The organism is Desulfobacterales bacterium (assembly GCA_030066985.1).
In the GTDB taxonomy this organism is placed as follows: domain Bacteria; phylum Desulfobacterota; class Desulfobacteria; order Desulfobacterales; family JAHEIW01; genus JAHEIW01.
The window spans coordinates 57,672-114,534 of record JASJAN010000008.1; the positions used below are offsets into that span (position 1 = coordinate 57,672).

General features: G+C 49.3%; 59 protein-coding genes, 2 tRNA genes and 1 riboswitch (2 of these 62 only partly in view). Of the genes, 39 read left to right on the forward strand and 22 right to left on the reverse strand.

Annotated elements, in window-relative coordinates; all coding sequences use genetic code 11:
- A protein-coding gene (locus QNJ26_06105; GenBank protein ID MDJ0985099.1) for a PilC/PilY family type IV pilus protein crosses the window boundary here: on the forward strand, window positions 1–941 show its end. It extends 2,185 nt beyond the left edge of the window; the window shows 941 of its 3,126 coding nt (coding positions 2,186–3,126); its start codon lies off the left edge, out of view; it ends in the stop codon at window positions 939–941.
- 14 nt (window positions 942–955) lie between these two features.
- A complete protein-coding gene (locus QNJ26_06110) occupies window positions 956–1,429 on the forward strand; it encodes a hypothetical protein (GenBank protein MDJ0985100.1) in 474 nt (157 codons plus the stop codon).
- 105 nt (window positions 1,430–1,534) lie between these two features.
- Here QNJ26_06110 and QNJ26_06115 read toward each other — a convergent pair whose 3' ends face one another.
- The gene (locus QNJ26_06115; GenBank protein MDJ0985101.1) at window positions 1,535–1,876 is read right to left on the reverse strand and encodes a hypothetical protein; all 342 of its coding nucleotides are present in this window, start codon (window positions 1,874–1,876) and stop codon (window positions 1,535–1,537) included.
- 866 nt (window positions 1,877–2,742) lie between these two features.
- A riboswitch (cyclic di-GMP riboswitch) is annotated at window positions 2,743–2,821 on the forward strand.
- A gap of 29 nt (window positions 2,822–2,850) precedes the next feature.
- Between QNJ26_06115 and QNJ26_06120 the strand changes: the two genes are divergently transcribed.
- From QNJ26_06120 to QNJ26_06140, 5 genes are read left to right on the forward strand one after another with little or no spacing between them, the layout of a single operon-like run.
- Window positions 2,851–3,315, forward strand: coding sequence for a GspH/FimT family protein (locus tag QNJ26_06120; protein MDJ0985102.1), 465 nt, complete (start codon window positions 2,851–2,853; stop codon window positions 3,313–3,315).
- 13 nt (window positions 3,316–3,328) lie between these two features.
- Entirely contained in the window at window positions 3,329–3,757 is a 429-nt protein-coding gene (locus QNJ26_06125; GenBank protein ID MDJ0985103.1) for a hypothetical protein, read from the forward strand.
- Complete coding sequence (locus QNJ26_06130) at window positions 3,754–4,452, forward strand: hypothetical protein (GenBank protein ID MDJ0985104.1); 699 nt, start codon at window positions 3,754–3,756, stop codon at window positions 4,450–4,452. Before QNJ26_06125 ends, QNJ26_06130 begins: the two co-directional genes overlap by 4 nt.
- A gap of 31 nt (window positions 4,453–4,483) precedes the next feature.
- Window positions 4,484–4,963 (forward strand): pilus assembly PilX N-terminal domain-containing protein, encoded by a 480-nt coding sequence (locus QNJ26_06135; GenBank protein ID MDJ0985105.1) that lies wholly within the window; start codon window positions 4,484–4,486, stop codon window positions 4,961–4,963.
- Window positions 4,964–4,986: 23 nt separating this feature from the next.
- Window positions 4,987–8,607: a PilC/PilY family type IV pilus protein gene (locus tag QNJ26_06140; protein MDJ0985106.1), complete on the forward strand. Its 3,621-nt coding sequence runs from the start codon at window positions 4,987–4,989 to the stop codon at window positions 8,605–8,607.
- 234 nt (window positions 8,608–8,841) lie between these two features.
- On the opposite strand, the gene QNJ26_06145 is transcribed toward QNJ26_06140, so the two are convergent.
- The 6 genes from QNJ26_06145 to QNJ26_06170 form a co-directional block, all read right to left on the reverse strand.
- Entirely contained in the window at window positions 8,842–9,879 is a 1,038-nt protein-coding gene (locus QNJ26_06145) for a LysM domain-containing protein (protein ID MDJ0985107.1), read from the reverse strand.
- 204 nt (window positions 9,880–10,083) lie between these two features.
- The gene (gene groL / locus QNJ26_06150) at window positions 10,084–11,739 is read right to left on the reverse strand and encodes a chaperonin GroEL (GenBank protein ID MDJ0985108.1); all 1,656 of its coding nucleotides are present in this window, start codon (window positions 11,737–11,739) and stop codon (window positions 10,084–10,086) included.
- Between the two features lie 38 nt (window positions 11,740–11,777).
- Window positions 11,778–12,065 carry a co-chaperone GroES gene (gene groES / locus QNJ26_06155; GenBank protein ID MDJ0985109.1) on the reverse strand — a complete coding sequence of 96 codons (288 nt, stop codon included), beginning with the start codon at window positions 12,063–12,065 and terminating at the stop codon, window positions 11,778–11,780.
- Window positions 12,066–12,377: 312 nt separating this feature from the next.
- On the reverse strand, window positions 12,378–12,674 hold the full coding sequence (locus QNJ26_06160; GenBank protein ID MDJ0985110.1) for a zinc ribbon domain-containing protein: 297 nt from the start codon (window positions 12,672–12,674) through the stop codon (window positions 12,378–12,380).
- Between the two features lie 140 nt (window positions 12,675–12,814).
- Window positions 12,815–13,261: a hypothetical protein gene (locus QNJ26_06165; GenBank protein MDJ0985111.1), complete on the reverse strand. Its 447-nt coding sequence runs from the start codon at window positions 13,259–13,261 to the stop codon at window positions 12,815–12,817.
- Between the two features lie 214 nt (window positions 13,262–13,475).
- A complete protein-coding gene (locus QNJ26_06170; GenBank protein ID MDJ0985112.1) occupies window positions 13,476–13,979 on the reverse strand; it encodes a PilZ domain-containing protein in 504 nt (167 codons plus the stop codon).
- Between the two features lie 139 nt (window positions 13,980–14,118).
- Here QNJ26_06170 and QNJ26_06175 point away from each other — a divergent pair, with 139 nt between their 5' ends.
- Window positions 14,119–14,217, forward strand: a complete 99-nt coding sequence (locus tag QNJ26_06175; protein MDJ0985113.1) for an AURKAIP1/COX24 domain-containing protein — start codon at window positions 14,119–14,121, stop codon at window positions 14,215–14,217.
- 84 nt (window positions 14,218–14,301) lie between these two features.
- On the opposite strand, the gene hflC is transcribed toward QNJ26_06175, so the two are convergent.
- Both hflC and hflK read right to left on the reverse strand, forming a co-directional pair.
- Entirely contained in the window at window positions 14,302–15,237 is a 936-nt protein-coding gene (gene hflC / locus QNJ26_06180) for a protease modulator HflC (protein MDJ0985114.1), read from the reverse strand.
- On the reverse strand, window positions 15,234–16,286 hold the full coding sequence (hflK, locus tag QNJ26_06185; GenBank protein ID MDJ0985115.1) for an FtsH protease activity modulator HflK: 1,053 nt from the start codon (window positions 16,284–16,286) through the stop codon (window positions 15,234–15,236). Before hflK ends, hflC begins: the two co-directional genes overlap by 4 nt.
- A gap of 370 nt (window positions 16,287–16,656) precedes the next feature.
- On the opposite strand from hflK, the gene QNJ26_06190 reads away from it, so the two are divergent.
- The 10 genes from QNJ26_06190 (at window position 16,657) to QNJ26_06235 (ending at window position 24,059) form a co-directional block, all read left to right on the forward strand.
- Window positions 16,657–16,974: a DUF721 domain-containing protein gene (locus QNJ26_06190; GenBank protein ID MDJ0985116.1), complete on the forward strand. Its 318-nt coding sequence runs from the start codon at window positions 16,657–16,659 to the stop codon at window positions 16,972–16,974.
- Window positions 16,975–17,190: 216 nt separating this feature from the next.
- A complete protein-coding gene (locus QNJ26_06195) occupies window positions 17,191–17,913 on the forward strand; it encodes a tRNA1(Val) (adenine(37)-N6)-methyltransferase (GenBank protein ID MDJ0985117.1) in 723 nt (240 codons plus the stop codon).
- 59 nt (window positions 17,914–17,972) lie between these two features.
- Window positions 17,973–18,064 (forward strand) — tRNA-Ser (locus tag QNJ26_06200).
- A gap of 108 nt (window positions 18,065–18,172) precedes the next feature.
- Window positions 18,173–18,266, forward strand: a tRNA-Ser gene (locus tag QNJ26_06205).
- Window positions 18,267–18,552: 286 nt separating this feature from the next.
- Window positions 18,553–20,229, forward strand: a complete 1,677-nt coding sequence (gene dnaX, locus QNJ26_06210; GenBank protein MDJ0985118.1) for a DNA polymerase III subunit gamma/tau — start codon at window positions 18,553–18,555, stop codon at window positions 20,227–20,229.
- 261 nt (window positions 20,230–20,490) lie between these two features.
- Complete coding sequence (locus tag QNJ26_06215; GenBank protein ID MDJ0985119.1) at window positions 20,491–20,802, forward strand: YbaB/EbfC family nucleoid-associated protein; 312 nt, start codon at window positions 20,491–20,493, stop codon at window positions 20,800–20,802.
- A gap of 154 nt (window positions 20,803–20,956) precedes the next feature.
- A complete protein-coding gene (gene recR / locus QNJ26_06220; protein MDJ0985120.1) occupies window positions 20,957–21,556 on the forward strand; it encodes a recombination mediator RecR in 600 nt (199 codons plus the stop codon).
- Complete coding sequence (locus tag QNJ26_06225) at window positions 21,546–21,950, forward strand: YkgJ family cysteine cluster protein (GenBank protein ID MDJ0985121.1); 405 nt, start codon at window positions 21,546–21,548, stop codon at window positions 21,948–21,950. The genes recR and QNJ26_06225 overlap by 11 nt, the downstream gene beginning before the upstream one ends.
- A gap of 13 nt (window positions 21,951–21,963) precedes the next feature.
- The gene (murI, locus tag QNJ26_06230; protein ID MDJ0985122.1) at window positions 21,964–22,749 is read left to right on the forward strand and encodes a glutamate racemase; all 786 of its coding nucleotides are present in this window, start codon (window positions 21,964–21,966) and stop codon (window positions 22,747–22,749) included.
- A 35-nt stretch (window positions 22,750–22,784) separates the two neighbouring features.
- Complete coding sequence (locus QNJ26_06235; protein MDJ0985123.1) at window positions 22,785–24,059, forward strand: ATP-binding protein; 1,275 nt, start codon at window positions 22,785–22,787, stop codon at window positions 24,057–24,059.
- A 73-nt stretch (window positions 24,060–24,132) separates the two neighbouring features.
- Here the strand turns inward: QNJ26_06235 and QNJ26_06240 are convergent, their stop codons facing one another.
- From QNJ26_06240 to QNJ26_06260, 5 genes are all read right to left on the reverse strand, one after another.
- On the reverse strand, window positions 24,133–25,221 hold the full coding sequence (locus QNJ26_06240; GenBank protein MDJ0985124.1) for a mechanosensitive ion channel family protein: 1,089 nt from the start codon (window positions 25,219–25,221) through the stop codon (window positions 24,133–24,135).
- A gap of 275 nt (window positions 25,222–25,496) precedes the next feature.
- Window positions 25,497–26,270 carry a succinate dehydrogenase/fumarate reductase iron-sulfur subunit gene (locus tag QNJ26_06245; GenBank protein MDJ0985125.1) on the reverse strand — a complete coding sequence of 258 codons (774 nt, stop codon included), beginning with the start codon at window positions 26,268–26,270 and terminating at the stop codon, window positions 25,497–25,499.
- Window positions 26,267–28,180, reverse strand: coding sequence for a fumarate reductase/succinate dehydrogenase flavoprotein subunit (locus tag QNJ26_06250; protein ID MDJ0985126.1), 1,914 nt, complete (start codon window positions 28,178–28,180; stop codon window positions 26,267–26,269). The genes QNJ26_06245 and QNJ26_06250 overlap by 4 nt, the downstream gene beginning before the upstream one ends.
- Before the next feature lie 170 nt (window positions 28,181–28,350).
- Window positions 28,351–28,992 (reverse strand): succinate dehydrogenase cytochrome b subunit, encoded by a 642-nt coding sequence (locus tag QNJ26_06255; GenBank protein MDJ0985127.1) that lies wholly within the window; start codon window positions 28,990–28,992, stop codon window positions 28,351–28,353.
- 78 nt (window positions 28,993–29,070) lie between these two features.
- A complete protein-coding gene (locus QNJ26_06260) occupies window positions 29,071–29,640 on the reverse strand; it encodes an HD domain-containing protein (GenBank protein ID MDJ0985128.1) in 570 nt (189 codons plus the stop codon).
- Between the two features lie 401 nt (window positions 29,641–30,041).
- Between QNJ26_06260 and tolQ the strand changes: the two genes are divergently transcribed.
- From tolQ to QNJ26_06315, 11 genes are all read left to right on the forward strand, one after another.
- Window positions 30,042–30,791 carry a protein TolQ gene (gene tolQ, locus QNJ26_06265; protein ID MDJ0985129.1) on the forward strand — a complete coding sequence of 250 codons (750 nt, stop codon included), beginning with the start codon at window positions 30,042–30,044 and terminating at the stop codon, window positions 30,789–30,791.
- Complete coding sequence (gene tolR / locus QNJ26_06270; GenBank protein MDJ0985130.1) at window positions 30,788–31,222, forward strand: protein TolR; 435 nt, start codon at window positions 30,788–30,790, stop codon at window positions 31,220–31,222. The genes tolQ and tolR overlap by 4 nt, the downstream gene beginning before the upstream one ends.
- 68 nt (window positions 31,223–31,290) lie before the next feature.
- Complete coding sequence (locus QNJ26_06275; protein ID MDJ0985131.1) at window positions 31,291–32,136, forward strand: energy transducer TonB; 846 nt, start codon at window positions 31,291–31,293, stop codon at window positions 32,134–32,136.
- Window positions 32,137–32,389: 253 nt separating this feature from the next.
- Window positions 32,390–33,712, forward strand: a complete 1,323-nt coding sequence (gene tolB, locus QNJ26_06280) for a Tol-Pal system beta propeller repeat protein TolB (protein ID MDJ0985132.1) — start codon at window positions 32,390–32,392, stop codon at window positions 33,710–33,712.
- Window positions 33,713–33,742: 30 nt separating this feature from the next.
- Window positions 33,743–34,246, forward strand: coding sequence for a peptidoglycan-associated lipoprotein Pal (gene pal / locus QNJ26_06285; GenBank protein ID MDJ0985133.1), 504 nt, complete (start codon window positions 33,743–33,745; stop codon window positions 34,244–34,246).
- 224 nt (window positions 34,247–34,470) lie between these two features.
- Window positions 34,471–35,292, forward strand: a complete 822-nt coding sequence (ybgF, locus tag QNJ26_06290; GenBank protein ID MDJ0985134.1) for a tol-pal system protein YbgF — start codon at window positions 34,471–34,473, stop codon at window positions 35,290–35,292.
- Between the two features lie 13 nt (window positions 35,293–35,305).
- Window positions 35,306–35,803: a crossover junction endodeoxyribonuclease RuvC gene (locus tag QNJ26_06295; GenBank protein ID MDJ0985135.1), complete on the forward strand. Its 498-nt coding sequence runs from the start codon at window positions 35,306–35,308 to the stop codon at window positions 35,801–35,803.
- A gap of 153 nt (window positions 35,804–35,956) precedes the next feature.
- Entirely contained in the window at window positions 35,957–36,571 is a 615-nt protein-coding gene (locus QNJ26_06300; GenBank protein MDJ0985136.1) for an OB-fold domain-containing protein, read from the forward strand.
- Between the two features lie 127 nt (window positions 36,572–36,698).
- Window positions 36,699–37,742, forward strand: a complete 1,044-nt coding sequence (gene ruvB / locus QNJ26_06305; GenBank protein ID MDJ0985137.1) for a Holliday junction branch migration DNA helicase RuvB — start codon at window positions 36,699–36,701, stop codon at window positions 37,740–37,742.
- A 155-nt stretch (window positions 37,743–37,897) separates the two neighbouring features.
- Complete coding sequence (locus QNJ26_06310; GenBank protein MDJ0985138.1) at window positions 37,898–38,701, forward strand: SAM-dependent chlorinase/fluorinase; 804 nt, start codon at window positions 37,898–37,900, stop codon at window positions 38,699–38,701.
- A complete protein-coding gene (locus tag QNJ26_06315) occupies window positions 38,698–39,738 on the forward strand; it encodes a hypothetical protein (GenBank protein ID MDJ0985139.1) in 1,041 nt (346 codons plus the stop codon). Before QNJ26_06310 ends, QNJ26_06315 begins: the two co-directional genes overlap by 4 nt.
- 160 nt (window positions 39,739–39,898) lie before the next feature.
- Here the strand turns inward: QNJ26_06315 and QNJ26_06320 are convergent, their stop codons facing one another.
- A complete protein-coding gene (locus QNJ26_06320) occupies window positions 39,899–40,516 on the reverse strand; it encodes a class IV adenylate cyclase (GenBank protein ID MDJ0985140.1) in 618 nt (205 codons plus the stop codon).
- Window positions 40,517–40,670: 154 nt separating this feature from the next.
- Here QNJ26_06320 and rplM point away from each other — a divergent pair, with 154 nt between their 5' ends.
- The 3 genes from rplM to QNJ26_06335 all read left to right on the forward strand — a co-directional run bounded on the left by rplM (window position 40,671) and on the right by QNJ26_06335 (window position 43,439).
- Complete coding sequence (rplM, locus tag QNJ26_06325; protein ID MDJ0985141.1) at window positions 40,671–41,108, forward strand: 50S ribosomal protein L13; 438 nt, start codon at window positions 40,671–40,673, stop codon at window positions 41,106–41,108.
- Between the two features lie 38 nt (window positions 41,109–41,146).
- Entirely contained in the window at window positions 41,147–41,542 is a 396-nt protein-coding gene (rpsI, locus tag QNJ26_06330; GenBank protein MDJ0985142.1) for a 30S ribosomal protein S9, read from the forward strand.
- A 178-nt stretch (window positions 41,543–41,720) separates the two neighbouring features.
- Window positions 41,721–43,439: a mechanosensitive ion channel gene (locus QNJ26_06335; protein ID MDJ0985143.1), complete on the forward strand. Its 1,719-nt coding sequence runs from the start codon at window positions 41,721–41,723 to the stop codon at window positions 43,437–43,439.
- A 176-nt stretch (window positions 43,440–43,615) separates the two neighbouring features.
- Here the strand turns inward: QNJ26_06335 and QNJ26_06340 are convergent, their stop codons facing one another.
- Window positions 43,616–44,164 carry a hypothetical protein gene (locus QNJ26_06340; GenBank protein ID MDJ0985144.1) on the reverse strand — a complete coding sequence of 183 codons (549 nt, stop codon included), beginning with the start codon at window positions 44,162–44,164 and terminating at the stop codon, window positions 43,616–43,618.
- 175 nt (window positions 44,165–44,339) lie between these two features.
- Here QNJ26_06340 and QNJ26_06345 point away from each other — a divergent pair, with 175 nt between their 5' ends.
- Window positions 44,340–45,119 carry a creatininase family protein gene (locus QNJ26_06345; protein MDJ0985145.1) on the forward strand — a complete coding sequence of 260 codons (780 nt, stop codon included), beginning with the start codon at window positions 44,340–44,342 and terminating at the stop codon, window positions 45,117–45,119.
- Window positions 45,120–45,129: 10 nt separating this feature from the next.
- On the opposite strand, the gene accC is transcribed toward QNJ26_06345, so the two are convergent.
- Both accC and QNJ26_06355 read right to left on the reverse strand, forming a co-directional pair.
- Window positions 45,130–46,488, reverse strand: a complete 1,359-nt coding sequence (gene accC / locus QNJ26_06350; GenBank protein ID MDJ0985146.1) for an acetyl-CoA carboxylase biotin carboxylase subunit — start codon at window positions 46,486–46,488, stop codon at window positions 45,130–45,132.
- 18 nt (window positions 46,489–46,506) lie between these two features.
- Window positions 46,507–46,773 carry a hypothetical protein gene (locus QNJ26_06355; protein MDJ0985147.1) on the reverse strand — a complete coding sequence of 89 codons (267 nt, stop codon included), beginning with the start codon at window positions 46,771–46,773 and terminating at the stop codon, window positions 46,507–46,509.
- Between the two features lie 234 nt (window positions 46,774–47,007).
- Between QNJ26_06355 and QNJ26_06360 the strand changes: the two genes are divergently transcribed.
- The 6 genes from QNJ26_06360 to QNJ26_06385 all read left to right on the forward strand — a co-directional run bounded on the left by QNJ26_06360 (window position 47,008) and on the right by QNJ26_06385 (window position 52,376).
- Window positions 47,008–48,000: a TRAP transporter substrate-binding protein gene (locus tag QNJ26_06360; protein MDJ0985148.1), complete on the forward strand. Its 993-nt coding sequence runs from the start codon at window positions 47,008–47,010 to the stop codon at window positions 47,998–48,000.
- A gap of 88 nt (window positions 48,001–48,088) precedes the next feature.
- Entirely contained in the window at window positions 48,089–48,592 is a 504-nt protein-coding gene (locus QNJ26_06365) for a TRAP transporter small permease (protein ID MDJ0985149.1), read from the forward strand.
- Window positions 48,592–49,899: a TRAP transporter large permease subunit gene (locus tag QNJ26_06370; protein MDJ0985150.1), complete on the forward strand. Its 1,308-nt coding sequence runs from the start codon at window positions 48,592–48,594 to the stop codon at window positions 49,897–49,899. The genes QNJ26_06365 and QNJ26_06370 overlap by 1 nt, the downstream gene beginning before the upstream one ends.
- A 44-nt stretch (window positions 49,900–49,943) precedes the next feature.
- Complete coding sequence (locus QNJ26_06375) at window positions 49,944–50,717, forward strand: 5-oxoprolinase subunit PxpA (GenBank protein MDJ0985151.1); 774 nt, start codon at window positions 49,944–49,946, stop codon at window positions 50,715–50,717.
- Window positions 50,718–50,724: 7 nt separating this feature from the next.
- A complete protein-coding gene (gene pxpB, locus QNJ26_06380; GenBank protein ID MDJ0985152.1) occupies window positions 50,725–51,432 on the forward strand; it encodes a 5-oxoprolinase subunit PxpB in 708 nt (235 codons plus the stop codon).
- Window positions 51,429–52,376: a biotin-dependent carboxyltransferase family protein gene (locus tag QNJ26_06385; protein MDJ0985153.1), complete on the forward strand. Its 948-nt coding sequence runs from the start codon at window positions 51,429–51,431 to the stop codon at window positions 52,374–52,376. The genes pxpB and QNJ26_06385 overlap by 4 nt, the downstream gene beginning before the upstream one ends.
- A gap of 305 nt (window positions 52,377–52,681) precedes the next feature.
- Here QNJ26_06385 and QNJ26_06390 read toward each other — a convergent pair whose 3' ends face one another.
- The 4 genes from QNJ26_06390 to QNJ26_06405 all read right to left on the reverse strand — a co-directional run.
- The gene (locus QNJ26_06390; GenBank protein ID MDJ0985154.1) at window positions 52,682–53,881 is read right to left on the reverse strand and encodes a Xaa-Pro peptidase family protein; all 1,200 of its coding nucleotides are present in this window, start codon (window positions 53,879–53,881) and stop codon (window positions 52,682–52,684) included.
- A gap of 39 nt (window positions 53,882–53,920) precedes the next feature.
- Window positions 53,921–54,931, reverse strand: coding sequence for an ATP-binding cassette domain-containing protein (locus QNJ26_06395; GenBank protein MDJ0985155.1), 1,011 nt, complete (start codon window positions 54,929–54,931; stop codon window positions 53,921–53,923).
- 13 nt (window positions 54,932–54,944) lie between these two features.
- Entirely contained in the window at window positions 54,945–55,928 is a 984-nt protein-coding gene (locus QNJ26_06400) for an ABC transporter ATP-binding protein (protein ID MDJ0985156.1), read from the reverse strand.
- Between the two features lie 204 nt (window positions 55,929–56,132).
- A protein-coding gene (locus QNJ26_06405) for an ABC transporter permease (GenBank protein ID MDJ0985157.1) crosses the window boundary here: on the reverse strand, window positions 56,133–56,863 show its 3' portion. 439 nt of this gene lie beyond the right edge of the window; the window shows 731 of its 1,170 coding nt (coding positions 440–1,170); the start codon falls outside the window, past its right edge; it ends in the stop codon at window positions 56,133–56,135.

Genomic DNA, 56,863 nt, shown 5'->3' on the forward strand with positions numbered 1-56,863 from the left:
GCGTAGCCGATGGTCAGTTGGTCAGCGGATTGAATTTTAACGCCATTGATCATACCAGTCTGGGGATGACGCATTCCATCGTGGACGTCTCTGGCATTGACCATGACGGTGACGGTATTGTCAGCCGCATTTACACCGGCGATTTAGGGGGCAATATCTTTGCTTTTAAAGACGATGAAGTGATGTCATTTTGCGGCGGCAGCAAAACAAGATCGGTTGCAAACGGTGTCTGGAGTTCTCAGAAACTGTTTTCCGCCTCTGCGGCGGATGGTATTCAGCGCAAGATTCTGTATGCCCCTGATGTGGTGGGCGAGGACTATGGCGAGTATATCTTTTTTGGCACTGGCGACCGATCGGATCCGGATGATACCGGTGTGGCGAATCGTTTTTACGCCGTCCAAAACGATTGGTCGGGTGGTGTCACCATGGATGAAAATGATCTGATAGACGTGACCGATGACCTGATCCAACTGGGCACCGAAGCTGAGCAGCAGGCGGTCAAAACAAGTCTTGAGAACGGAAACGGCTGGTTTATCCGTCTGGAAAATCTGGGTGAAAAAGTGGTGGCGTCTCCCAGAGTATATGGTGGGGTGGTCTATTTTACAACCTACACCCCGGATTCCGGCGGCGGTGGCGGGGGTGACCCTTGTGCGGCTTCCACCGTCAGAGGTGTTGCACGCCTGTATGCGGTGGATTACAAAACAGGCGCTTCGGTCAGTGACTTTAGCGCTGTGGTTGAATACGATGGCGACGGTAATACCGTTGATTTGGGTAAAAAAGATCGCGTGATTGCCATTGGCACCGCAATTCCATCGGCACCGGTGATTGCCATTCTGGAAGGCGGCGCCCGCATATTTATCGGTGTTGAAGGCGGTATTGTCAGCATGCCCACCATCGTAACACCGGATATGTACCGCTATTACTGGCATCAAATTTTTTAGAAAGGGTGAACCCAATGAATCTACAAAAGAGCAAACGCTTAAACGCCATCCGGTGGTTACTGATGATCTGCATCGGTATCCTTATATGGCCCATTTATGCCACCGCAGATTCCAATCGATTCAACAATTTTAGTTTTGACGATTGCGACCCCTTTCAGGCCCGTGCGCGCATTATGGATTTAGATGGCAGCAAGGCGCAATTGGTGGCAGCCGAGCAAACCATATACATCGTTGATTGGCATCTTGGGGACCAGCAGTTAACGACCGAACTGACGGGTGCTGATGGTAAACCCATTGATTTCGGCTCATTGCGGGAAGGGCAATGGGTCTTGGTTAAAGGCTTCAAGCATATCGATGGCGGGGTGGTGGCGTCGTTGGTGCAGCGTATCCGTGCGCCGGAACGCCAGATACCGGTGGTGCGTAAAATCAGCAAAGAAAGCCGGCGCTATAAACGCATCAAACGGCGGCTGGAAATCAAAAACAACTAACATTCCTGCTGCAAAGCGCAATTGCAGGCCATCCAATGCGAACGCCCTCCCGAGGACCCGCATTCATTTGGCGGTTCCTGCAGGAGGGCGTTCAGGGATCACAGATTACATCTTGTCGGACGTATCAAACGGATCAAAATTCTTTTTCATGGACTCTATTTTCTGGTTATGATCGCTGGTCATCGCTGTACCGGTGGGCCCGGCCATTTCGCTTAGCACTTGACTCATCTGGGACAAAATTTCACCCATTTTTTCTTGGGTTTTGGCATCTACCTTACCGCTGCTTAACATCTTTGAAAATTTCCCTGTCAGCTCAGACATACTGCTCAGATTGGTGCCCATGGTGTATTCACCGGCCTGGGCCAGGTTGGTAAAGCTCATTGTGGCCATAAAAGCGAAAATAATTAAAAGTGACATTATCATATAATGAAGAGGTGATGTTTTCATGATGTCCTCCTTTTTACAAAAACCATATGGTTTGACATTTAATGAGTTGCGTACGGGCGAACCGTTAATACTTGGAAAGCCCCTACATTTTGTTTCATATAATATATATCCGAAATCTAGACTTGCAATACCCTTCAGGTAATGATTAGGTTACGCTGCTTTAAGGAAATATCAACAGCAATGCCTTAACAATCCAATACCTTAGATTGCAAACTCGTGCCCGCCACCTGTGCCCCCTTATCGCCAAAGGTGCTTAGCGGCTACAGAAACCCGCCAGGCCCGGACGAGGCGACCTGACATACAGCATCACACACTGTTTAGCAAATTAGTATCGAATACACCAAAACGCATTTGCGCAGAAAAACAGAAATCATACGTGAATTACCCAAATATGAAGTATTTTTGACACCAAAATTACCCATTTTCACCGGTTTTACAGTGGCAATATTTTATATAATTTTATAACCATATGAAATTTAAATATATTTTAAATGAAATCGCTTTGGTACATTTCTTGCGAGCTTATAACATGGCCGTTTTATCGGCGTTTACCTGGGATGATGGTTGACGATTATTGTGATTGATCGGATCCTGCGGTGCAAAATGCACTTCAGCGATTCTAACGCCAATCATCTGTTGAAGATCGAGTTAAATTTATCTATTAATTCTTATTAGTTATATGGGGTTTTGTCTGACTTTTCATTGACACTTTAGTGGATTTGCGTTAATGGTTTTCCCAGAAGCGTGATGTATGGTTGATAATGGAAATTGTATCGCTCAACTGATGATGAAAGCGATGTTGCAAAATCCATAAATTGAAGCCTTCGGGGAGCCGTTATGTTCCTTTGAAGGCTTTTTCTATAAACCCGTGATAAAGCCAAATCCCGCGTAATCGGGAGACGGAAAGCCGCGGGTCCGCCGCCGGCGGACGGCCGGGTTGCCTTGGGTGTATAGGTGGTCCGGTTTTTAATATTATGCAGCGTATAAAAACCAAACATAAAACGGACGGTTTCTCACTTTTAGAACTTCTGGTGGTACTGGCCATCGTTGCGGTGGTGTCGGTGATCGTGGCGCCCAATTTTATCAGCTGGCGCAGCAACGCCAGTTTAAGGGGCGCCGCCGGTAACCTGAAAGGTGATTTGGAACTGTCCAAAGCCAAAGCCGTGCGGGAGCGCACGCCGGTAACGGTCACTTTCTTGGCGACGCATTATCAGGTGACCTACAACGATAGAGACGGCAATCTGAAAATGCTGCGCAACCGCAAACTGCCCGGAGGGGTGAGGGTCGACCTGGACAACACCAATTTTGCAGCGATGGGCGACCAGACCGAGTTTAACGATCGGGGACTGCCTCAGGCGGGCAGCGCTGTGCTGGTCAACAAAAAAGGTGAGCAGAAAACGATTGTCGTCAGCCCTTTGGGACGAATTCGAATTAAATGATACTGGAGCCAAAATGAAGCCATGGGATGTAAAAACCATCGGCCTTAAACATGCAAAAGGCTATATGTTGGTTGAGGCCCTGATTGCCATTGCCATCTTTGCCGTTGGCTTTTTGGCCATCGCCACCCTTGTGCTGTCGGTCACCCGCAACAACACGAGCGGAAATTTGTTAACCCAGGCGAATATGTTGGCCAGAGAACGGTTAGAGCAGCTGAAAAACACCCCCGACATTACCACTCTGCCTGCTGCGCAGACCACTTTCAGCGATGGCCCCTTGGACGGCAACGGCAATCCGGGTGGCATTTATACGCGCACCTGGACGGTTCAGGACCTGCTGGGTTTCGACACCTCCAGAGAAATTACCGTAACTGTCAACTGGACCCGGCGTGGCCGGGATCGCAGTGTTGTTTTGAGCACGATCACCAAGGGAAATGGGACATGATGCTACGGATCGCCAAGACATTCAAGATTAACAATACCGGTGGTCAGAAGGGTTTTACCCTGGTGGATATGTTGGTGGGGCTTGCCATGGCGTCAGTGATATTGTTTGCCGTGGTCAGCCTGTTTACGACCATGGGGCGCTCCTATACGACCCAAAATGTCGCCGCCGACGTCCAACAGGTTGCCCGCGCCGGTGTTGAGCTGATGATACAGGAAATCCGAATGGCCGGTTTTAATCCCATCGGCAGCGCTACCACCGGCATTGTCGATAATTTCGATAAGACCAGCGGTTTTCACGATACGCACGATGGCAAAATTGCATCCACAGATGCCAACAATTTTGCCTTTACAATGGATGCGGACATGGACGGCCGTATCGATCATTGTATCGACGATGACCCGGCGCAATGCGCCGAAGCGGATGACAATATTGAAAACGAGCTGGTGGCCTATCGCATCAACGCCGGTGCGCTCGAAAAATACCGCAGTGCCAGCGGCAAGTGGGAGGATTTAACCGAAGATAATGTCTCAGATTTGAGGTTCACCTATTATGATGGCAACGGCACTGTGACCACCGCGGTCGATGCCATCCGAACAGTGGAAATTTCAATGACCGTACAGCAACCCGCCGGTCATAGCGGAATGGTCAGTCGAACCTATAAAACGCGGGTTAGATGTCGCAATATCGGCCTTTAATCCTATTTAGCAGTTCTAAGGATGGTTATGTATGTCTAAAAAGTCGAGGCTATTAAAAAATGAGCGGGGCTACTTCCTGATTGTATCGACACTCATGTTGTTGGCCTTGCTGACGATTATCAGCATTGCGGCCACCAATACGGCTAACACAGAAGTCCAGGTGGCGCGCAACGATGCGATCTACCAGCGTAACCTGTATCTGGCAGAAGGTGCCGCCATGGAAGCTGTTGATCGAATTCAAAACGACACCAGCCCCCGTGAATTGGGCTTTGTCGTACCTGGGCTTAAGGTCATCGATGATGATAATTTTATGGATCATTGGGATGTTGAAGCCCAAAACACGGCATTTGACGCCACCGGCCAGACCCGATTTGTGGCCGGTTACGAAGGAACGCCGCCCGGTTTCTCCCTGGGAATGGGCCAGCCAAAGATACATGGCTTTGCCATCTATGGCCACACCGAAAAACAGGGCGTGACAACGATTAAAATCGGGTATCGTAAAGCGTTTTAACAGCAGCGATCCAGGAGAGACCCATGTTCACTAAAGACGGTCTGAATATGGATTCGAAAAACATAAGATGTCGAAGCTTATGGCGTCCTCGGATGATTGGCTTTTGCGGTTTTATAATAGCCCTCCTGCTATGGGGTGCTTTGCCGACCTACGGTGACATTGATCTGGCCGACGAGCCCTTGTTTACCAAAGTCAATCCACCTCCTACCAACCTCATGATCGTACAGGATGACTCGGGCAGCATGACCTATGAGATCCTGGTTAAGGATATGTATGATGGGCAGTTTCCCAACCCGAACAGTACCTCCACACAGGGATATTGCTATGTTTTTGATGATATGAAGGATGGTGTCAACTATAACGATGAATGGCGATATCTGGGTGAAGAAGGCCGCAAATACTGGCGCTCGCAGTGGCATGAATACAATGTGGTTTACTACAATCCCTATACCATCTATAATCCCTGGCCCGACTACAGCGGAAAATCCTTCGTGCCGGCGGATACTGAAAAGCCACTGGTTCATCCCCTGCAAACCAAAACCCTCGACCTGGATAAAAAGGCTTTTAATGTTGACGGAGTCACCATCCCCTGGGCCCACTATTTTGTCAAATCAATAGATGGCCGCGTTTATCTGATAATCATGGATGCAGACAACGAAGAGAATCTATATTATACTTTCACCACCGATGGCGGCATAGAGCCCCTTGACAAGATACAAACCCTGACGCTTGTGTCGGATCCCCCGGAAGATATCTACCGTGATTATAATTCAGATCGCCAGAATTTTGCCAATTGGTTTACCTATCACCGTCGGCGCGAATTTGTGGCCAAGGCCGCTATCGCCCGGGTCATGACAAACCCGGACTTGACCGATGTGCGTATGGGCATACTGGGGATTAACAATAAAGTCGTTGTTCCCTTAAAGCCGGTCAGAGCGGTAATCGGCGGTGAATTTAATGATGATACCGACACCCTGTTGGAAAATCTGTATGCCTACACATCCAGAGGGGGTACCCCGCTCAAACAGGGGCTTGAAAAAGTGGGTGAATATTACCAGGCCAATGATGGTACTTTGGAAGGCGTTAAAGGGGATCTCCCCTATCCGTCAGTGGGAGGTGCCTGTCAGCAAGCCTTTACCCTCGTTGTTACCGATGGCTATTACAGCGACGAAAGCCATATCTTTAAAGGCAATACAGATGGCAGTAAAGCAGATCCCTATGGGAATTGGGGTGGCGGCAGTGAGCCCTATGAGGATAAATATAAGGATTCTTTAGCGGATATTGCCATGTATTTTTACGCCGAAGATCTTCGTCCGGGACTGGAAAATCTGGTACCGACCAATAAATGGGATCAGGCTGCCCATCAGCACATGGTCACATTTGCGGTGGCTTTCGGGGTGTCGGGTACCCTCAATCACAAAGATTATGAAGATGATCGCACCAACCCGAATTACATGAAATATGTCACCAAAAAGGACCCGCCCCGCGAATATGGTGATTATGTGGTCTGGCCGGAGGTAACTGCCCCCCGGCAGGCGCAGTCAATTGATGACTTGTGGCATGCCACCGTCAATGGTCGCGGTGTGTTCGTTAATGCCGGCGATCCCGAGAAATTGGTTGAAGGGCTGCAGCAGATCATTAAAGACATCAAAAGCCGCCAGCCCACTTCAATTGCCTCGGTGTCGGTCAACGGGGATCGGCTGTTTGGCAAAATCGGACCGGACCTTTTTATATTCCAGAGCAGCTACAGCTATATCGATTACCTGTGGTTTGGAGATGTCAAAGCCTACCGGGTCAATCAAACCACCGGTGAGGTTATCGAAGATCCGATCGAATGGTCGGCGGCGGCAAAACTCCAAAGCACCCCCTGGCAAACACGCAAGATATTTACGTTTGACGGTGAAACATTTGGTCAGCAATTTGATTTTGATGACTTGACCGATGATCAGAAGGCTAAGCTGGGTGCAGACGCTGAAAACACTGTTGATTTCTTAAGCGGTAAGGATCCCGACAGCGGCGGCAACCGTGTCAATATGCTGGGCGACATTGTGCATTCATCGCCGGTGTTTATTGATGATGTGGTTTATTTTGGTGCCAATGACGGTATGCTGCACGCCCATAAGGCCAAGGACGGCACCGAGCTGTTTGCCTATGTGCCCTATCTGGTATTTGATGATCTCAAGGACCTCGCCGATTCTGACTATGACCACAAATTTTATGTAGACGCGACGCCGACCGTGCAAAAAGGTGAAAAGCTGCTGACCAGCGGCGGAGAGCAAACCCTTCTGGTGAGCGGCTTGGGCGCCGGCGGCAAGGGATATTTTGCCCTGGATGTGACCCAACCGCTAGCCATGACAAAGAGTGATGTCCTTTGGGAATTTCCAAATAAAAATTCGTCTGAGGACCATCAAAACGATATGGGGTATTCCTTCAGCAAACCGGTTATCGTGAAATCATACAGCAAGGCCCATCCCTGGATCGTCATCTTTGGCAACGGCTACAACAGTGAAAATGGAGACTCGGTTTTATTCGTCCTGAATGCTGTTAACGGTTCCGTAATCACCAAGATTATAACCGAAACGGGCCCGGACAATGGACTGTCCAGCCCCATCGCCGTGGACATTGATTTTGATGACGTGGTGGATTTTATTTATGCCGGCGATCTAAAGGGCAACCTGTGGAAGTTTGACCTGCTCAGCGATGATGCCCAAAAATGGGATGTGGCCTTTCGAAACGGCGGTCAACCGGCAGCGCTTTTTGGCGCTACCGATCCGGACGGCAAGCCCCAGCCCATCACCACCCGGCCGGATGTCATGTTTCACCCGGAAAAACACGGATTGATGGTTTGCTTTGGCACCGGGAAAATGCTGGCCAGCAGTGATATGGCGCGAACACAAGTTCAGACGCTTTACGGTATATGGGATTACGGGGACACGTTCTTTCAGGCGCCGGATAGCTGGAGTCCGGACGACAACACCGAGTTTGTGGGAGAATTTGAAAGCCGCAGTACAGACCCGGGTGTGAGAAAACTGTCCAATCCCTTCCTTTCGGAAAAGGTTAAGCTGTTGAAGCAAACCGCAGCCGATGTCGAGGTCGATTCAGAGGGCGCGAAAATTACGGTTCGAATTCTGTCAGCAGAAAAACCGCTTTGGCGCACCAAAGCCGATCCAAACGGCGATGGCCAGTTCCCAAATCCCTCAGACAGCCAGGTCAATGATGTGGGCTGGTATCTAGACTTAGACGTGAATACAGGCGAACGGATCGTCAGTGATGTTATCCTGCGGGACGGCATTCTAATTGCCATTGGTTTTATCCCTTCACAAGGTGACTGCAAATCGGGGGGCGATTCGATGTTTATGGAGCTCGACGCCTTTACGGGTGGAACCATTGGCGCCATTCAGTTTGATCTGCATGAAGATGGTATTGTGGGTGAAGACGATTTGGTCGAAGTCGACATCGATGGCAAAAAGGTCAAAATCCCGCCATCCGGCAAAAAACTGACGGGACTTTTACAGCCGCCGGCCATTGTTCAACTGAATGAAACAACCGAAAAGAAATATTTAAGTTCATCCAGTGGTGGTATCGTGGAAATTGCTGAAAAAACAGCCAAAACCGGTATCGCTTACTGGATGGAACTCCGCTAATATCCAACCGTGTTTAAATAAGCGTTAGGCACCTGAAGATTGCAAACGTCTTTCAGCGCAAGCTGAAAGACGTTTTTTTTGCGTGAGCAACGAAAGGCGGACAATGATGTTGCTGAAGACTGTGCACCGGTTGCCGTCAAACGGCACCGGTGTGATAGGCGAAGACTCCAGCCGGTAATGGCTTAGAATATGCATTCTTGGCCACCTGAGGTGGGTTGGGATGTCTATTTTCAGCTATTCGGACGGAGAACGTATTTTTGAGCCCGGCTCAAACTCTCTGTCCGCACTGGTAACGATCACCGTGGCGGTTGTATCTTCGGTATGAAGGACCAGCAACTCGGCAAATTCCACCGGCAGCAGCAGTGTGCGCGCTCTGCTTTTTGGGTGAATTCGTTCTGCTACCCGGTAGTAGACATTATAGAATTGTCCGCGTTGAACCCCATCTTTTTTGCCTTTATCGATAAAGACGATCATGTGGTCGCCGATGAGCCGATTGTGATCCTCGGCCCGCACAACTTTGCCCTCCAGATCTTTGGGGCTTGATTTGATCACCACGTCCGGCAAGCGCCGAAAGTAGGGCATCAGCTGATCTTCAAGGTGGATCGGACGATAGGACTCAATGACCGACGCAATGGCATAGGCGGGTTGAACCTGATTAATTTCCACCACTCCGGTCAATACGTGCTGGATGCCAATGTATGCGCCAGTGTGTATGTCCCTGAGCGGCGGCAATGTGCGAAAAACAGTGAAACGCTGGCCGGGCACCAGGCGGCCATTACCCTCCGGCCGGATATAGACAACATCCTCAGAGTTAATCATCTCTTTAGATTCCAGCACCTTAAATATGGCACCGTGGGAAGTGATGGGTTCCCGACGCACAAAACCCACGCGATCCACGGCGGTGTAGTTATAGTGGATGAGATCCTCCAGGGTGGGGGGTGGCACCGGCGGTTTTTTGCCGGTTCCCGGTTTGCCGGTGGCCTGAGACCCGGTGCGTCGATACAACCGGATGCGCTCGCCGGGAAAGATGCGGTGCGGGTTGGCGATCTGATCGTTTTCACGCCACATTTCCGGCCACAGCCAAGCAGAATCGGAAAATTTACGGCTTAGATCCCATAAGGTATCCCCTTTTTGGACGGTGTAATAAAAACCGGTTTCATGATTGACCACATTTTGCCCATCGGCTGCTACAAGCGCAAATGGCATGAGAAGGAACACAAAAAGGAAGATCGAGAGCCACATTTTGATTCTTGAGGGTATTTTAAAATTCATCAGACACTCCACGGGGTTTTTAGTTTTAGGGTCTCAGTAAAAGGTAACTTATTTATAATAAGATTACCTGATTATGGCCAATTCGTCAAATTTTTTTGACCCTGGCGATGGCGTCCGCGCAACAAAAAAGCTCTCACAGCACAGATGCCTGCCGTGAGAGCTTTCATTTTTTTGTTGATGGGACTTAAATCGGCAAATCGTCGGTTACATCATTCCGCCCATGCCGCCCATTCCACCCATACCGCCCATTCCACCGCCGCCGCCGGGCATGGGCTCGGGTTTTTCTTCCGGTTTTTCAGCCACCATTGCCTGGGTGGTCAGCATCAAAGATGCCACACTAGCGGCATTTTGCAGGGCCAGACGCACCACTTTGGTGGGATCAATCACACCGGCCTTCATCAGATCTTCATAGGTGTCCGTGTCGGCATTGTAGCCAAAAGATCCTTTACCGCCTTTGACCTTGTCGATGACCACTGAGCCTTCCAGGCCGGCATTGTTGGCGATTTGGCGCAGCGGTTCTTCAACGGCGCGCATGATCACTTTTACACCCAGTTTTTGATCCGCTTTAATTTTCATCTTTGACAATGCTTCCAGACAGCGAGCCAATGCAACACCACCGCCGGGAACGATACCTTCCTCAACCGCGGCGCGAGTGGCGTTCAATGCGTCTTCAACCCGGGCTTTTTTCTCTTTCATTTCCGTTTCGGTGGCAGCGCCAACATTAATGACCGCAACACCACCGATGAGCTTGGCCAGGCGCTCTTGCAATTTTTCACGATCGTAATCCGAAGTGGTCTCATCAATTTGGGCCCTAATTTGTTTGACGCGACCCTCGAGTGCCGAACGGGAACCGGCGCCGTCAACAATCGTGGTATTGTCTTTATCAATAGTGATTCTTTTGGCATTACCCAGATCTGAAACCGCCAAATTTTCCAGTTTAATACCCAAATCTTCCGATACCACCTGGCCGCCGGTCAAAATTGCGATATCTTCGAGCATGGCTTTGCGCCGATCACCAAATCCGGGGGCTTTCACAGCGGCTACTTGAAGGGTTCCGCGCAATTTGTTGACCACCAGCGTTGCCAGGGCTTCACCATCGACATCTTCAGCAATTATCATGAGCGGTTTGCCCATTTTGGCAACCTGCTCCAGGATGGGCAACAGATCTTTCATGTTGCTGATCTTTTTCTCATTGATCAAAATGTAGGGATCTTCTAATGAGGTAACCATTTTTTCCGGATCGGTCACAAAATAGGGTGATAAATAGCCCCGGTCAAATTGCATGCCTTCAACGACTTCCAACGTCGTTTCCATGCTCTTGGCCTCTTCCACCGTAATAACACCCTCTTTGCCGACTTTGTTCATGGCTTCGGCGATAATGTTGCCGATGGTTTCATCATTATTGGCCGAGATGGTTCCGACCTGGGCAATTTCGCGTTGGTCCTTGGTGGTTTTGCTCAGTTTTTGAAGCTCCTTGACCGCCGTTTCCACTGCTGCATCAACGCCTCTTTTGATCGACATCGGGTTGTTGCCGGCCGCAACGAGCTTTTGGCCTTCCTCATAAATTGAACGTGCCAGAACGGTGGCCGTTGTTGTCCCATCACCGGCCATATCACTGGTTTTACTGGCCACTTCCTTAACCATCTGAGCGCCCATGTTTTCAAACTTGTCTTCAAGTTCAATTTCTTTGGCCACGGTCACACCGTCTTTGGTGACTGTCGGGGATCCCCAGGATTTATCCAGAACCACGTTGCGGCCTTTGGGGCCCAACGTGACAACCACGGCGTCTGACAGGGTTCTTACGCCGTTGAGCATGAGTTCGCGGGCTTTCATGTCATACTTAATCAGTTTTGCAGTCATCTTTATTTAACCTCCATCGTAATACTCAAAATTATTCGTTAGCCGATAACGCCAAGCACGTCATCTTCGCGCATGATTAGATATTCCTCGCCTTCAATTTTAACTTCTGTGCCGGAATATTTACCAAATAGAATTCGATCACCCTTCTTGACTTCAAGGGCAATGCGTTTACCTTTTTCATCAAGCTTGCCGTTTCCCACAGCCACCACTTTGCCTTCAGCCGGTTTTTCCTTGGCGGTATCGGGGATGATGATTCCTCCCTTGGTCGTTTCCTCTTCTCGCACACGTTGAACTAAAATTCGGTCTTGCAATGGTCTCAGTTTCATAATCTTGAATCTCCTTGTCAAATAGCATTTATCTATAATTCCAGGTGCTAAAACTTTTAAACCTTATAACGTAATTCCCCTTATCTGTTCCGGGTAGAAACGTCACCTCCCTTCCAGCTGGTCTTTTTCTAAGCTAAGATGCGGTTTTTAATTTTCAAGAAAGGGTGTTATTCTGTTGGATTCACAGTCAGTTACGCTGGATTTCTTGACATAATAATCACCCTTTCGTGTTTGTAAAGAGGGCGGGCCTTAATTTTTTTATATTTTTTTGATGGATGTTCACATGCTGATGGTAAGCTAAATTAATGTGGTTCAGGTGGCCGAGTTTTCACGGGATGCCTTGGATTCCTTGCTTGATGAGGATGATTGCGCGGTCTGCGATCTTTTTTCTTTATTCGATTTTTTGGCAGCTGAGCTGTTGGTTTTTGATTTTTTCGCATAATCGGTGACGTACCAGCCGGTGCCCTTGAGATGAAAACTGCTCTGGGAAATCAGCTTGTGCAGTTTGCCACCGCAATGCTGACATTTTGTCAGCGGCTTGTCTGAAAATTTCTGAAAAATTTCCTCTACTTTTGAACACTTCGCACATTCATATTCGTAAATTGGCATCTTCCTGCAACCTCCACAATCGTGTTATTGATCTAACGTTTTATTATATTGAACGAACCTGCTGCATGTCAATAGGGCTTTTGGCGGCTCCGGCGGAACAACCGGATTTAAACAAAGCGTGCGTTCACAGCAAAGTTTGATTAGCGCTTGTGCATACCTTCTATCGGTTGGCGCCATTTGCGGTAAAATTCAAGAACTGGCATCAAACCCGTCACCTGCACCTGATTTAAGATTTGATGGGTATTTGCATGCACACGTTTTTCTTCATCCAGCTTTTCGGTCGGCGATGCATCAAAATTTTGCAAAAATTTACTAAACCGCACAATGTGGATTAATTCATGGGTAATAATGTACAAACAAAAGGGATAAAGCGTAATGGACGGTGTCTTGTCCAGTACGGATTTAATCGCGTGATCTTGCAGGCATATCTTAAAATAATCAAATACACCGGACCCCAAAGCCGTATCCTTGCGCTGGCCTTCATAGCGGACAATTTGAGCAAATGGGCCGTCAACTATTTCTTCGGGCGCAAGATCCACCAATGTTTTGACATCATATTTGGGGCGCAGCCATTCACTTGCAGACATCTTGAAGTGATTGCTGACAAGCTCCTCTGACATCGACACAACATTGTTAACGACGGCAATCTCCGCTGAGGAAAATGTTTTCAGATGATGCATGTCGGTTATATTTTGGTCGCATGGGTTAGCATTCGCTGGATCGTCGCGGCCAGACACATATGTCACGCATTTTATCTTAGGTGCGCCGGTATGAGTGCTATCAGCGGGGTGATCATCGTTGTTAGCCGGCGTCCGTATCACCTTGTATTTGTTGGTAGGCGATGGCTTCTTCTAAACGATTGCGTGCGGCAGCGGTGTTTTGGACAAACTTGATGCCCATTCCCCGATGGATGACTTTATCTTGCGGCACATTCATATTCGACCATACAACTTCTGCATTGAGCGCAAAGGTCTCCTGATGCGGAACGTCTATGTAAAGCCGAAGTTTTTGATTTAAAGATATCGGCTCCTGGCAGATAATAAATGCCCCCCCGAGGCTGATATCTTTCAAACGGACTTTAATGGAGCTTTGGCCGATTTCCAATGCAGCCGACCAGGATATTTCCAGCCTCGGGTGCTGGCGCTTTTCCCTGGCGCGCTTTATTTCAGCGCTGTTAACGATCTGCGTCGATTGATCGGCACTCAATCTTTTTTTGATAAACGTATGAAAAAACCAAAAAATAATCAGGCCGATAAATAACGCCGCCCCGATACCAATGCTGGTTATAATAATGCTGCTATCCATATCGCCTGGTACACCACTATAGCATAAGCCGTTTTTATTTTCCAATTCCAAAAAAATGTAGACAGCCGACAATTGGGTATGTTATGTAACTCATTTATGATTGCAACACCGAATCAAACCTTAAGAGGGAGGTAGACCATTGGGTAGTGTCGTCAAAAAACGCAGAAAGAAAATGAGAAAGCACAAACATCGCAAGCTGCTGGCCAAGACGCGTCACCAAAGACGAAAAGGCAAGTAACGCATCCAGCGTCGTTTCTTGATCTTCTTTATCAACCACAAAGCACCGCGCTTTGCAAGGCGGTGCTTTTTTATGCGCTTGTGCTTAAAATCCTTTCAGGTATTTTAAGAATTCAGAATCAGTTGAAAGGATCAGTGAACTATTTTGCCCCAGGGTTTCGCGGTATATTTCAAGCGTTTGAACAAAAGAGTAGAACTCAGGATCCTTGCCGTATGCTTCCGCGTAAATGATCGTTGCTTCAGCATCGGCATCGCCCTTAATTTCCTGGGCTGTTTTAAAAGCCTCGGATTCTATTTCCTGTAAATCCCTTTCTTTTTCACCCAGAATTTTTTGAGCCTCACCCTTACCCTCAGATCGGAACTTTTCAGCAATCTGGTTTCGCTCAGCAATCATACGCCCATAGACCGATTTTCTGACCTCCTCCACATAGTTGATACGCTTAATTTTAACATCCACCAGCTCAATGCCAAAAGGTGTCAATTTCGGCTGGGCCTGTTTTAAGATGCCCTGAGTGATTTCTTGGCGCCCCACTTCGATTTGAAAATAAACCCGAGTTCTACGCACGGAATCATCGAAGCCAACATCCCCGGTATCCAACTCGCGGTTGGAACTGCGCACAGCCTCTATTAGTTGATGAGAGGTAACAAAATTCCGAACGGCCGGGTCGATAATGTCATTGAGTTTGCCGACGGCGTTAAAGCGGTTGTTGACGGTCTGAAAGAATTTGATCGGGTCCACTATTTTCCAGCGGGCAAAGGTGTCCACCCAGATAAAGGTTTTATCCAAGGTCGGAATCTGGCCTGGATCGCCATCCCACTCCAGCAAGTTTTTATTGAAATAATTGGCGGTCTGAATAAACGGAAGCTTAAATTTTAGACCCGGATCTGTTTTGGGCTCACCCACAATGCGGCCGAATTGAGTGACAACCACTTGTTCGGTTTCATCGACCGTATAAGCGGCGCCATAAATGATCAAGCCAATGATAGCCACAGGAATCAGAAATATACTTTTGTTTTTCATTTTTCACCACTGCTTTGCTGTCCGACGTTAAACGATTGCCCCATGTTGAGTAGCGGCAACAGATTTTTTTGATCAGAATCGACGATATACTTTTTGCCAAGGTTTGGAAATGTTTGTTGGATCGTCTCCAGATACAGCCGTCGCTTGGTAATGTCTTTGGCGTTGACGTACTCATTGTACAGCGCAACAAATCGGGCGGCATTTCCCTTGGCGCGGTTCACACGGTTCAAGGCATAGCCTTCAGCAGCCTTGATTGTTCTTTCGGCTTCACCGCGAGCGGCCGGGATGGCCTTATTGTAGTCTTCTCTGGCCTGATAGATCATTTGTTCTTTTTCCTGTACAGCCTGGTTAACCTCATTAAATGACGGCTGCACTGGCGGGGGGACATTGGTTTTTTTCATTTCGATGGTCACTATATGGATGCCGGTTTGGGCTTGGTCCAACTCAGCTTGCAACAACCCTTTGGCCTCAACCGCAATTTCGTCCCGTTTGCTGATAACCTCACTAACACTGCGATCACCTACCACCAGCCGCATAGTAGCCTCGGACATGTCGCGCAATATACGGCGGACATCTCGAACCTTGAACAAAAAGTCAAACGGATTTTTTACACGGAATTGAACAATCCAGGGCACAATGGCCACATTTAGATCCCCGGTAAGCATCAGCGCTTCACCTGTATTTTCAGTACCCGTCCTAAATCGAGAGGGCCGCACTTGCGGGGCGGTGGTGGTAAAACCGAATTCTTCTGTTTGGATCTCGCGCACGTTGACTTTGGTGACCTTTTCGATTCCAAGCGGCAGCTTAAAATTAAGGCCCGGCTGAGTGGTGCGCGTATAGCGACCAAATAGCTGCACCACACCAACTTCGTTTTGCTTGACAGTATAAACCGACGTTATGGCCAGGGCGGCAATGATAATGACGATGATCACCAGAGGGCCGCCCGGGAATTTGACTTTTTTGATCTTTTCAACAAATTCATCCATCTGCGGCGGCACGCCGCCTCGGCCCTGTTGCTGCTGTTTTAGTTTTTCCCAATCCCAACTCATATGATTGTTCCTTTGCTAAATTTGTCTGGCATAAGACAGCACTCACTATAACTTGTATCGAAAAACAGTTTTAGGTGACTGCGACCTTATGCCGGTTTGTGATTTCTTCTCTGGCAAGGAAACGGTTGCAAATTCTAAAAATTCTTAGATAAAATAAGTTACCCGGTCAATCAAGTCAAGCAAAAAGCAATCAGAAGAGTACAGCTGCTGCGAAGATAAATTTTGTACTTTACTCAACAAATGTGGAATTTAATGGCACTCGGCAATCATTGATCCGGAAGGGGTCGGTCGATAGGGCAACCGGCTAATCCGTATTGCGGCTTTGTTTGGGGTTCAACAATGGTCAAAATTTTGCTATAGTTTGGCCACGATGAACGACAAAGATAAGCGAACTGATCCTGTTCATATCGCAAATATCCTTGAAAATGTCTTAAGTGCCTACCGCAGCGAAGCTGATTCCGGGCTTAAGGCAGTTTGGCGGCTGTGGGATGCGGCGGTGGGGGAAGCGATTGCCCAAAATGCCCGTCCGGCAGCTTTTAAAGGCGACCTTCTGATTGTGCATGTCAACAACTCGACCTGGGTCCACCAGCTACAATTCTTGAAAAAGGACATCATCGCCGCCCTCAATGCAGCACTGGAACAACCACTACTGGTGGACATCAAATTCAAAATCGGACCTATAAAATAAATCAAAACAGACATTTGTTCAGGTGATGTTGGTTTCAGGGCTCAAAGAACAGAAGATGCCAAGATGGCTCCTGGCTGCTGATCACGACTCTGTTGCCCTTGGCCACGAGCTCGGGCCGAAGGGCTTGTCGCAGGCTGGCTTCTGGCGAGCAGCCAGCAGCGAGAAACCAGCGGCCAGTAAACCCGAAACCCGATCGAATTTACCTTAGTTAAGACGATGCCCAAGCTAACCGAAGATACGTTTTTTAACGGCAAACTGCTCATAGAGCAAGACCCCCGGGGGTATCGATTTTCGATTGACGCTATTTTGCTCGCTTCTCATGCCAGGCCGCGTGCAGATGAGCGTGTCCTCGATCTGGGAACCGGTTGTGGTATTGTTCCTCTGATTTTAGCGTATCGTCACCCGGATATTACCGCTTTTGGCGTTGAAATTCAGCCAGAGTTGGCCCGCATGGCCGTTTCGAATGTCAACGCCAACCAGCTGCAAAATCGAATTACAATTCTATGCAATGATATGCGGGAATTAAAACCAGACATGCTGGGCGGGCCGGTGGACCTGGTGGTCTGTAATCCGCCCTACCATAAACCGAACGCCGGTCGGTTAAATCCAAATCGGCAGCGCGCCATTGCGCGACACGAATTAAAAGTTAACCTGGATGTCGTACTGCAAACAGTCAAACGCATCCTGCGGACCGCAGGTCGTTTTGTGACCATCTATACAGCAGATCGCACAACCGAGTTGTTGGTGCAAATGCGGTCACAAGGGATTGAGCCAAAGTCGATGCGGTTGATTCATGGAGAGTTATCGGCTGAAGCAAAGCTTATTTTGGTTGCCGGGACCAAAGGTGCTCAACCCGGCACCCGACTTGAGGCGCCCTTGATTCTTTACGAGTCGAACGGGGAATATACCCAGGAAGTGCAGGCTATGTTCATGCCTTGACAGTCTGTTTTAAAGAGGTTATTCAGTACTTTTTATGTTTTGATAAACCTTTTCAGGTCGGAAGGGTGGCCGAGCGGTTTAAGGCGGCGGCCTCGAAAGCCGTTGAGGGTCTTGTGGCCCTCCGTGAGTTCGAATCTCACCCCTTCCGCCAGCTTCGTTATTTGTTAATGGTTATTGGTTTTTCGTTAGCCTAAAAAATAGAATATACGGTTTCGTTCCCAATAACCAATAACCAGTAACCAATAACTTGTTAAAATGCGGAGAGATGTCCGAGCTGGCTGAAGGAGCACGACTGGAAATCGTGTGTGCTGTCAAAAGCGGCACCGAGGGTTCGAATCCCTCTCTCTCCGCCATTTTAGTTTACGAAGCCAATTGGGGCGAAATTCATTCAAGATAATTGTTTCAGATATTATCGTCTCAGATGTCAATCAACTGGTTCAAATGTTCAGCGTTCAAAGGTTCAGAGGTTAAATAACAGAAGACAGAGGCCATAGGTCAGAAGACGGAGAACATAGAACAAAAAAATGCCCCTATGTTCATTTTTGACTCTTGCATCTAACAACTGTTTGCTGTCACCTATCAACACAGAACCCAGAACGGGGAACCCTGAACCTTGGAACCTTAAACAGGCACTTCACGATGTCCTATCTTGTTCTGGCGCGCAAATATCGTCCCCAGGCATTCGACCAGGTTGTCGAGCAGGACCATGTGACCCGCACACTGAGCAATGCGATCTCATCTGATCGGGTTGCCCATGCCGTGCTTTTTTCCGGACCGCGGGGGACCGGCAAGACCACCGCCGCCCGGATACTGGCCAAAGCAATGAACTGTCAGTCCGGCTCGCGTCCCATCCCCTGCAACGAATGCCGATCATGTGGTGAAATCACATCCGGCAATGCGGTGGACGTTTTCGAAATTGACGGGGCCTCCAATAACAGCGTCGATCAGATCAGAGAACTGCGGGACCATATCAAGTATATGCCCGCCCACAGCACGTATAAAATTTATATAATTGATGAGGTCCACATGCTCAGCATGCAGGCCTTCAACGCCCTACTCAAGACCTTAGAAGAACCGCCGTCTCACGTCATGTTCATATTTGCCACGACTGAGCCGCAAAAAATCCCGACAACCATTTTATCGCGCTGCCAGCGCCATGATTTTAAGCGCATCAGTTTAAAAGCCATCATTGCTCATATGAAAACCATATGCCAACAGGAACATTTTCAGATACCGGAAGAGAGCTTGGTGCTGATTGCGCGCGAAGCCACGGGTAGCATGCGGGATGCGCTGAGCCTGCTAGACCAGGTGATATCTTGCTTTAAAGGCGCGGTCGACCACGGACAGGTATTGGATATATTGGGTGTTATGGATCGGAAATTTGTTTTCGATTTAAGCACCACCATTCTGCAGGGAGATATCGGTGCTATTCTAAACACTCTTGATGACTGTTACAGCCGGGGTCATGATCTTAAAAAGTTATACGAGGAGGTCCTCGAGCATTTCCGACATTTGTTGATCGTTAAAATGGGGCAAAATGTCGCAAAGCTGGTTGATCTTCCCAGCGCTGAAATCGAACAAATGGTTGCCCAGACAGAAACGGTAACCGCTGCTGGTTTAAACCAGGTGCTGGATGATCTTTTCCGAGAGCAAGCGTCTATCCGGCTTGCCACCGATACCAAACTGGCCTTTGAAATGGCCGTCATCCGAATCGTTCAAATGAGACCGGCTTTGCCGATAGATGAACTGATTGATAAGCTAGATAACCTCAGACAGGAAGTTTACAAAACGGCTGACGACCGGCGTCCGGCTCAGCAATCAGCTGAAGGCAGCAGATCACATTCCAACAAGCAGCGACCAGGTGACCCGGATGCGATGGCAGGACCGCAGGCGCATCAGGCCGTGCCAGAACCGCCAGAGGCCATTGCGCAACCTGCATCAGATCTTAAAACAACCTGGCGTCAACTCTATGATATTGTGTGCAAAGAAAATCCTTCTTTGGGGGCAAATTTGGCAAAATGCCGCTTAAAACAGGTGTCTGACGATGCCATCGAAATAGAGGTCTTTGACAATGGCTTTACTCTAAACATGCTCAAACGCGACAAAAACAAGGCGCTTTTGAAGAAGATTTGCACTGATTATTTTGGCACTGAAAAAAAAGTGGCATTAACTGCCTCTGCTGAATCTGAAGCGCAAAGCCCAAAAAAAAAATCCCAAAATGAGCAGCGCCAGAAGCAAAAGGCATTAAGCCATCCACTGGTAGCAGACGCCATTGAAATTTTTAATGGTAAGCTGATCGATATAAAAATACGGTAAGTCAAATTTTTAAAAATTATCAAAAAAAACATTGCTGTAGCCGGATAATTTTTTCTACAATTCCGTTAACTGCGTATCCTAAATGGATAGGCGTACAGCAACGAATTTAAACCCAGTACACCCGCACCGGTTTTGATCCTGGCATACTGCTGTTTTTGTGCGGATGCCCCAAAAATCTTTCTGTTGCTTTAGGATCGACGGTGATCGGGATCCGAATGAAAAAAATCGCTGATCGTGTATCAGGCATTAGGAGGTAACGTGATGAAAGGTATGGGCAATATGATGAAGCAGGCCCAAAAGCTTCAATCGCAGATGATGAAGCTGCAGGATGAGATGGCCGAAAAGACCTTAGAGACCACTGCTGGAGGCGGTATGGTGAAAGTTGTTGCCAACGGCAAACAGCAAATTGTATCTATCCAGATCGAAAAAGAGGTCGTTGACCCAGAAGATGTCGAGATGCTGCAGGACCTGGTATTAGCCGCTGTTAACGAGGCGTTGGCCAAATCCCAGGAAATGGTAGCTGCAGAAATGAGCAAATTAACCGGTGGCTTGAACATACCGGGAATTATGTAATGCGGGCGCACATATCGAGAGCCGTGTTGCGAGTGCTCTCGATCCAAGTCGCAACGCGTAACCCGCACTGTGCGTGCCCAGACGCTGGCTTTTGATATAAGCCAGGTTAGATGGCAACAAACAGCAACATCTTTTCAAAAGGTGAACGCAATATATGAGTCATTACCCGCCTTCGATCATCAATCTCATCCAGCGTATCGCCAAATTGCCTGGAATTGGAGAAAAAACCGCCGAACGGTTGGCCATGCACATCCTGCGCTCGCCCCGCACGGAAGTTGAAAAACTCTCCAACAGTATCACTACGGCCAAAAATAAAATTCGCTTGTGCAAACAATGCTTTGGTCTCAGTGACGATGATATCTGTCAAATCTGTTCAAATCCTGCCAGGGATGCCGCTATCCTATGTGTGGTTGAACAGCCGGCCGACATGGTGGCCATGGAAAAATCAGGCGCATTTAATGGGCGCTATCATATTTTGGCGGGCGTGCTGTCTCCGATGAACGGCATCGGGCCTGAAGATATTCGCTTGGGCGAATTGATTGCCAAAATTGAAGGCGGACAGGTCAAAGAAGTGGTGCTGGCCACCAGTACCACCGTTGAAGGTGAAGCCACGGCTGCTTATATCAAAGAGCGCCTGGTAACTTATGCCATAAAGGTAACTCGAATTGCCTCCGGAGTGCCGATTGGCGGCGACCTGAAATATGTGGATCAGGTGACCCTTAGAAAAGCGATGGAGAAGCGCCATGACATCTGATGAGCTGACCCCCGATGATATTTTCGATTGTCAGCGCTGTGGCGATTGCTGCAAAGGATATGGCGGCACCTACCTTACTGAAGCAGATATTGATCGTATCTGTCGATATCTGGGTATAAATCCTGAGCGGTTTATAAAGGATGCCTGCCAGTTATCCGGAGGACAACCCGTCATCGCGCAGGCTGAAAATGGCTATTGTATCTTGTGGGACCAGCAGTGCACGATTCATCCGGTGAAACCCCAAATGTGCCGGCGCTGGCCGTTTATCGAAAGTATACGTATTGATGCCGGAAACTGGCATGCCATGGCGTCCACTTGTCCCGGTATGCGTGTCGATGTCAGCGATGATCAGATTCATAAATGCATCGATGCCGTTATAAAAAAATCTCCTTGAATGTCCCTTCATTATGATTGGCATATTTGATTCAGGTGTCGGTGGCTTAACCGTTGTCAAGGCCATCCTGGATAAAATTCCGGGATATGATATCGTTTATTTTGGCGATACCGCCCATACACCTTATGGCACCAAGAGTGCTGAAACGGTGATCGGCTATACCATTAGCAACATAGAATTCCTTTTGCGCCAGGGCGCCAAGATTGTCGTCATTGCCTGCAATACCGCATCCAGTGTTGCCACTGCGCAAGTACTCGAACAATTTAAAGTGCCCATTTTCGAAGTCATCACGCCTGCCGTCACAAAAGCCCTTGACGCATCGGCAAATCAGACGTTTGGCATCATTGGCACCCGCGCAACGATCACCAGTGGCGTCTATGAAAAGAAAATCATCAAAAACCAGCCCAAGGCCCGGATCTATTCCGTTGCCTGCCCATTGCTGGTCCCTTTGGTCGAAGAGGGGTGGCTTAGTAAACGCGAGACGGCGATGATCGTCAAAAAATACCTGCAACCGCTTAAAACCCGGCAGATTGACACGTTGATTCTAGGCTGTACGCACTATCCACTTCTTAAAGATGTCATTCAGCGTAAAATCGGCAAACACGTTCAATTAATCGATTCTTCAATCTGCATTTCTCAGAGCCTTCAACGATTTTTAGCGGATCATCACGATATCGATCAACAACTGGGCCGAAACGGCAACTTGTTACTTTTCGTATCTGATGTAACCGAGCAATTTAAAAAAATAGCCCAAATGACATTGAAAACCCGCATCACCTTTGAATGCGTCAGATTATAGCGTTTCTGACGCAGTATAGATCTAAAAGAGCGCCAATGAAGGATCAGGAAAAAACGAGACAACAGCTTATACGGGAGTTGATGGTACTGCGTGCACAGGCAGGGCAATTAGCATCGCAGCATCGACATACCAAACAGGCTCTAAGAGAAAGCCAGCAGCAGTTACAGCAGGCGCAAAAAATGGAAACACTGGGGACCCTGGTCGCCGGGGTTGCCCATGAAATTAACAACCCCATCAACCTCATTATGTATAATTTGCCGCTCATTCAGAAAATTTGGTCCGATTTTTTACCGCTTTTAATTGAACGCAAAAAAGATTATCCAGACCAGAAGTTTGGTGGATTTACCTACGACTTTCTGGAAGACAATTTATCCCAGTTGGTGGGAGACATGGATATGGCTGCGAATCGGGTGGCCAAAATCGTATCTGATCTTAAAAATTTTTCTAAACAGTCAAATGTGGCTGAAAAATCTTCCCTGCAGGTCAATACGGCCGTTAAAAACGCCCTGCGTCTGGCCCAGACGACCCTGCGGAAATCCGACGTCAAAATTGAGTTGCAGCTGGATGACAATCTGCCGGAGATAGAAGGCAATCTGCAAAGTATTGAACAAGTTATCTTAAATATTCTCATCAACGCCGTACAAGCCATTCATCATGATAATGGCATCATCCGAATTCGCACAGGATTTGAAATGAAAAGCGGGCGCATCCTGATTGCCATCGGTGATAATGGCCGTGGCATATCGCCGGCGATCGTCGATAGGTTATTTTTACCATTTGTTACCGATAAGCAGGAACAGGGGGGGACAGGTCTGGGCCTATCCGTCACCTATGGCCTCGTGCAGGCACATGGCGGTGACATTGCATTTGATACCCGGCCGGCGGAGGGGACAACGTTTACCATTTCGTTGCCGATCCTTCGAAAAAGTGATGCGGCCAAAATTCTGATTGTCGATGATGATCATACGATACGATCAATGCTCACCGAGGCCCTTGCCTTGAATAGACCCAGGCCGTTCTTAATTGAAGAGGCCTCTAACGGGATAGAAGCTTCAATAAAACTGGGTACCTATCGCCCGGATCTTCTGATACTGGATATTTTCATGCCTGAAATGGACGGTCTTGAAGTTTGCCGTCTCATTAAAAATGAACCCGAGCTTTCGGATATGAAAGTGCTGATTTCAACAGGCTACCCGGATCACACCAAGCTGGATATTATGGCCAAATTGGGTTTTGAAAACGTGATTTATAAGCCCTTTGATCTGGTGGAATTTGTCAACAGAGTTGAGTCGATTCTGGCAGGTGATTGAATCGATTGATGCCCTTTTGTCTAATACGACCGCCAGTGGTCAGTAACAACACCAGGCACCTCATTTGTCATTGTTAAGCGGTTTTTTGGATGATATGAACATCGCGTTTGGGGTAGGGGATTTCAATGCCTGCCGCATCAAACCCTTCTTTGACGGCGTCGGTAATATGGGAAATTGTGTTCATCCGCTGCCGGGCATCCTGGATCCAAACCCGCAATTGTAGGTCCACCGAAGACTCGCCAAAATTTCGAACCACAACCTTTGCAGGTGGTTCTTGTGATACCCACTCGGTTTCATTGGCAACCTGCAGAATAATGTCTTTGGCTTTCTGCAAATCGGCATCATAAGCAATACCAATATTGATGCGAACCCTGATTTTTTCAGAAATGTGGGTATAATTGATGATATCCCGCAGCATAATTTCATTGTTGGGGATGATAATGACGATATTGTCGGTGGTTTTAATCTTAGTGGCGCGCAGTCCGATATCGATCACGTCGCCCCAGGTGGCACTGCCGGTTGGTGCTCTCCAGACCTCAATGCGATCACCCACCTCAAACGGTCGATCAATGATCAGTAAAATGCCGGCGATCAGGTTTGACAGCGTATCTTTGGCTGCAAAGCCGACAGCCACACCGGCTACCCCGGCGCCTGCAATAAATGGCACGACATTGACGCCCAGCATATCGAGGGCAATAATGATGGCCACGGTGTAAACGATAAAGTCGGAAAATCGAATCAGTAAATCAAAGACAATATCATCAATTTTGCTATCGGTTTTATGGGCCACCCGTGCCTGCAAATAGCGGATGGTGACGATCAAGAAATTTTTAACCGGCCCGGCAAACAGAATAACGAACAGGGCATAAAATATTTTAGCGACGAATGGAAGTTTAAATACGGCGATCAGGTAGGTGCCGGTTAACAACACCAGCGTGTAGAAAAGGGCTTTGCGAAAGATTTTAAAAAGCGCCTCCTGAATGTCAATCAGGTTGATTTTTTGCATGCGCTTTTCAATAAAAGACAACAACAGCCGCATGATAAACCACACGATAAAAAAAGCGACCAGTGTTAGGGACACCTTCAATGCGATCTTCAGATAGGGGGCTTCTAAACCAAAAGCGGTTTCAAGTTTGGTAAACCAGTTGTTCAGTTGCTCCATGATGCACCTTTACTCCCACGTGCTATAAGCGTGCTTGCGTTTGGGTTGCGCTACCAATTGTCTGTCCATTTAAAAAAACGATGAATATCATCGCACCACCGCCACCGGACACAGTAATCAGCGGGCCATTTCAGTGAAATTGATATAGGGGCGGGGGCGCTTATTCGCGCAATCATTGACATTCAATGGCGCTACAAACAGCGGCCGAAGCGGCAAAATGCCCCTAGCCTTCAGTAAGGAATGATCTGAATGTTGACTCAAAATGAAATTGCCCGTTAGGTTTCATTCGAGAAAAAGCTGGCCTTGAGATACTCACGGTTTAAACGGGCAATATTGACGATAGACAGCTCTTTGGGGCATGCGTTTTCACATTCGCGGTGATTGGAGCAATTTCCAAAACCGCAGGCGTCCATGGTTTTGACCATATTAAGCGCCCGCCGGGCGGCTTCCGGTCTGCCCTGGGGCAGCAGCGCCAGCTGAGAAACTTTCCCGCTGACAAAAAGCATTGCCGAAGCGCTGGGACAGGCGGCTACGCAGGCGCCGCAGCCGATACAGGCGGCAGCGTCCATTGCTTTCTCAGCAACATCCTGAGCAATGGGCAGGGCATTGCCATCCGGTGCGCCGCCGGTATTGGCGGATATGAATCCGCCCGCGGCCATGATTTTGTCAAGCGCGCTGCGGTCCACCACCAGGTCTTTGACAACCTTAAAGGCCCGGGCACGAAAGGGTTCCACTATGATGGTATCCCCATCTGAAAATTGTCGCATGTGAAGCTGACATAACGTGGTTGCTTTCTGCGGTCCATGGGCTCTGCCGTCAACCACCGCACCGCAGGTGCCGCAAATGCCTTCACGGCAGTCATTGTCAAAGGCAATCGGATCCTTGCCTTCCAGCGTCAGCTGTTCGTTGACTGAATCCAGCATTTCGATAAAGGACATGTGCACCGATATATCGCGGGCGGTAACGGTCTCAAAATGCCCTTTTTTTTCTGTTCCTTGCTGCCGCCAGACTTTAAGGGTTAGATTAAGGGTTTTGGGCAGTTTTTTCACTTATAACTCCTTTGGCTCAACGCCACGTTTTCAAACTCCAGAGGTTCTTTATGGTGTTTGGGCTTTTGATTGCTGCCGGCATATTCCCATACGGACACATGCGAAAAATTTTCATCATCGCGCTGGGCTTCGCCCTCTTCAGTCTGAGATTCTGTGCGGAAATGGCCGCCGCAAGACTCGCTGCGTTGCAGGGCGTCATGAATCATGATTTCGGCAAATTCCAGGCTGTCTGCCAGGCGTCCGGCTTTTTCAAGGCTTTTGTTATAATCCTTGTCCGTTCCCGGCACCAACAGATTTTCCCAGTATTCAGCGCGTAGATCTTGAATCAGCCCCAGGGCTTTTTGAAGACCTTTTTCCTCACGGGACATACCACAGTAATCCCACATCACGCGACCCAGTTCGCGGGCGAAGTTGTCCGCAGTGCGCTTGCCCTTGATGGACATCAGCCGGTTAATACCGTCATTGACTGCCTGGGTGGTTTGCTTAAAGGCGTCATGGTCAGCATTGACCGATGACAGCGATGTCCCGGCAAAATATCCGCCAATCGTATAGGGGATGATAAAGTAGCCGTCCGCCAGTCCCTGCATCAGGGCACTGGCCCCCAGGCGGTTGGCCCCGTGGTCGGAAAAATTGGCTTCCCCAAGTACGAATAATCCCGGAATCGTGCTCATCAGATTGTAATCCACCCATAATCCGCCCATGGTATAGTGAGAGGCCGGATATATCATCATCGGTTTCTGATACGGAGAATCATCGCTGATGAGCTCATACATATCAAAAAGATTACCGTATTTTTTTGCAATGGTGTCTTTGCCATCGCGTTTAATTGCATCGGCAAAATCCAAATATACCGCGCAGCGTGTTAGGCCTACCCCCTTGCCGTCATCACACTGGGCTTTGGCCGCACGCGAGGCCACATCGCGCGGAACCAGATTCCCAAAGCTGGGGTACTTTTCTTCGAGGTAATAATCGCGATCTCCTTCGGGAATATCCTGCGGGTCCCGGATGTCACCGGCATTATGTGGCACCCAGACACGGCCATCATTGCGAAGGCTTTCACTCATTAGCGTCAGTTTGGACTGGTGATCACCGGTATGGGGAATACAAGTGGGGTGAATCTGGGTAAAACAGGGATTGGCGAACACGGCGCCTTTGCGGTAAGCCCGAAATCCGGCGCCCACGTTGGAAGATTCAGCATTGGTGGAAAGATAATACACATTGCCGTAACCGCCTGTACACAGCACGACTGCATCGGCGGCATAGCTTTCCAGTTCGCCACTGATCAAATTTCTGACAACAATCCCACGGGCCTGACCGTTGACCAGCACCAGATCCATCATTTCTCGTCGCGCGAATAAAGTGACCATGCCGGCACCCACCTGCCGCATTAGCGCACTGTAGGCGCCCAACAGCAGCTGCTGGCCTGTCTGGCCCCGCGCATAAAATGTTCGGGAGACCTGGGAGCCGCCGAAAGATCGATTGGCCAATAAGCCGCCATAATCCCGCGCAAACGGAACGCCTTGGGCGACACATTGATCAATAATATTGTTGCTCAACTGGGCCAGGCGATACACATTGGCTTCACGGGCCCGGAAATCTCCGCCTTTAACGGTATCATAGAACAGTCGCCAGATGCTGTCGCCTTCGTTGGTATAATTTTTGGCCGCATTGATTCCCCCCTGGGCGGCAATGCTGTGTGCCCGCCGCGGTGAATCCTGAATGCAAAAGGTTTTGACATGATATCCCAGCTCGGCCAGGCTGGCAGAAGCCGAGGCGCCCGCCAGACCGGTTCCGACCACGATAATGTCGAATTTGCGCTTATTGGCCGGATTGACCAGCTTCAATTCAAAGCGGTGACGGTCCCACTTTTCGGCCAGCGGGCCGGCCGGTATGTGTGCATCAAGTTGCATTCGGCTATTCCTTTTTAATTGGCATTAATGCTTGTTTGTTTTAAATTTTACCACGAAGTTCATGAAGACCACGAAGTAAATAATGTGAAGGGTTTTGTTGCATTCATCTTCGTGAGGCCTCGTGCACTTTGTGGTGAATCGGAAATCATCATGAGCTTGACCTTAACCGTCTAGCCGATAGTCCATAGATAAATCGGTAGCAGTCCAAATCCCAAACCAATCGTCAGGCCGACAATCACACTCAATACCATGAGAGCCGGCATATACTTGGGATGGTTAGCCCCAAGGGTTTGAAATGCACTCCAAAAACCGTGGCGTACGTGTAAAGCAACGATGATCATCACCAATACATAGATGACCATATAAATGGGGTTGGCAAAGGCCGAGCGGACAATGTCAAAGATGGTTTGATCGCTTTTGTCCACAAAGCTGAAGTTGATCAGATGAAAGACCACAAATCCCAGAATGATTAATCCGGTATAAGGCATTGTCAAAGAACTGAGCGTACGCCCGCCCTCGGCCTGGTCATTTTGATAAGGCACAGATCTTGCTTTTAAGTTTTGGATAAAAAGGGTGATGCCGGTGATGACGTGAATTAACGCAAACACCAGCAAACCCAATTCAAGAACCGTTAGGATTGGACCCAGCGAGTGAAGTTTTTCAGCGTATGTGTTGAAAGCCGCCCCCCCCGCGTAAATGGTCAGGTTACCGGCCAGGTGGGTTACTAGAAAACCGATGAAACTCAAACCGGTAATGGCCATCAGCAGCTTTTTACCAACAGACGAGCTAAAAGTTTTGATCAGCCAGCTCAATTTTACCTCCAATGTATACAATTAAGGACATAAGTGTATACTTTTACACACAAATTTAAAAATAAAAAAGATTATTTTTTAATCGTTTCTGTTATTGGTGTCAATATATTTATTCAGCCACCAGTCGTCGCGATGGGTTTCCATTATGTTTCGGGCGACGTCTTTGCCAATTGTCGTTTGAATGCGATCAACAACATGCGGCAGCCACGTATCAGGTGGGGTATATCCAATATCGGCTAGATATTTTAGTTCGAGAATGAGTGCTATCTGGTCGGCATCATGCGCCAATTTGGCTTCGTCCGAGCGGTTTTGGTTGAATTCCTGGATCAAATCGGTAATGGCGGCGCCAAATGGAAGATCCGCGGTTGTATCTTGCAGGGCCTTGGCCTCGTCGGCGGTTACATATGTTTTGTGCACGGTATTCAAATCACCGATCCTGGCCTCGGGCAAATCGTGTACTAGGCACATGCTGATCAATTTAAGGGCATCGACTTCGGGCTGTAACTGGGCCAACACATAAGCGATAAACGTCGTACTGAAGGTATGTTCCGCGACGGATTCCTTGCCGGATCCAAGAAAATGGAATCCTGATCGCGGAATTTCTTTGAGCATTTTAGCTTCAAACAGCAAGTTGGCAATGTTTTTCATAGCAGCTCCCAAGTAAAGTACAGGTTTCAGGTGTCAGGTTTCAGGTGTCAGTGCTCAGTCATCACAGGTCAGAAAACAGCGAAGCGGTGCAAACAAAGCTTGTCCGCAGTTATCTTGGCATTGTAGTCGGATAACGGTTTACTGAAACCTGACACCTGAACACTGAAAACTTTTTAACAGCTAACACCATAGTGAGGGTTGTCTTCAAACGCAACCCCAAAATTTGGGCACGATGACGGCCTTCAAACCTGTTGACACTTCACCTATATTCATTATACTTTAAAGTGTTTAGACGCATCATGACACATTCTAAGCGAAGGGTAGGTCAACAATCCGGCTGCTGTTAACCACGGTTTTGTTCTTATTTCATTAACCCCCAACTCGGAAGTGGAGATCTGTTTATGGGTATTGCTCAGCTCGATATCGTCCATATGATCAGTAACGCGGGACCCATGGTTCAGTTTGTAATGCTGTTGCTGTTGTTTTTTTCAATTGTGTCCTGGGCCATCATACTGATTAAATATCGTTATATCCGTCGCGCTTTTAAAGAGTCGGCACAGTTCAGCGAATTTTTTTGGAAGAGCCGTGATCTGTCCAATGCCTTTGCCAAAGCAAAACAGCTACCCGGCAGCCCCCAGGCACGCATTTTTCGAATCGGCTATGTAGAGCTTAAAAAGACGAGCCAGTCTGCGGCATCCAGCGTGGCACCAGATCCGACCATGAATAAAACATCCGGTAGTCAAAGCATGTCACTGGATGCCAGGTTCACAGGCACAGACAACATCAAAAGAGCGTTGCGTCGTGCCATTACTACCGAAATGACACGCATGACCCAGATGGTACCTTTTTTAGCGACTACTGGTAATACAGCACCATTCATCGGATTGTTCGGCACCGTATGGGGAATCATGAACTCTTTTATCGGTATCGGGCAGAAAGGTTCAGCCAATTTGGCAGTTGTGGCACCGGGAATATCCGAGGCCCTGGTGGCAACCGCGGCCGGTCTGGCAGCAGCAATTCCGGCGGTCATCGCCTATAATTTTTTTATGAGTAAAATACGTGTGGTCGAATCTGAACTCGATAGCTTTTCAGCTGACTTATTGAACATTATCGAGCGTGACATTCTGCGGACAGAGAGGAGAAGATCATGAAAGCTGGTGATAAAAGCGGCCAATTGATGTCCGACATTAATGTGACGCCGTTTGTGGATGTCATGCTGGTGTTGTTGATCATTTTTATGGTGACAGCGCCGATGATGATGCAGGGAATGGATGTCTCGCTGCCAGAAGCGACTGCAGAGCCGTTAGAATCCGAAAAAGAGCATTTAATTATCACCCTCAATACCCAGCATGAAGTCTTCATCAATGATTTCAAGGTTTCAGTCGACGGCCTTGGTGAAAAACTGACCAAAATTTTAGAAGGACGGTCTGAGCGGGAGGTCTTTCTCAAAGCCGATAAAAACATATCGTGGGGAATTGTGGCCCAGGTCATGGCGGAAATTAAAGGGGCCGGTGTAGAAAAATTGGGAATGGTTACCGAACCCGAGAAGTTCGAAGAAGAACGTAAAAAGTCAAAATCTTAATTGCCGTGCAGGATACCAAACATACTTACACCAGGCAATACCGAGGCAAGGAACCTGAGTCCCAGTCGATGGTGTTGCCGGTTGGCGTTTCATTTATTTTTCATCTGGTCGTTATCGGAGCGCTTATTTTTATGCCCGATTTTAGCGGTGGCTCACGATTTCGATCCGGGGTGGTAAATGTCAGCCTTGTTTCCCTGCCGTCGGCGGGTCCTCCAGCTGGTGGTCCGGCGCCGGCGCCCGCCAAGCCAGAGCCGGTCGTCAAAAAGCCGCCGCAAAAGCCTGCGGTCAAAATACCGGAGCCCAAACCTGTCCCGGTGGTTAAAAAGCCACCTAAGGCCGTTTCGCTGGCACCGAAAAAGAAAAAGGCCAAAAAGTCGCTGAAGAAAAAGACCTTAGACCGCTCAAAGGTAATTGATTCGGCGATTGACCGGATTGAAAAAAAAGTAGAGAAAACCGAAACTGATTCGGTGGCATCGGCCATTGAGGACCTAAAACGCAAAGTCGCTGCTTCCGAATCAACGGCTGGCAGTGGATCTGTAGGCAGCGCCTCCCAATCCCGAAGCGGTGCTGTGGGACCGGGCGGCGGATCCGGGAGCGGCGGTGCACGCGTGCAAGAATCCATATTGATTTACCAAGCTGAAATTCAGTATCAAATCCAAAAAAATTGGGCATTCTCACAGCAGCTGGCTGGTGAGAGTACAGAGCTGGAGGCCATTTTAGCGATAAAAGTATTGCGAAACGGGGAAATAGAGGATATTTGGTTTGACAAAAAATCCGGCAATGTGTACCTGGATGATTCGGCCTATAAAGCCCTGGTTAAATCAAACCCATTACCGCCGCTCCCAAACGACTACATGCGTCCATATTACAAAATCGGTTTACGCTTTGGCCCCAAAGGATTAAAACAAAAATAATTGCGATTTTACATAGCCGCCTATCGTGTGTGGCATGACCTGCTGTCGGTACACCTGAAGCAGGGGGTAAATAATAAAATCCGAGCTGTTTGGGCATCAAAAGCCCTATTCAACTGCATAAGACAAACCGGATGACAGGGTTGCTGCATTCGACAGAAGCCATAACAGGATCCCGTCGTCTGATGACCCAAAGGTTCTGGTCTTTGGCGTGCCACGCTGCATCAGATTCGGATTCAAACTACAAGGATCGACAATGAGAAGAAGTGCAATAAAACTTTACATCCTGATTATGAGCGTTATGTTACTTTCACCGGCAATTTGTTGGGCGGAATATGATGTGATTGATATCACCAAACCGTTCCTGCGAAAAATTCCGCTGGCCGTGCCGTCCTTTAAAAATGCAACCGGCTCAGAGGCAGAAAAACAATCGTCACAAACAGCAGCCGATTTTCTTTCCGATTCTCTGGACTTTACGGGTTATTTCAAGATTTTGGATCGTGGATCCTTTCTGTTTGACCCGCAGACAAACGGTGTTACCCTGACAGATCTCAATTTTCAGAACTGGACAGTCGTCGGTGCTGAGCTTCTGATCACCGGATACTATGAGCTCAATGGTGACAATATGACCATTGAGTTGCGTTTGTTTGACACCTTCAAGGCCCGGCGCGTACTCGGTAAAAAATACTCGGGAAAGCAGGCAAACCAGAGAAAAATTATTCTTCGTTTTTGCACCGAAGTGATCAAGTATCTGACCGGTAGCGAAGGCATATTTGGCAGTAAGATCGCATTCGTGTCCAACGGCACGGGCAACAAAGAGATTTATGTCAGCGCATTCGACGGATACAACCCCAGACGGTTGACAACAAACAACGCGATTACGCTCTTTCCGGCTTGGTCAAGCGACGGTAAGTGGCTGGCCTTTACATCGTATAAGTCCGGCAATCCGGATATTTATATCAGGGATCTGTCAAACGCCCGGGAATCAAAGCTCTCGAAACAAGGTATCAATATTACCCCGGCCTGGGTGCCGGGAAAATTCGAACTGGCGGCGACACTATCCTTTTCTGGGGATCAAGAAATTTATCTGTTGACTGGTTCAGGGAAAATTATTAAAAGGTTAACCAAAAGTCGCGGAATAGATGTAACGCCATCCTGGTCACCCGATGGCAAAAAATTTGCCTTTGTTTCCAACCGTTCCGGAAGCGCCCAGATTTACATCAAAGAGATCGCTTCCGGCAGAGTCAATAGACTGACCTATGAAGGGCAAAAAAATACTCAGCCCAGTTGGTCCCCACGAGGCGACAAAATTGCTTACACCTCTCAAATGGACGGGGGGCACCATATTTTCACCATTGGAATTGACGGACAAGATCCGACACAACTAACCTACGAGCCCAGGGATAACGAAGCCGCTACCTGGTCTCCAGATGGTAGCTTAATTGCCTTTAGCTCTGATCGTGAAGGGCCAAGCCGTATTTACGTTATGACTGCTTTTGGCACTGACCAGCGACGTTTATTGGTTCTGGCCGGTGAGCAGACAAACCCCAAGTGGTCAATGAATCATCAAAATAACTAAGTGATGCTTGAATGTGAAAGGAGGAGAAAAATGCAAAAGAAGACTTGGTTGATAATAGCCGTGTTGTTGGTAATCCCCGGGTTGCTGTTCACTGTTGGCTGTCAAAAGAAAGCAGTCTCTCAGGCGAAAGCACCCGCACCGGCTGCGGAACCCGCACCGGCTCCGGCACCCAAGCCGATGGCAAAGCCACCTGCGGGCTGGAATATTTCCCAAAACAACATTTATTTTGAATTCGACAAATCCAGACTGACACCGATGGCACAGGATGTGCTTATGCGGCATGCGGCCTGGCTGCGCGAGAATCCCAATGCCACCGTCACGATTGAAGGCCACACCGATGAACGGGGAACCAATGAATACAACCTCGCTCTGGGGGATCGGCGTGCCGATAGCGCCAAGGCATTTTTGGTCGATCTTGGCATTGCATCATCGCGTCTGACCACCATCAGTTACGGTGAAGAACGTCCGCTGTGCATGGAGCAAACCGAAGAATGCTGGGCCAAAAACAGAAGGGCCCATTTTGTGGTAAATTAGCACAACCGGTATCCCTTCTAGATGGGTGTCTGCTGCAGGGCAGATAGAATCTGGCAATGGTACCAGCCGAAAAAAATCATGATAAACAGCAAGCGCAAGGATCTTTCTGCGCTTGCTGTTTATGGTGGTGACGCCCGCCCCAGCGGCGGGTCTCTTTTTTGCCATCAAATCCGAAATTCGAATAAAACCAAATAACCATGAAAAGAATGCTTATGAGAAAACAGATGCTACGCTATGTCTTATTGGCCGGTCTGATGGGGGTCTGGGGATGCGCGACCCAATCAGATGTAAACACAATTGACACGCGCCTGACGGAGATGGAAATGCGTGATGCGCAGCAGCGCCAAAACAGAGTCGCGCTCGAATCGAATATTGAGGAAAGGAGCCAGGAACTCAGAAAGCAATCCGCCAGTTTGCGGGTGATACTTGAAGAAATGAACGAAGACATCCGGATACTGAGCGGTCGCCTTGAAGAAATGGAGTATGCGCTCAAACAGCAACAGCAACAAGCAGCTGATTTAGAGAGCAAAAGAGAACAAAAACTGGACAGCTTAACGCAAAGCGCCGAGCAACATGCAGATCGGCTCAATCGCATGGAACAATATCTGAATTTGGAATCATCCAAAAAACGGGCAGCCGCAGTAGTTCCTGCTGCACCTGCCAAAAAGCGGTCATCGGAAGATGAGATTTACCGATCCGCCAAACAGGCATTCGATCAAGGTGATTTCGACTCTGCACGCGAGAAGTTTAAGCAATTTATCAAGCAATATCCAAATTCGAAAAATGCGGATAACGCTCAGTTTTGGATTGGTGAAATTTATTACCGTGAAAAATGGTATGAGAAAGCGATCCTTGAGTATCAAAATGTGATTGAAAAATATCCGAAAGGCAACAAGGCACCGGCTGCGCTTTTAAAGCAGGGGTTGGCATTCTCCAATATTGGTGATACGGCCAATGCCAAGCTGATTTTGCAAGAATTGGGTCGTAAGTATCCCAAATCTAACGAAGCCAAGGTGGCCGCCGAAAAATTGAAGACATTAAAATAAGTCAAGCGCGAGAATGGTTAAGATTATTGGCATAGATCCCGGCCTAGCGGCCACTGGTATCGGAATTGTCAGCGGGTTGGGGCCAAAAATCGTTAGCTACTCTCTTGGATGCATTCATACCACCAAATCCACCCCTTTACCCGGTCGTCTCGATAAAATCTTTTCCAAGCTTCATCAACTCTTAAAAAATGAAAATCCGGATTTAATGGTCATCGAAGATGTCTATTCCTTGAACCGATATCCAAAGTCGGGTATCATTCTGGGCCAGGTGACCGGTGTTATCCAACTGGCCGGTTTTCATGCAGGTATACCTGCCATCGAAGTACCGGTAAGAGAGGCCAAACAAATTTTAACGGGCAATGGCAACTCCAGCAAAGCCCAGCTTGAGAAGGCCGTGCGGCATCGATTGAACCATAAGACCCGCATCAAACCCGTCCATGCATCCGATGCAGCCGGGCTGGCGCTTATTGGGTTATACCGCTATCAAGATGGGCTTGGTGCTGCAAAGTAATTCTGTGATTTCAAAATACACAAAGGCGCCTTTAATTTTTGGGCATTAACCGTTAATAGTTATTCGTTATTGGTTATTCGATTGGGATCTCAGGACAGATTTGCTCCAATAACAAATAACCACTAACTATAGTTTTTGGAGTGGAGCAACACCATGATTGGTTATATTGAAGGCAAAATTTTGAAAAAAGAAGATGAACGGGTTCTCGTGCTGGCCAATCAGGTGGGGTATGAAATTTTGCTGCCGGCTTATGTGATGGAGACCCTAAAACCTCGCAAAGCCGGTGACGAGATCGCGCTTTATGTTTTTTATCAGCAAACCGAAAGGCAACCGAAACCGATCTTAATTGGGTTTAACCTTGAAGCCGAAAAAGAATTTTTTCAATCCTTCATTTCGGTCGAAGATATTGGGCCCTTAAAAGCTGTCAAAGCCTTGAGCATTCCGGTCAGTGATGTTGCCGAGGCTATCGAAAGTCGTGATGTTCAAAGCCTTACCCGGCTCAAAGGCATTGGTGCGCGGACGGCTCAAAAAATAATTGCTACCCTTGAAGGCAAGATGGGCAAATTTGCGCTTATTTGCAAAACCGAAAAACCCGAAGCCAAACCGGTGGAAGATTTTCCAGAGCAGGTTTTCGAAGTCCTTGCGAAGCAGCTTGGCCACAAGGCCGCTGATGCCAAGCGGATGATCGCTGACGCCCTTAAGCGCAAACCGGCGATAACCTCACCCGAACAGCTGTTAGATGAAATTTATCGGGGCGAAAAAGCGTGATGGTTATTCGTTATTGGTTAATGGTTATTGGTTATGGGTTATTTGAAAGTGTCAATCACATCTGTCATAATGTTTCTAGTCTCTGAGCTTTTTCCAATAACAAATAACGAATTAATTGGAGCAACACATGTCTGATGAGCTCATAAAATATTCTTCAGAAAAGAAAGGACTGATCAGCGGCTCAGCGTTACCTGAAGATCTGGAGTCGGATATTCTATCTTTGCGGCCGGAGCGGCTTACCGATTATGTGGGGCAGGAAGAAGTTGTCGAAACCCTAAAAATTGCCATCCAGGCTGCCACCCAGCGGGATGAACCCATGGACCATGTTTTATTTCATGGCCCCCCGGGCCTGGGTAAAACAACCTTGGCGCACATTATCGCCAATGAGATGCAGGGTAATCTCACGGTAACCTCTGGCCCGGCCCTTGAAAAAGGCGGTGATCTGGTCGGTATTCTTACCCATCTGGAGGCAGGTGACATTTTATTCATCGATGAAATCCATCGAACCCCCAAAGCGGTTGAGGAGTTTATGTATCCGGCCATGGAGGATTTTGCGATTGATTTTATTTTTGACAAAGGCGTGCATGCACGCAGCCATCGCTATCGGTTGAACCGCTTTACATTGGTGGGCGCGACGACTCGCGTGGGCCTGCTGTCGGCGCCGCTGCGAGACCGATTTGTTATTTTTCGCAGCCTTGATTTTTATAACGATGACGACCTGGTTAAAATTGCCAAACGTTCTGCTAAACTATTGAACGTTATAATCGATACTGCTGGTGCAGTGGAGCTGGCAAAGCGTTCCCGGGGGACTCCCCGGATTGTTAATCGATTGCTCAAACGGGTGCGGGACTACAGCCAGGTGAAGGCCGACGGCGTCATCACCCAGGCAACTGTTGAGGGCGCTCTTGAATTGGAAGGAGTGGATAAAAGCGGTTTGACGGATCTCGATCGCCGCTATTTGAAAACCATCATCGAATACTACACCGGCGGTCCGGTCGGAATTGAGGCAATTGCGGCCACGTTGCAGGAAGAATCCGATACATTGGTGGATATTGTCGAGCCTTATCTGCTGAAAATCGGTTTTGTGCTGAGGACCTCTTCCGGTCGAAAAGCCACTGAGGCGGCATATAAACATCTGGGCTTTCGGATACAGGGCAAGCTGTTTTCTTAGTGTTGGTCGGAAAACGTGTTGCGGGTTACCCTTCGACTTCGCTCAGGCTGGTGAGTCTATCGAACCACGCGTTACGGGTTGCAAGCCGGTGATTCAAAAGAAATCGAGCACGTGTTGAACGCGCAACTCGCAACCCGAAACACGGAACGATTCATATGTCTGTGATTACAATGTTAACGGATTTCGGCACTGCTGATGAATATGTTGGTGTGATGAAAGGTGTTTTACTTTCGGTTTGCCCTGAAGTATCGGTGATTGATATTTCACACCACATCGATCCGCAGGATGTCACTCAAGCGGCCTTGCTGATACCCGGTTATTTTCATTATTTTCCGCATGGAACAATCCATATTATCGTCGTAGACCCGGGCGTTGGCAGCCAACGCGCCATTTTAACCGTTCAATTTCGCAAGCATTTTTTTATCGCTCCGGACAATGGGGTGCTAAGTCTTTTGCTGAGAGATCAAAAATCTGATACAATTATTCGGGTAGAAAATTCCAATTATTTTCTCAAGCCGCTGAGCGCTACTTTTCACGGGCGCGATATTTTTGCTGCGTTGGCCGGGCATATGGCCTGCGGCACCAAGCTCGATGTGTTGGGCACCCGAATCCAAAAGCAGGACATCGTGCAGTTAAGCGATTTGACCTGTCAGGTTTCGGATAGCGGAGCGCTTGTTGGAAAAATCGTATCCATTGATCGCTTTGGCAATCTGATCACCAACATTGATTCGATTCAGTTGAATGCGTTGTGCGAATCGGATACGGCCAAGCAACCCCAGATTCAGATCGGATCGCTGACGATTTACGGTATGACCAAAACTTATGCCGATGCGGACCCGGCGACACCGCTTGTTCTCATCGGCAGTCGCGGATATATGGAGATTGCCCTGAATTGCGGCAATGCGCAGCAGCAGTTGAATGCCCATAAGGGAGATCCCATTCGTGTAACCTTATCATGAACATTGACAAGTATAAAAAAACACGCCGTCGGGGCGCTGACAGGCGCTGGACGCTATTATTTATCGGCGATCATGGAAAACAGTACACCATAAAGCGATTCAAGGTCATTATCGCGACGGTGGGGTGCGTATTTCTGCTGGTGCTTGCTTTTCTGGCAATTCTGTTATGGGGTCATCAAAAATCCCTTGCCGAAAATAAAGATCTTCAAAGACGATTGCAGAATTCACAGCAACAGATCGAGACGCTGCGACATGAAAAAGAGATTCTGATGGCCCGACTGGTGGTCGCTGAATCACAATCCAAAGAATCGCGCCTAAATCAGACGCCTCAAAAAAATCCTATTGCCACCAAAGCGGCCGGCAACGTTGTGCCGCCGGCAAGCGTACCCAAGCCGGTTCCCAAACCCGAAAAAAAGCCGTCTGTTGCTGCGGCGCGCCAGCTCCCAGCAGCAGGTCCACAGGCAAATGAAACAGAAGCGGTGATGAAGGTCGCAGTGGATAATTTCAAGGTGTCACGTGATGCAGGCAAGGGGACCGTAACGGCACAGTTTAAAATAAAAAATACCAGCTCCGGCAACCTGCGCGCAGACGGTGTTGCGGTGGTCATATTAAAGGGTAACGATCTGACAATATACCAGTGGTTGGTAATGCCGATGGTCGATCTTGTCGAAAATAAACCAACCGGTAAACGCGGTAAACGGTTTGTTATCAAACGGTTCCGCACCATGAATTTTACCTCGCGGGCACCGAAGTATGCCGATCAATTTCAGCTTGCTGAAGTCTATGTGTTCAGCAAGACCGGACAGCCGCTGCTAGAGCGGGAATTTGCCATCAAATTGCCCCCACTACCGGCTGTGGCCGTCGAATCACCGGCTGCAGCGCCACCGAAGGCAAAACCGGCTGCATCGCCGTCACAACCACCGTCATCTGAGCCCACGCCTGCCCAAGAGACACCTGCCAGCCCGTCTGCCCCCAGTGAAGATCCCACCGGGGGTGATGTGCTTGAAGAGTTGGAAAACGCACCGCCGGTATTTTAGATTTCAGGTGTCAGGTGTTAGGTTTCAGGTGTCAGCTTGCTGAATGTTTTATCGAGAGGTGTAGTTTCTCCGTCACAGCTATGATGTCACAGCCATCAGAGCCCACAGATGGGCCCTCTGGTCTAAAACTGACACCTGACACCTGAACACTGAAGCCTATTTAGGTTTTAGCATCGCCAACTTCCAATTGATTCAAAAAAGCGCCAACATCCAAGTCATCAGATTGGAAGTTGTCAAAGGTGACGTCCCCAAATGCAAGCTGGCGTTTTTTCTTGAGGAATTCAAATATTTCAAGATAATTCAGCAAAATACGTCTGTGCCACTTTAAGTCGAGCTGGGCGGCATGCTGCCGGATATGGTCCTCTGGGCCCTCGATTTCCAGGAAGGTGCCATAAGGCATGGTATCCAGAAAAAAGGCTGTTGGACCCAGAATCAAGGTTTCACGCCATTTTTCATAGCGTTGCACCGCCCGCAGGCCCACCCGGACCAAGATCTGATGCAGGGTCTCAAAGTCAGACACCTCGACTTCCAGTTCATTGAAAATCTTAAAATCCCGACTGGCCTTCGCCGGTCTGGATTTAAATGTCAGTATGGCCTTTTGGTCCTGACGCAGTCGCAACAGGGAATGGTTCTTGATTAGGTTATGCCCCCTATCTTCGTAGCGAATATTGTTCTCAAATACACGCCCCAACGATTCGGCCCCCAGAGCAACGATACGCCGCTGCATGCGGTCGATGTCTTCCAAGTAAAATTTGACCTCTACTTCACGTTTTTGCATGTTGACTGATCCTTGTTGTATGTGGATTACCCTTTTGTAGGACAATAAAAGCAAAATGAATGGGTTGTAAAGGGCCAATATTACTTTTTTGCTTGACAAGACGCTATATTTTGCTTAATTTTGCCGGATTATTTAATTTGAGGAGATCATAAAGGTGAAAAAATATACATTGAGTGCGAAACGTACGGACAACCCGCAAAAGTGGTATGTCATTGACGCCAAAGGGGCTGTGCTGGGACGACTGGCGACCCAGGTGGCCCAGCGTCTACGCGGTAAACATAACCCCCAGTTTACGCCTCACGCAGACACCGGTGATTGGATAATTGTGATCAATGCCGATAAAATCACCTTGAGTGGTCGTAAAATGGACCAGAAGGTTTATTATCGTCACAGTGGATACATCGGCGGGTTAAAAGAAATTAAAGCCAAGGATCTGCTTGAAAAACAGCCTGAGGCCCTGGTGCGTTCCGCCGTTAAAGGTATGCTGCCCAAGAACAAACTTGGCCGACAGCTTTTTAAGAAGTTGAAAGTGTATGCCGGTGATGCCCATCCGCATGAAGCGCAACAGCCCGAAACGCTTTCATTTTCCTAAGATAAAAAAACCGTTTAACCCATCATTTGAGGAACCCAATGCCAAAAGAAAATATCTATTACGCTACCGGTAAACGCAAAAACGCCATTGCCAAAACATGGCTGACGCCCGGCAGCGGTAAAATTGTCATCAATAAACGCCCTTTGGAGGACTATTTTCCGCTGGAGACCTTGCAGACCGATTTGCAGGAACCCTTTAAGCTGACCAACACCTTCGGTTCCTTTGACGTCAATGTCAGCGTGAAAGGCGGCGGAATCGCCGGTCAGGCCGGAGCGGTTCGGCACGGCATCACCAAAGCACTCATCTTAACAGACGCCGATCTGCGGGCACCGCTGAAAAAGGCCGGTTTCGTCAAACGCGATCCCCGGGTCAAAGAAAGAAAAAAATACGGTCAGAAGGGTGCCCGGGCCCGCTTTCAATTTTCAAAACGTTAAACGACTTTTTTGTTGGATAGCAAAGGGGAGAGACAAACGTCGATCCCCTTTTTTTACTGATGCCAACAAGATATGCTTCCAGAATGACCTCCGAATAATAAAATCAACAAAGTATTTTGTTTCTTAATAATTTTTGTTAAGATTTTATTGCCATTCAAAATCCATCATCCTAAACACCATGAAACTATATCGGCTACATATCAGTCTCGTTTTTTACCTGGCGCTGCTTTTTTGTGGGCCGCTGGTTGAAGCGATCGAAGACCCAACTCCCCTCAAGCCGCCTGATACCTCCAGTCCCCGGGCGACGACGAAAGTATTTAGAGACAATATAAACCGGGCCTATCAAAAAAGCCTGGTCAGTGGATATAAGAGACCCGATGTCGATGTTCATCTCGACCGTGCTGCTGCGTGCATTGACCTGAGCAAGGTTGCGCCCAACGTGGTCCAGGATGTGGGCGTCGAAACGGCATTGCTTCTGAAAGAGATCTTCGACCGCATTGAATTGCCGCCCTTTGAAGAGGTACCCGATAAAGCAACGGTTGATTCTGAAGGCCTGACGCGTTGGACGATTCCGAATACCGCCATAACGATTGTCAAAGTTGAAGAAGGACCGCGTCAGGGGGAATTTCTCTTCAGCGCCGATACGGTTGCGCGCGTGCGGGAGTATTACGACAATGTGGCGCATCTGCCTTATAAATCCGGTGCCTCGGTTGGCGCCTATGAGGACTATATTTTTGGGCCCGGGCCGATGATTCCACAAAGATGGATCCGCAAACTACCCGCCTGGGCCAAATTTGGCATTCTGGATCAGGCGATATGGCAATGGTTCGGGATGTTGCTCACATTATTGATCGGGGGCGCACTGACTTTTCTAGTCTTTCGCTGGACGCGGCACAGGCCCACTGATACTGAGAAAACAGATGCCGAACCCACGGTTGCCAGATGGTCCTGGCGCCGGCTGGCCTTCCCGGTCGTCTGGATTCTGCTCATCCTAATTAGTGACTATTTTTTGGACGAACAGATCAATATTACCGGCCAAGTACTTAAAATAACCAAAATTACTTTGCGGGTTCTCTTATTTATTGCCAGCGGCTGGGCCATTGTTGTCATTGGCAACGGTATTGCGGAATTTATCATCACATCCAAACGGGCCTTTGCCAGAACCATCGATGCCAATCTGGTGCGACTCGTTACCCGCCTGGTCACTTTGGTGCTTTTGTTTGTGCTGCTGTGGAATACGAGTGATTACCTGGGGATGTCTTTTACCGCGGTGTTTGCCTCGGCCGGTATTGTTGGTCTGGGTATTGCCCTGGCTGCGCGAGAAACCCTGGCCAACTTTTTCGGGGGCATCAGCATTTTTTTGGATCGCCCGTTTAAATCCGGCGATTATATTGTGCTGGATTCGGGTGAGCGCGGTCGGGTCGTCGAGGTGGGTATGCGCAGCACGCGGATCATCACCCGCGATGATATCCTGATTTCGATACCCAATTCCCTGATCACCAATACCAAGGTCGTCAACCAAAGTGCCCCGCGCAACCGGTTCAGGGTGCGCATCAAAGTGGGTGTGGCCTACGGCTCTGATGTGGACCAGGTGCAGGAAGTGCTGCTAACCGCTGCACGTGACAATAAAATGGTGGCCTTTGTGCCCGATCCGCGGGTTCGATTCCGGCAGTTTGGTGACTCAGCCCTTGATTTTGAGCTGCTATGCTGGGCACGGCGCCCTGAAGACAGGGGCCGCTTGGTGCATGAGCTTAACCTTCAAATTTATAAAGATTTTGCTGCCGCCGGTATTGAAATCCCCTTTCCACAACGCGATGTCCACTTGCAACCGCAATCCAAAGATTTTGAAAAAGCCGCATCATCACCTTTAACCCATAAGGCGGACAGCGCGGATTGAATCTCAGCCGGCTGTCTGCCCCTCAACACAGTTGTCTGAATTGACGCGTCTATGAAACAGGCGTTGATACTGAATCATGGCGCTAAGGGTATGCTGGACGTAGTCGATACGCGCTTCGCTGACGCGCCGGTTAAACGATTGGTTAAAACCGGGGTGGCTTTGCGGTGCAACAGCTGTTAGCGGCGGCCATCAATTGACAGCAATTTGGCCGCTGCCAGCAGGACCCAGTGATCGGCCTCAACCTCGGTTTTATGGGCACGGCTGCTTGCTAAATATACCAGGGCATCGACAGCCGCCTTCAACCAGAGCGGTGAAGGGTCAAGTTCATAGAGCATCAGCAATCCCAAGGCCGCTTCACCCGGATAGTAAAGGGATTTCCATTTATCCCAGCGACCGCCCTCGGTCGGTATATATTTGCTGTAAAAACTGCCATTCGGTTTTTGCATATAGCGAAGAAAGTGTCCCAGTTTTTGCAGATCGGCGACGGATGTTTCTTCGGGCGCTATTTTTTCGGTACCGAGCAAAGTCACCAGTCCTAAACCGGTGCCACCCAGTTTGGCCTGCCGGGTTGGCGAGCTCAAGCTCAAATGCGGCTCGGACCAGATCGTCAGTAGGTCGGGCCGGTCAGGGACAGGGTCCATGGCCCTCTGCTTTAAAAATCGCCCGGCGCGGATCATGGCGGCCTGGACCCGATGATTCGGTTGCGGATTTAAATACATGGCCATTGGGTGGCTTTCGGCAGGAAAACAACGGATACCCGATTTGCAAATCAGCGGTTTTCTCAAGCCGATCTGAAGTCATCAGTCTGTTTGCCGATACCGCATCGATCTTGACAATTGATGCAAATCCTTTAAAGATGGAGCGACCATCAATCCTAAACTTTTTACAAGGAGACTGACATTGGAAAAAGACGTTTGGTTGCAGAACCTGACTTGGGAGGATGTCAAACAGAGAACCGTCGAATGCCAGGGGACGATTATCCTGCCAATCGGCAGCACTGAACAACACGGTGCCCATCTGCCGGTGGGAACCGATACCATGGTAGCCAATGCGATTGCCGAAGCGGCAGCCCAGAAAGCCGGGGTGTTGGTGGCACCGCCTTTATGGTTTGGCTGGAGTCCGCATCATCTGGTTCTGCCGGGCACGATGTCGATCAGAGCCGAGGTACTGATCGAGGTTGCTTTTGACATGATCAAATCCCTTGCCAGCCATCATTTTGATAAATTTATCCTGCTCAACGGTCATCGGATCGTTAATGTGGCCTGGATGCAAATCGCAGCCGAAAGAGCGAAAAGGGAGTTGGGCGTCATGGTGATCATATTCGATCCGGCCTATATGTCCAAAGAATTCACAGCAGGGATTGAGTGGGGTGAAGTCGGCCATGCCGAAGAGATCGAGGGCTCGCATATGTGGTATTGCTATCCGGATCTGGTGAAGATGGACAGGGCCCAAGACAACCCCCACCAGCATGATCCCATCTATCATGTGGATCCGCGCTATGCCGGTGATACCCTCTGCTATGTTCCCAGCAGCCCGGCCGAAATGGAGGTGCTGGCTAAAAAATCCGGCGGCACCTCAGGGGTTTCAACAAAGGCTTCACAGGCGTTGGGCAAGAACTATCATGATCATCTGGTTGAGCGCATGCTGGAGGCCATTGCCTTTTTACAAAAACAGTCCTAACCGCATCAGTTCAGTCAGGGTCGTTCCATTTTTCCAGAAAATGGGTGTCGATGTTGCCACGATTAAAATCTTCATCTGCCAACACCTGTTGATGGAAGGGGATCGTGGTCTTAATACCCTCAATTTGAAATTCGGCCAGCGCTCTTTGCATGCGCTTAATGGCCATGCGGCGATCGGCGGCCCACACCACTAATTTACCAATCAGGGAATCATAAAAAGGCGATATGTGATATGGGTTGAAAATATGGGTGTCAATGCGCACACCCGGCCCGGCCGGCAGGATCAGATCGGTGATGTCACCGGGGGACGGCATAAAGTTGTCATCCGGATCGGCGGCATTAATGCGGCACTCCAGCGACCAGCCGTTCAGGTGGATGTCATCCTGCTTCAGTGTTAATTTTTCTCCCTGGGCCAGCAGAACCTGCTGCTGCACGATATCGATTCCGGTCACCAGCTCGGTGACCGGGTGCTCGACTTGAACCCGGGCGTTGACTTCCATAAAATAAAAATTTTTGTTTTTATCCACCAGAAACTCGATGGTGCCGGCATTGGTGTACCCGACCAGTCGGGCGACCTGAATGGCAGTCTCTCCCAATTTGCTTCGCAATTCTTCATCAACAAAAGGGGAGGGCGACTCTTCAAGTAGTTTCTGATAACGCATCTGGATACTGCATTCCCGCTCTCCCAGATGAATAAAGTTGTCGAAATGATCGCCGAGTATCTGGATTTCGATGTGACGCGGCTTTTCGATATATTTTTCAAGATAGAGGTCCGGGTTGCCAAAGGCTGCACGGGCCTCCCCGGAAGCCACCGCAACGGCATCCGCCAGCTCCTTTTGGTCATGGGCGATGCGCATACCTCTACCGCCTCCGCCCCCCGAGGCCTTCAAGATAACTGGATAGCCTACATCAGCGGCAATTTGAAACGCTTCTTCAGGTGAGGATATGATGTCTTCACTTCCCGGTATAATCGCAATGCCAGCTGCCATTAGGTTTTTGCGGGCTGCTGATTTGTTGCCGGATGCAGCGATGCACTCAGCTGATGGTCCGATAAATATCAGTTTGTTATCCACACACGCTTGGGCAAAATCAGCATTTTCAGACAAAAACCCATACCCGGGGTGGATGGCAGCGACATCATTATTGGTTGCCGCCTGGATGATGCGATCGATGTTCAAATAGCTTTTGCGGCTTAGTGCAGGGCCAATATGAACAGCTTGATCCGCATATTTGACATGCAGCGCGTCTGCGTCCGCCTCTGAATAGACCGCTACGGTTTCAATGCCCATTTCCTTGCAAGCGCGTATGATCCGAACGGCGATCTCACCTCGGTTGGCGATCAAGATCTTGTTAAACGGCTTCTGTGCCATTGAGAACCTCGGCTGAATTCAATCCGTCTGGGATGTAGCGGTCTCGATTTCGATCAGCTCCTGGTTTTTCATGACCGGTTCTTCATTCTCAACCAGAATTTTTTTGACCGTTCCGGGCTGATCCGCCCGTAGCTCAGTGAATATTTTCATGGATTCAATCATACAGACCACATCTGATGCATTCACCTTTTGGCCAATTTCCACAAGTGGTTTTTCTCCCGGGGCTGAGGCCCGATAAAAGGTCCCCATGACCGGTGAAATGATTTTGTATGTGTTCGCTCCCATTCCGCTATCTCCTTTCAACGCTTAGAAATCATATACAATTTGCGCAGGATTACGTTCCCATCTGAAACCGGTGTTGCGCTTGGTTTGCGGTATTCATATCTAACTATTTTAAAAAACTGATGATCGTCCCTTTTTTTAAATAAAACACGCTTGACACATATTTGGAATATATGTCAACTTAAATTTCGAATTGTTCAGTATCCCATCACATCATCGTAAAAGGAGGAATTGATAATGAAAAAACTGATGCTTGTTTCGCTGTGTCTCATTTTTGTCCTCATGTCTTTTTCAGGTGCTTTGGCCAAGACGAAATGGGATCTGCATTTGAACTATCCGGCCGGCAACTTTCATTCAAAGGGTGCTCAGGAATTTGCCGATAAGGTAAAGGCAGCCACCAACGGGGAGCTGACGATTGTACTGCATCCCGGTGCTGCATTGGGCTTTAAGGGGCCCGAACTGCTGCGCGCGGTGGCTGAAGGACAGCTGGTTGTTGCCGAAGTTCCTACCGGCATGGTCGAGGGTGATGCTCCCACACTGGCGCTAACCGCCCAGCCCTTCATTTCGAGCAACGCCTTTGAGCAACGCCTTTTGTATCAGCTGGCCAAACCGACCTATGCCAAAATCTTAAAAAAATTCAATCAGTTCACCCTGTACACTTCGGTATGGCCGTTTTCCGGCATTTATACCCAGCGGGCTATCGATGCACAGGGAGATCTGAAGGGTCTTAAAATGCGGGTCTATGACGGCACCGGGCTCGCGTTTGGTAAAGCGACCGGCATTGCCGCCCGCAAGATGCCCTTCAGCGAAGTCTATCCTGCGATGAAGGCCGGGTTGTTGGATTCCATGTACACCTCGTCGGTGTCCGGCGTTGATGCCAAGGCCTGGGAGGTCCTTAAGTATTTTACGCCCATCAATATTGTCGGCCCGGTGAATATGATCAACGTCAACCTGGATGCCTGGAACAAGCTGCCCAAAAACATCCAGCAGACGGTGCTTGAGATTGCAGCTCAAATGGAAGACGATATGTGGAACCTGGCCGGCGACATGGACCGCAAAAGCCGGACCAAACTGATGGAAAACGGCATGAACATCAAGCCCGTCAGCAATGAATTCCGCATGCAATTGGACGCCATTGGCAAGCAGCTGCGAACCGAATGGGCCAAAAAAGCAGGGGCCGACGCCCAAAAGATATTAGAAGAATATGAACGGATAACGGGACGTCGCTAGCCGGACTTTGCGATCACACAATTGAGCAGGCCTGCACCAAGACGTTGCCGGGCTTGCTCACTTCCACAACCGATCCGATGGTGTCAAGATGAGCAGCCTTGTGCGGTTGATTGAAAACCTCAGTAACTGGGTGGCCCGGATTTCTGCGGTTATGCTGGGGCTGATGACCCTATTGATTCTGGTTGAAATCTTTCTTTGGAACACATTTTCAAAAACCACGCTGATTGCCGATGAGTACTGCGCCTATGGCCTGGCGGCCATTATTTTTCTGGGAGCCGGCTATTGCCTGAAAGAAAAGGGGCACATCCGCATTACCCTTGTGCTGGGCTTTTTGCCGCAAAAATTATCCAGAATCATCACCTTTGTGGCCACCGGTGTGACCACGCTGTTTATGGGTTACTTGTGGTGGTATCTGTTAAAAATGGTACGGGCGGCCATACGCTATAATTCAACCTCAGGGACGCTGACCAACACCCCTTTGTGGATACCGCAAGTGGTGATGCTCATCGGCGCCGCCTGTTTTTTGCTGCAGCTGTTTGCCACGACCCTAAAAACCTATGAGGCCATCGAAACTGGGGAGGAAGTCGTCTGATGGAAGCGAACCTGATGATGGCGCTGGTCGTTTTCGGCATATTATTTTTGACGCTGGCATCCGGTATCTGGGTGGGATTTTCACTGTTTATTGTCGGCTTTATGGGCATGGTCATCTACAGCCCGCTGCCGGCCGGCAACAACATGGCCTCCTCAGTATGGGCCACCATTGAAAAATGGGAATATGTCGCCCTGCCGCTGTTTATTCTGATGGGAGAAATCCTGTATCGCTCCGGAATTTCCGAAAAACTGTTTAAGTCTCTGGTGCCCTGGCTCTACCGGCTTCCCGGCGGGCTGCTCCTGATGAACATCGTCTCGTGCACGCTGTTTGCCGCGGTCTCAGGCTCAAGCGCTGCCACAACAGCCACCGTCGGCCGCATCACGCTGGCTGAGTTTGACAAGCTGGGCTATGACCGACGCCTGGCCATGGGCTCTTTGGCCGGGGCCGGCACCCTGGGATTTTTGATACCGCCGTCTTTGATCATGATCGTTTATGCCATTTTAGCAGAGGTGTCGATTGGCAAAATGTTTATGGCCGGTATTTTGCCGGGTTTGCTGCTGTCAGGCATTTATTCCTGCTACATCATTTACCGCGGTATCCGCAATCCTGAGATTGCACCCAAAACCCAAGAAAGCTACAGTTGGAAAGAGCGGCTGGTGGGCCTCAAGGACCTGGCACCCACCGTGATTTTGATTCTGATGGTTTTGGGAAGTATTTATGGCGGTGTGGCCACCCCGACAGAAGCAGCCGCTTTAGGGGTTTTGGGCGCTACCGTGTTTGCGTTTCTCAACCGCCAGATGAATTTAAAAATTCTATTTGAATGTCTGGTGGGCGCGGTGAAAACCAATGCCATGATCATGATGATCGTTGTGGGCGCCGGTTTTTTATCGCGGGTCATGGGATTCTTGGGCATCCCGGCGGCCATTACCCGCACGATCACTGAATTGGGTCTTTCCCCTTATATGCTGATGATCCTGCTGGGTGTCTTTTATGTCATCCTGGGCTGTCTGCTCGATGGCTTCTCGATTGTGGTGATGACATTGCCCATTGCCCTGCCCATGGTAACGGCTGCCGGTTTTGATCCCATCTGGTTTGGCATCTATCTGATCCTGATGGTGGAAGTCAGCCAGATTACGCCACCAGTAGGTTTTAACCTGTTTGTCATTCAGGGCTTGACGGACGAGCCGATCGTGCGGGTGGCCAAGTACGCCTTACCCTTTTTCTTTTTGATGCTCCTGACAACGGCCATTCTGACGATTTTCCCTAAAATTGCGCTGTTTCTTCCTAACTTGATGACCATGAAATAGGCCGCCGTTAGGATGGCACTTTTTTTGTTGAAAGGAGGCCTGCAGTGAAAAGAATCGACCTCAACTGCGATATGGGCGAGAGTTTTGGTGCCTATAAACTGGGCATGGATGAAGCGGTCATCGAATACATTACTTCTGCTAATATTGCCTGCGCCTGGCACGCCGGTGATCCGTCGGTAATGAGCCACACGGTTGCCATTGCGGTTGAACATGGCGTGGGGGTAGGCGCCCACCCGGGATACCCTGATTTGCTGGGCTTCGGGCGCCGCAACCTGGATTGCTCCATGGATGAGCTGCGCAATTACGTCATCTATCAAGTCGGTGCTCTGCAGGCGTTTTGCAGCGCTCATGGGACCCGCCTGCAGCACGTCAAACCCCATGGCGCGCTGTATTTGACAGCTGTCGAAAATGAAGACGTCGCGCGGGCAGTTGCCGAAGCCATCGTACAGGTGAATCCGGATCTGCTGTATGTCGCATTGGCCGGTGCCAAAGGGCAACTCATGACGCGTATTGGCCAGGAAGTCGGACTCAAAGTGGTTTACGAAGCCTTTCCAGACCGGGCTTACAGCCCTGAAGGAACCCTGGTCTCCCGGCGCCTACCCGGGGCGGTGATCAAAGATCCCCAGGCGGTTTCAGAACGGGCACTTAAAATGGTTCAAGAAGGTGTTGTCATTGCAGCCGACGGCACCACCATCCCGTTAGAAGCCCAAACTTTGTGCGTGCATGGTGACAATCCTGAGGCGGTGGCGCTTGTCAAAGGCATTCGCCAAACGCTTGAGGCCGATGGGGTAGCGGTAACGCCCATGGGAAAGGAATGAGTGCCTGATGCCAAGCGGTTTGTTTGAAAAGGCGCGGTTTCGCACCGCAGGTGATCGTGGGTTGCTGGTTGAATACGGCGATGTCATTGATCCGATGGTCAACAATAAGGTCAGGTCCATGGCCATCGTAATGGATGCCGATCCGCCACAAGGGGTGATTGAGATCATCCCCACCTACCGCTCCCTGCTGATTATTTATGATCCGGTAGTGACCCATCCCGATGCGCTTCAAAAAATGCTGGAAACATCTGAAGATCGGCTTGACGACATCCAGATAGCATCCCCACGCACTGTTGAAATTCCCGTCTGCTACGGGGGAGAGTTCGGTCCTGACCTCGACACCGTCGCTGATGCCAACAGTTTAAAGGCAGCCAAGGTTATCGAGCTGCATTGCGAACCGGAATACTTGATCTATATGGTGGGCTTCACGCCCGGCTTTCCCTTTTTGGGGGGGCTTTCCGAAAAACTGTACACCCCCCGGTTGGAAACCCCGCGTACCCTGGTACCGGAAGGGTCGGTAGGGATTGCCAACAACCAGACCGGTATATATCCGGTTGCCAGTCCCGGCGGATGGCAGCTGATCGGCCGCACCCCGGTCAAATTATTTGCCCCCGAGCGCAAAAATCCATTTCTGTACCAGGCGGGAGACCGGATTAAATTCAAGCCCATCTCGGCTGAAGATTATGCCAAGCGGATCAAAGAGGAGGCAACATGAAGGGGGTATTTTCCATACTGACGCCGGGTGGCTATACCAGCATTCAGGATCAAGGGCGTTTCGGCTATCAGCAAATGGGTATTCCCGTTTCCGGTGTTCTGGATGCGTTTGCCTTCCACTGCGCCAATCTGCTTGTGGGCAATCCGAAGAACAGCGCTGTAATGGAAATCACCGTCATGGGGCCCCGTCTTGAGATTATGGCAGAAGCCGATCTGGCGGTGACCGGTGCTGACATTAAAATGACCTTAAACGATCAACCTTTGGAAACCTGGGCTTCATTTAGCGTGAAACCGGGCGATGTGCTCGATATCCAACAGGTCAAAAGCGGCTGCCGCGCCTACCTGGCTGTTAACGGCGGCATCGACGTTCCCGAAGTGATGGGCAGCCGATCCACTTATGTGGGGGCCCAGATCGGCGGTTATCATGGGCGGCTGCTAAAAGCCGGTGATGTGATTGATTGCGTACCGGGCAGACCCCTGGTCTCACAGCGGCAAATGCCCTCTGAAATGATCCCCGCATACCCGCCAGAGCTGACCATTCGAGCGATCCCCGGACCTCAGGACGATTTTTTCAAAGAAGGTCTTGACGTTCTATTTTCCTCGGATTTTATGGTCAGCACCAAGGCCGATCGTATGGGCTACCGGCTTCAGGGGCCGCAGGTGAAGATCCACGAAGGGATGCCCAAAAGCATTATCTCGGAGCCCACCATGCCGGGTGGGGTTCAGATTCCGGCTGATGAACAGCCGATCATTTTAATGGTGGAGCAAACCGTGGGCGGCTATACTAAGATTGTGACCGTTATCTCGGTGGATCTGCCCCGGGTGGCGCAATCCACTCCCGGAGATACCATCCGTTTTGAAAAAGTTTCATTAGAAACAGCGCATGCCCTCTATCAGGAGCAGCAAAAGAAACTGCAGGCATTGGAGGACCAGCTAACAGGCTAATAACAGCATCTATTAGGCCTTACATTAAGGATCTGATTGCACCAACCTTCAATTGCTGGCAGTACGCAAAATGAATGATCGTTGGCGACGTTCGTGCACTGCCTGAATAAATTAGGGATCGTTGCAAAAGAACAGGGACCGGTGCGGTGCTGCTTACTGCTACAACGATCAAATTAACAGCCAATGCATTGTTATCGTGTCCTTATCTGTTCTTTTGCTACGAGCCCTTATGTCCGAGTTTGCACGACTTTCGCCAGCGATTATTCATGCAGCGCTTCAATCGATAAAACTTCCCAACCCTGCAATCAAACAATCACAACCTCATCCGGAAACCGTCCTAGCGGCACCAACCCGTCGTCTGTCACCTTATGGGTGTTTTCAACGCCCACCACGCCTTTTTCAGGGAAAATAAGCTTGGGCTCCAACGCCAGGGTCATACCTGCCTCAAGCGCAAGCTTTTGACCGGCTGCCAGAAAAGGGTACTCATCCAGCTCGACACCGACGCCATGCCCGACAAAGCGAATTCTTTCCTTGCCAACGCCCATAAAATACTCGTCGTAACCGCGGTTGCGCGTCCATTCCAGGGCCAGATCGTAAATATTGCCGCAGGTAACACCGGGCTTGGCTTCGGTTTTAATCACGTCCTGCAGCTCGATCATGGCGGCATGCGCTGCCATCAAATCATCCGGCAGTTCCCCGATGGAAAAAATGCGGGCATGGTCCGAGTAATAGCCGTTTAAAGCAAAGACGTAGTCCACCAGCACCGGTTCGTGCTGTCGGATGGGTCGAAAACTCGGGCCCTGGGCCACCGCCGGGCTGGTGCCGGCGCCGCCGGTGGGGGATGACAGGAAACTGGGGACTGCAGCGGACGACCCGGCCATCAGGTGCCCGTAAAACATTTCAGCGCCCCACAATCGCATGCGCACAACGCCCTGATGGCCGCGTTTGCGGGCTTCGGCTTCAACCAGACCGGCCAGCTCAAGTTCGGTGATGCCCTCCCGCAACAGCCCGGGGACCTGCTCGGCCACCTCGTCCGACAGCCGGGCGGCCTGTTGAATCCGCTCGATTTCATATGGGGATTTGATTGCCCGCACCAGGCGGATCAAATGCGATATGTCGACCAGCTGATGGCCGGCAAACATTTTTTCGTAATGACGGTAGAGGTTGACCGACAACACATCAAACTCCATGCCGATGGTGTGCGGCATCTGGACGTCATACTGTTGCAGGATATCCGGTATGGCTTTGGGAGATGGCAGCGGCACAATGCGCGATAAAGAAGACTCGGCAATGGCGCGGTCAAAGTTTTTATAAACCATTAAGACCGGCTCGGCCTCAACCGGGATCAACAGGTGAGCTTCCTGGATGGTGCCGCTAAAATAAAACAGATCGGCGCGCTGCAGGAGTAGGGCAGCTTCGATGTGGTTTTCCGCAAGCTGCTTTTTTAAGTGCGCGATGCGCTGGTCAATTTCCGATTTGGGGGTATTGTTGCGGGTATCGTACACAGGGCAATTCCTTTTCTGATTTTGTCGTATTATCGCGCTTTATAAAACCGGGTCCGTGCCGTTCCGGTCCACCTTCCAGCAGCGGACCCGATGGTTCGGGCCGACGGTGTCGAATTCAATCGCGTCGTTTTCGCAGCGCTCCTCTTTGAGCGGGCACCGATCCTGAAAACTACACCCCTCCGGCGGGTTTAGCGTCTGGCCGGCCTCATCTTCGGTTGCTTTCATTTCTGGGTCAATGTTGCGATCGGCATCCGGAATTGCGGACAGCAGCAAATGGGTATAGGGATGGAAAGGATGATCAAAAAGCGCATCGGCAGGTGCATACTCCATGATATGGCCCTTGTACATCACTGCCACCTGGTCGCACAGATACCCGACCACATTCAGATCATGGGAGATGAACAAATAGCTCAACGCCAGCTGTGCCTGGAGATCTTTCAATAGGTTAATAATCTGGGCCTGGATCGAGACATCCAGCGCAGAAACCGGCTCATCGCAAATGATCAAAGCGGGCTCCACACTTAGGGCGCGCGCAATACCAATGCGTTGACGCTGACCGCCACTGAATTCATGCGGGAAGCGATCGCTGTTGGCTGGTGACATGCCGACCATTTTCAATAATGTTTCCAGTCGTTGTTCTTGTTCGGCGCGGCTTTGAATACCGGCGATCTTGAGACCCTCGGCAATGGATTGCCCGACGGTCATGCGCGGATTCAAAGAGCCGTAAGGATCCTGAAAAATGATCTGTATTTCCTTGCGCAGCGGTTTCATTTCTTTTTCATCCAGCTGGGTAATATCCTGCCCGTTGAAGAGGATTTGGCCCTCATCGGCTTCTAAAAGCTTTAGAATCAGGCGGGCCACCGTGGTCTTGCCGCACCCGCTTTCACCTACCAACCCAAGGGTCTTACCCTTTTCAATCTGAAAACTAACACTTTCCACCGCCTTAACCCAGCCGGTGATTTTTTGAAAAAATCCCCTGCGGATAGGAAAATATTTTCTAAGGTCTTGCACTTGCAAAATGGCGTTGTTCTGGGAACCGATTGCATTCATTGGATCATCTCATCTATTGACCAAAAAGAACCGGACAGCGGGCATGGTGTCCGTCTTCATATTCACACATGGTTGGATATTGTTCCCGGCAGGTCTGAATGGCGTGCCGGCAGCGCGGATGAAACGGGCAGCCTGCAGGTTTGTAAGCCGGATTGGGAACTGTGCCGGGTATGCTATACAGCCGCTGGCCTCTCTTTTCGCGATTGGGAAGCGATGCTAGCAGCGCCTGGGTATAGGGATGTTTGGGCGTTTTTAAAACAGCATCTTTTTTTCCCTGCTCGGCGATCATACCGGCATACATCACACAAATTCGATCGGCCACCTTTGAGACCACCCCCAGATCGTGGGTGATATATAAAACCGACATAGACCGCTCAGTTTGGATACGCTCCAGCAGGCGTAGAATCTGGTCCTGAACGGTGACATCCAGTGCGGTGGTGGGCTCATCGGCGATGACCAGTTCCGGATCACAGGCCAGTGCCATGGCAATCATTACGCGTTGGCGCTGGCCGCCACTCAGTTGATGCGGGTAGTCATTTAAGCGTTGGGCCGGATCGGCAATACCGACATCTTTTAAAAGTTGCGCACTGCGGTGGTTGACTTCGTCCTGGGGTGCCGTCTGGTGAACCTGGATGGCCTCGCCGATTTGATCACCAATGGTAAAGACCGGATTTAAGGATGTCAGGGGTTCCTGAAAAACCATGGCGATTTGATTGCCGCGGATTGACTGCATTTCATTATCATTAAGATCCAGTAGATTTTGATCGCCAAATAAAATACGTCCACCGGCAATTTCCCCGGGTGGGATGGGAACCAGCCCCATGACGCTCAGCGCCGTGACAGTCTTGCCGCAACCAGACTCTCCGACCAAACAGACGGTTTCTTCGCCGTCGACATCAAAACTAACGCCGTCCACTGCCCGGGCGATTTCATCCTCGCTGTGAAAGTAAATTTTTAATTCTTCTACTGTAAGTAATTTATTTGTATTATTATTCATACGTGATTTCTATCGCCTGTTTGCAACTTGTTCGCAAATATGTGAAACAAAAAATAACCTAAACTGTTTTCGAGGCTTTTAGATTTTGTTCGATAGCAAGGCGGAATGTGATTCAAAAACGGAGCGTACACGTTAGTACGCGAGCATTTTGAATCGCATTGCAACACAGCTATCGGGCAAAAGATGACAGCATTGAAAATAGTTTTAATGTCGGTCGCGAAGCTTGGGGTTGAGCACATCCCGCAACCCCTCTCCGAATAGGTTGAACGACAGCACCACAATCAATATGGCGATTCCGGGCACAAATGTCAGCCAGGGGGCATCAAAAATAAACCCTTTGCCGCCGGACAAAATGTTTCCCCAGGTGGCATAGGGCGGCGGCACGCCGAAACCCAGGAAGCTCAGACCGGCTTCGGTCAAAATGGCGCTGGCGATGCCGATGGTCGCCGAAACCAGCACCGGTGCCACTGCATTGGGGATCATGTGACGAAAAATGATGCGAAAATTGCTCAACCCCAGCGCCCGCGCAGCAGCCACAAAGTCCTGTTCTCTTAATGACAGAAACTCGGCGCGCACAAACCGGGTGGCACCCATCCAGCTGGTTAATCCAATTACGACCATGATATTGTAGATGCTGGCCGGCAGCAGGGCCACAACCGTCAGGATCAGGAAAAAACTGGGAAAGCAAAGCATGATGTCGACAAAACGCATTACCACCGTATCAATTGAAATGGTCTTAAAATACCACATGCGCTTACCGATGGATCTGTTTTTGGCTTTAACAGACTTTTTCATTCTCAGCGAAATCAAGATACAACCGCAGCCGCAGATCAAAACGGCAACGCCGGCCCATATGAGTTTGCCGATTATCAGCAATACACCAATGATCAGCAAAGTTGCAGTCAACAACTGTCCAATGCGAATATGGCGACTGC

What these genes read in the sequence shown, in the direction of transcription:
- QNJ26_06370 (MDJ0985150.1), top strand. Translation starts at nt 48,592, where the DNA reads ATGGAAGCGAACCTGATGATGGCGCTGGTCGTTTTCGGCATATTATTT.
- QNJ26_06120 (MDJ0985102.1), top strand. Translation starts at nt 2,851, where the DNA reads ATGCAGCGTATAAAAACCAAACATAAAACGGACGGTTTCTCACTTTTA.
- QNJ26_06360 (MDJ0985148.1), top strand. Translation starts at nt 47,008, where the DNA reads ATGAAAAAACTGATGCTTGTTTCGCTGTGTCTCATTTTTGTCCTCATG.
- QNJ26_06140 (MDJ0985106.1), top strand. Translation starts at nt 4,987, where the DNA reads ATGTTCACTAAAGACGGTCTGAATATGGATTCGAAAAACATAAGATGT.
- QNJ26_06320 (MDJ0985140.1), bottom strand. Translation starts at nt 40,516, where the DNA reads ATGCAAAAACGTGAAGTAGAGGTCAAATTTTACTTGGAAGACATCGAC.
- QNJ26_06300 (MDJ0985136.1), top strand. Translation starts at nt 35,957, where the DNA reads ATGATTGGTTATATTGAAGGCAAAATTTTGAAAAAAGAAGATGAACGG.
- QNJ26_06275 (MDJ0985131.1), top strand. Translation starts at nt 31,291, where the DNA reads ATGGTGTTGCCGGTTGGCGTTTCATTTATTTTTCATCTGGTCGTTATC.
- QNJ26_06310 (MDJ0985138.1), top strand. Translation starts at nt 37,898, where the DNA reads ATGTCTGTGATTACAATGTTAACGGATTTCGGCACTGCTGATGAATAT.
- pal (MDJ0985133.1), top strand. Translation starts at nt 33,743, where the DNA reads ATGCAAAAGAAGACTTGGTTGATAATAGCCGTGTTGTTGGTAATCCCC.
- rpsI (MDJ0985142.1), top strand. Translation starts at nt 41,147, where the DNA reads ATGCCAAAAGAAAATATCTATTACGCTACCGGTAAACGCAAAAACGCC.
- QNJ26_06195 (MDJ0985117.1), top strand. Translation starts at nt 17,191, where the DNA reads ATGCCCAAGCTAACCGAAGATACGTTTTTTAACGGCAAACTGCTCATA.
- QNJ26_06170 (MDJ0985112.1), bottom strand. Translation starts at nt 13,979, where the DNA reads ATGGATAGCAGCATTATTATAACCAGCATTGGTATCGGGGCGGCGTTA.
- pxpB (MDJ0985152.1), top strand. Translation starts at nt 50,725, where the DNA reads ATGCCAAGCGGTTTGTTTGAAAAGGCGCGGTTTCGCACCGCAGGTGAT.
- QNJ26_06190 (MDJ0985116.1), top strand. Translation starts at nt 16,657, where the DNA reads ATGAACGACAAAGATAAGCGAACTGATCCTGTTCATATCGCAAATATC.
- QNJ26_06160 (MDJ0985110.1), bottom strand. Translation starts at nt 12,674, where the DNA reads ATGCCAATTTACGAATATGAATGTGCGAAGTGTTCAAAAGTAGAGGAA.
- hflC (MDJ0985114.1), bottom strand. Translation starts at nt 15,237, where the DNA reads ATGAAAAACAAAAGTATATTTCTGATTCCTGTGGCTATCATTGGCTTG.
- accC (MDJ0985146.1), bottom strand. Translation starts at nt 46,488, where the DNA reads ATGGCACAGAAGCCGTTTAACAAGATCTTGATCGCCAACCGAGGTGAG.
- ruvB (MDJ0985137.1), top strand. Translation starts at nt 36,699, where the DNA reads ATGTCTGATGAGCTCATAAAATATTCTTCAGAAAAGAAAGGACTGATC.
- QNJ26_06365 (MDJ0985149.1), top strand. Translation starts at nt 48,089, where the DNA reads ATGAGCAGCCTTGTGCGGTTGATTGAAAACCTCAGTAACTGGGTGGCC.
- dnaX (MDJ0985118.1), top strand. Translation starts at nt 18,553, where the DNA reads ATGTCCTATCTTGTTCTGGCGCGCAAATATCGTCCCCAGGCATTCGAC.
- QNJ26_06115 (MDJ0985101.1), bottom strand. Translation starts at nt 1,876, where the DNA reads ATGAAAACATCACCTCTTCATTATATGATAATGTCACTTTTAATTATT.
- tolR (MDJ0985130.1), top strand. Translation starts at nt 30,788, where the DNA reads ATGAAAGCTGGTGATAAAAGCGGCCAATTGATGTCCGACATTAATGTG.
- QNJ26_06315 (MDJ0985139.1), top strand. Translation starts at nt 38,698, where the DNA reads ATGAACATTGACAAGTATAAAAAAACACGCCGTCGGGGCGCTGACAGG.
- groL (MDJ0985108.1), bottom strand. Translation starts at nt 11,739, where the DNA reads ATGACTGCAAAACTGATTAAGTATGACATGAAAGCCCGCGAACTCATG.
- QNJ26_06400 (MDJ0985156.1), bottom strand. Translation starts at nt 55,928, where the DNA reads ATGAATAATAATACAAATAAATTACTTACAGTAGAAGAATTAAAAATT.
- recR (MDJ0985120.1), top strand. Translation starts at nt 20,957, where the DNA reads ATGAGTCATTACCCGCCTTCGATCATCAATCTCATCCAGCGTATCGCC.
- tolB (MDJ0985132.1), top strand. Translation starts at nt 32,390, where the DNA reads ATGAGAAGAAGTGCAATAAAACTTTACATCCTGATTATGAGCGTTATG.
- QNJ26_06225 (MDJ0985121.1), top strand. Translation starts at nt 21,546, where the DNA reads ATGACATCTGATGAGCTGACCCCCGATGATATTTTCGATTGTCAGCGC.
- QNJ26_06250 (MDJ0985126.1), bottom strand. Translation starts at nt 28,180, where the DNA reads ATGCAACTTGATGCACACATACCGGCCGGCCCGCTGGCCGAAAAGTGG.
- QNJ26_06340 (MDJ0985144.1), bottom strand. Translation starts at nt 44,164, where the DNA reads ATGGCCATGTATTTAAATCCGCAACCGAATCATCGGGTCCAGGCCGCC.
- QNJ26_06165 (MDJ0985111.1), bottom strand. Translation starts at nt 13,261, where the DNA reads ATGTCTGCAAGTGAATGGCTGCGCCCCAAATATGATGTCAAAACATTG.
- QNJ26_06385 (MDJ0985153.1), top strand. Translation starts at nt 51,429, where the DNA reads ATGAAGGGGGTATTTTCCATACTGACGCCGGGTGGCTATACCAGCATT.
- QNJ26_06130 (MDJ0985104.1), top strand. Translation starts at nt 3,754, where the DNA reads ATGATGCTACGGATCGCCAAGACATTCAAGATTAACAATACCGGTGGT.
- QNJ26_06240 (MDJ0985124.1), bottom strand. Translation starts at nt 25,221, where the DNA reads ATGGAGCAACTGAACAACTGGTTTACCAAACTTGAAACCGCTTTTGGT.
- QNJ26_06355 (MDJ0985147.1), bottom strand. Translation starts at nt 46,773, where the DNA reads ATGGGAGCGAACACATACAAAATCATTTCACCGGTCATGGGGACCTTT.
- QNJ26_06145 (MDJ0985107.1), bottom strand. Translation starts at nt 9,879, where the DNA reads ATGAATTTTAAAATACCCTCAAGAATCAAAATGTGGCTCTCGATCTTC.
- QNJ26_06395 (MDJ0985155.1), bottom strand. Translation starts at nt 54,931, where the DNA reads ATGAATGCAATCGGTTCCCAGAACAACGCCATTTTGCAAGTGCAAGAC.
- QNJ26_06295 (MDJ0985135.1), top strand. Translation starts at nt 35,306, where the DNA reads ATGGTTAAGATTATTGGCATAGATCCCGGCCTAGCGGCCACTGGTATC.
- murI (MDJ0985122.1), top strand. Translation starts at nt 21,964, where the DNA reads ATGATTGGCATATTTGATTCAGGTGTCGGTGGCTTAACCGTTGTCAAG.
- tolQ (MDJ0985129.1), top strand. Translation starts at nt 30,042, where the DNA reads ATGGGTATTGCTCAGCTCGATATCGTCCATATGATCAGTAACGCGGGA.
- QNJ26_06135 (MDJ0985105.1), top strand. Translation starts at nt 4,484, where the DNA reads ATGTCTAAAAAGTCGAGGCTATTAAAAAATGAGCGGGGCTACTTCCTG.
- hflK (MDJ0985115.1), bottom strand. Translation starts at nt 16,286, where the DNA reads ATGAGTTGGGATTGGGAAAAACTAAAACAGCAGCAACAGGGCCGAGGC.
- QNJ26_06110 (MDJ0985100.1), top strand. Translation starts at nt 956, where the DNA reads ATGAATCTACAAAAGAGCAAACGCTTAAACGCCATCCGGTGGTTACTG.
- groES (MDJ0985109.1), bottom strand. Translation starts at nt 12,065, where the DNA reads ATGAAACTGAGACCATTGCAAGACCGAATTTTAGTTCAACGTGTGCGA.
- QNJ26_06215 (MDJ0985119.1), top strand. Translation starts at nt 20,491, where the DNA reads ATGAAAGGTATGGGCAATATGATGAAGCAGGCCCAAAAGCTTCAATCG.
- QNJ26_06260 (MDJ0985128.1), bottom strand. Translation starts at nt 29,640, where the DNA reads ATGAAAAACATTGCCAACTTGCTGTTTGAAGCTAAAATGCTCAAAGAA.
- ybgF (MDJ0985134.1), top strand. Translation starts at nt 34,471, where the DNA reads ATGCTACGCTATGTCTTATTGGCCGGTCTGATGGGGGTCTGGGGATGC.
- QNJ26_06125 (MDJ0985103.1), top strand. Translation starts at nt 3,329, where the DNA reads ATGAAGCCATGGGATGTAAAAACCATCGGCCTTAAACATGCAAAAGGC.
- QNJ26_06335 (MDJ0985143.1), top strand. Translation starts at nt 41,721, where the DNA reads ATGAAACTATATCGGCTACATATCAGTCTCGTTTTTTACCTGGCGCTG.
- QNJ26_06235 (MDJ0985123.1), top strand. Translation starts at nt 22,785, where the DNA reads ATGAAGGATCAGGAAAAAACGAGACAACAGCTTATACGGGAGTTGATG.